This window comes from Candidatus Thiopontia autotrophica (genome assembly GCA_014384675.1).
GTDB lineage: Bacteria > Pseudomonadota > Gammaproteobacteria.
On sequence record JACNFK010000014.1, the window covers coordinates 1 to 57,671 of the forward strand.

Annotated in this window: 48 protein-coding genes (1 of these 48 running past the window's edge); 29 read left to right on the forward strand and 19 right to left on the reverse strand. The window is 49.7% G+C overall.

The annotated features are described in order from the left end of the window. Positions 1-428: 428 nt before the first annotated feature. Genes H8D24_00920 through H8D24_00940 form a run of 5 tightly spaced genes read right to left on the reverse strand, consistent with a single transcriptional unit; the run spans position 429 to position 5,174 of the window. Positions 429-1,184 (reverse strand): YciK family oxidoreductase, encoded by a 756-nt coding sequence (locus H8D24_00920; GenBank protein ID MBC8518956.1) that lies wholly within the window; start codon positions 1,182-1,184, stop codon positions 429-431. A 9-nt stretch (positions 1,185-1,193) separates the two neighbouring features. After that, complete coding sequence (gene rmuC, locus H8D24_00925; protein MBC8518957.1) at positions 1,194-2,501, reverse strand: DNA recombination protein RmuC; 1,308 nt, start codon at positions 2,499-2,501, stop codon at positions 1,194-1,196. Next, positions 2,498-3,151, reverse strand: coding sequence for an HAD-IA family hydrolase (locus H8D24_00930; GenBank protein MBC8518958.1), 654 nt, complete (start codon positions 3,149-3,151; stop codon positions 2,498-2,500). Before H8D24_00930 ends, rmuC begins: the two co-directional genes overlap by 4 nt. Then, positions 3,148-3,864 carry a bifunctional 2-polyprenyl-6-hydroxyphenol methylase/3-demethylubiquinol 3-O-methyltransferase UbiG gene (gene ubiG / locus H8D24_00935; GenBank protein ID MBC8518959.1) on the reverse strand — a complete coding sequence of 239 codons (717 nt, stop codon included), beginning with the start codon at positions 3,862-3,864 and terminating at the stop codon, positions 3,148-3,150. Before ubiG ends, H8D24_00930 begins: the two co-directional genes overlap by 4 nt. Further along, positions 3,861-5,174, reverse strand: coding sequence for a TRZ/ATZ family hydrolase (locus tag H8D24_00940; GenBank protein ID MBC8518960.1), 1,314 nt, complete (start codon positions 5,172-5,174; stop codon positions 3,861-3,863). The genes ubiG and H8D24_00940 overlap by 4 nt, the downstream gene beginning before the upstream one ends. Before the next feature lie 59 nt (positions 5,175-5,233). Here H8D24_00940 and mtnA point away from each other — a divergent pair, with 59 nt between their 5' ends. From mtnA to H8D24_00975, 7 genes are all read left to right on the forward strand, one after another. Continuing rightward, positions 5,234-6,271: an S-methyl-5-thioribose-1-phosphate isomerase gene (gene mtnA, locus H8D24_00945; GenBank protein ID MBC8518961.1), complete on the forward strand. Its 1,038-nt coding sequence runs from the start codon at positions 5,234-5,236 to the stop codon at positions 6,269-6,271. A gap of 82 nt (positions 6,272-6,353) precedes the next feature. Then, a complete protein-coding gene (gyrA, locus tag H8D24_00950; protein ID MBC8518962.1) occupies positions 6,354-8,921 on the forward strand; it encodes a DNA gyrase subunit A in 2,568 nt (855 codons plus the stop codon). A 50-nt stretch (positions 8,922-8,971) separates the two neighbouring features. Continuing rightward, positions 8,972-10,054 carry a 3-phosphoserine/phosphohydroxythreonine transaminase gene (gene serC / locus H8D24_00955; GenBank protein MBC8518963.1) on the forward strand — a complete coding sequence of 361 codons (1,083 nt, stop codon included), beginning with the start codon at positions 8,972-8,974 and terminating at the stop codon, positions 10,052-10,054. 3 nt (positions 10,055-10,057) lie between these two features. Further along, positions 10,058-11,218: a phosphoglycerate dehydrogenase gene (locus H8D24_00960; GenBank protein MBC8518964.1), complete on the forward strand. Its 1,161-nt coding sequence runs from the start codon at positions 10,058-10,060 to the stop codon at positions 11,216-11,218. A 15-nt stretch (positions 11,219-11,233) separates the two neighbouring features. Then, positions 11,234-12,331, forward strand: a complete 1,098-nt coding sequence (gene pheA, locus H8D24_00965; protein MBC8518965.1) for a prephenate dehydratase — start codon at positions 11,234-11,236, stop codon at positions 12,329-12,331. A gap of 11 nt (positions 12,332-12,342) precedes the next feature. Then, complete coding sequence (locus tag H8D24_00970) at positions 12,343-13,461, forward strand: histidinol-phosphate transaminase (GenBank protein ID MBC8518966.1); 1,119 nt, start codon at positions 12,343-12,345, stop codon at positions 13,459-13,461. Further along, on the forward strand, positions 13,458-14,315 hold the full coding sequence (locus H8D24_00975) for a prephenate dehydrogenase/arogenate dehydrogenase family protein (protein MBC8518967.1): 858 nt from the start codon (positions 13,458-13,460) through the stop codon (positions 14,313-14,315). Before H8D24_00970 ends, H8D24_00975 begins: the two co-directional genes overlap by 4 nt. Before the next feature lie 94 nt (positions 14,316-14,409). Here H8D24_00975 and H8D24_00980 read toward each other — a convergent pair whose 3' ends face one another. Next, complete coding sequence (locus H8D24_00980; GenBank protein MBC8518968.1) at positions 14,410-15,528, reverse strand: Fic family protein; 1,119 nt, start codon at positions 15,526-15,528, stop codon at positions 14,410-14,412. A gap of 177 nt (positions 15,529-15,705) precedes the next feature. Here H8D24_00980 and aroA point away from each other — a divergent pair, with 177 nt between their 5' ends. From aroA to lapB, 6 genes are all read left to right on the forward strand, one after another. Then, positions 15,706-17,025, forward strand: coding sequence for a 3-phosphoshikimate 1-carboxyvinyltransferase (gene aroA / locus H8D24_00985; protein MBC8518969.1), 1,320 nt, complete (start codon positions 15,706-15,708; stop codon positions 17,023-17,025). Continuing rightward, the gene (locus H8D24_00990) at positions 17,022-17,714 is read left to right on the forward strand and encodes a (d)CMP kinase (GenBank protein MBC8518970.1); all 693 of its coding nucleotides are present in this window, start codon (positions 17,022-17,024) and stop codon (positions 17,712-17,714) included. Before aroA ends, H8D24_00990 begins: the two co-directional genes overlap by 4 nt. Before the next feature lie 182 nt (positions 17,715-17,896). Further along, positions 17,897-19,579 carry a 30S ribosomal protein S1 gene (rpsA, locus tag H8D24_00995; GenBank protein ID MBC8518971.1) on the forward strand — a complete coding sequence of 561 codons (1,683 nt, stop codon included), beginning with the start codon at positions 17,897-17,899 and terminating at the stop codon, positions 19,577-19,579. 110 nt (positions 19,580-19,689) lie between these two features. Continuing rightward, positions 19,690-19,986 (forward strand): integration host factor subunit beta, encoded by a 297-nt coding sequence (locus tag H8D24_01000; protein ID MBC8518972.1) that lies wholly within the window; start codon positions 19,690-19,692, stop codon positions 19,984-19,986. Positions 19,987-20,010: 24 nt separating this feature from the next. Continuing rightward, positions 20,011-20,250 carry a LapA family protein gene (locus tag H8D24_01005; protein MBC8518973.1) on the forward strand — a complete coding sequence of 80 codons (240 nt, stop codon included), beginning with the start codon at positions 20,011-20,013 and terminating at the stop codon, positions 20,248-20,250. Beyond that, positions 20,247-21,425, forward strand: a complete 1,179-nt coding sequence (gene lapB, locus H8D24_01010; protein MBC8518974.1) for a lipopolysaccharide assembly protein LapB — start codon at positions 20,247-20,249, stop codon at positions 21,423-21,425. The genes H8D24_01005 and lapB overlap by 4 nt, the downstream gene beginning before the upstream one ends. Here the strand turns inward: lapB and pyrF are convergent. Then, positions 21,414-22,112: an orotidine-5'-phosphate decarboxylase gene (gene pyrF / locus H8D24_01015; protein MBC8518975.1), complete on the reverse strand. Its 699-nt coding sequence runs from the start codon at positions 22,110-22,112 to the stop codon at positions 21,414-21,416. The two genes, lapB and pyrF, sit on opposite strands and share 12 nt — an antisense overlap. A 3-nt stretch (positions 22,113-22,115) precedes the next feature. Next, a complete protein-coding gene (gene purB, locus H8D24_01020; GenBank protein ID MBC8518976.1) occupies positions 22,116-23,483 on the reverse strand; it encodes an adenylosuccinate lyase in 1,368 nt (455 codons plus the stop codon). A gap of 113 nt (positions 23,484-23,596) precedes the next feature. Here purB and H8D24_01025 point away from each other — a divergent pair, with 113 nt between their 5' ends. Then, a complete protein-coding gene (locus H8D24_01025; protein MBC8518977.1) occupies positions 23,597-24,202 on the forward strand; it encodes a class I SAM-dependent methyltransferase in 606 nt (201 codons plus the stop codon). Positions 24,203-24,205: 3 nt separating this feature from the next. Here H8D24_01025 and H8D24_01030 read toward each other — a convergent pair whose 3' ends face one another. The 8 genes from H8D24_01030 to H8D24_01065 all read right to left on the reverse strand — a co-directional run bounded on the left by H8D24_01030 (position 24,206) and on the right by H8D24_01065 (position 38,058). Beyond that, positions 24,206-25,594 carry a sigma-54-dependent Fis family transcriptional regulator gene (locus H8D24_01030; GenBank protein MBC8518978.1) on the reverse strand — a complete coding sequence of 463 codons (1,389 nt, stop codon included), beginning with the start codon at positions 25,592-25,594 and terminating at the stop codon, positions 24,206-24,208. A gap of 43 nt (positions 25,595-25,637) precedes the next feature. After that, positions 25,638-28,301 carry a PAS domain S-box protein gene (locus H8D24_01035; GenBank protein ID MBC8518979.1) on the reverse strand — a complete coding sequence of 888 codons (2,664 nt, stop codon included), beginning with the start codon at positions 28,299-28,301 and terminating at the stop codon, positions 25,638-25,640. After that, on the reverse strand, positions 28,298-28,630 hold the full coding sequence (locus H8D24_01040) for a hypothetical protein (protein ID MBC8518980.1): 333 nt from the start codon (positions 28,628-28,630) through the stop codon (positions 28,298-28,300). Before H8D24_01040 ends, H8D24_01035 begins: the two co-directional genes overlap by 4 nt. Then, positions 28,627-30,096: a protoporphyrinogen oxidase gene (gene hemG, locus H8D24_01045; GenBank protein ID MBC8518981.1), complete on the reverse strand. Its 1,470-nt coding sequence runs from the start codon at positions 30,094-30,096 to the stop codon at positions 28,627-28,629. Before hemG ends, H8D24_01040 begins: the two co-directional genes overlap by 4 nt. Next, on the reverse strand, positions 30,093-32,135 hold the full coding sequence (locus tag H8D24_01050; GenBank protein MBC8518982.1) for a radical SAM protein: 2,043 nt from the start codon (positions 32,133-32,135) through the stop codon (positions 30,093-30,095). The genes hemG and H8D24_01050 overlap by 4 nt, the downstream gene beginning before the upstream one ends. 235 nt (positions 32,136-32,370) lie before the next feature. Then, the gene (locus H8D24_01055) at positions 32,371-34,506 is read right to left on the reverse strand and encodes a universal stress protein (GenBank protein MBC8518983.1); all 2,136 of its coding nucleotides are present in this window, start codon (positions 34,504-34,506) and stop codon (positions 32,371-32,373) included. A 286-nt stretch (positions 34,507-34,792) separates the two neighbouring features. Next, entirely contained in the window at positions 34,793-35,560 is a 768-nt protein-coding gene (locus H8D24_01060) for a hypothetical protein (GenBank protein MBC8518984.1), read from the reverse strand. A 56-nt stretch (positions 35,561-35,616) separates the two neighbouring features. Then, positions 35,617-38,058, reverse strand: a complete 2,442-nt coding sequence (locus H8D24_01065) for a HEAT repeat domain-containing protein (protein MBC8518985.1) — start codon at positions 38,056-38,058, stop codon at positions 35,617-35,619. A gap of 349 nt (positions 38,059-38,407) precedes the next feature. On the opposite strand from H8D24_01065, the gene H8D24_01070 reads away from it, so the two are divergent. The 9 genes from H8D24_01070 to H8D24_01110 all read left to right on the forward strand — a co-directional run bounded on the left by H8D24_01070 (position 38,408) and on the right by H8D24_01110 (position 50,396). After that, the gene (locus tag H8D24_01070; GenBank protein ID MBC8518986.1) at positions 38,408-38,560 is read left to right on the forward strand and encodes a hypothetical protein; all 153 of its coding nucleotides are present in this window, start codon (positions 38,408-38,410) and stop codon (positions 38,558-38,560) included. Positions 38,561-38,747: 187 nt separating this feature from the next. Continuing rightward, positions 38,748-40,568, forward strand: a complete 1,821-nt coding sequence (locus tag H8D24_01075; GenBank protein MBC8518987.1) for a cytochrome ubiquinol oxidase subunit I — start codon at positions 38,748-38,750, stop codon at positions 40,566-40,568. Next, on the forward strand, positions 40,565-41,389 hold the full coding sequence (locus tag H8D24_01080; protein MBC8518988.1) for a c-type cytochrome: 825 nt from the start codon (positions 40,565-40,567) through the stop codon (positions 41,387-41,389). The genes H8D24_01075 and H8D24_01080 overlap by 4 nt, the downstream gene beginning before the upstream one ends. An 11-nt stretch (positions 41,390-41,400) precedes the next feature. After that, complete coding sequence (locus H8D24_01085) at positions 41,401-41,772, forward strand: c-type cytochrome (protein MBC8518989.1); 372 nt, start codon at positions 41,401-41,403, stop codon at positions 41,770-41,772. Between the two features lie 55 nt (positions 41,773-41,827). Further along, positions 41,828-44,263 carry a c-type cytochrome gene (locus tag H8D24_01090; GenBank protein ID MBC8518990.1) on the forward strand — a complete coding sequence of 812 codons (2,436 nt, stop codon included), beginning with the start codon at positions 41,828-41,830 and terminating at the stop codon, positions 44,261-44,263. A gap of 415 nt (positions 44,264-44,678) precedes the next feature. Continuing rightward, positions 44,679-45,815 (forward strand): photosynthetic protein synthase I, encoded by a 1,137-nt coding sequence (locus H8D24_01095; protein MBC8518991.1) that lies wholly within the window; start codon positions 44,679-44,681, stop codon positions 45,813-45,815. Between the two features lie 19 nt (positions 45,816-45,834). Continuing rightward, positions 45,835-47,094 carry a cytochrome-c peroxidase gene (locus tag H8D24_01100; GenBank protein ID MBC8518992.1) on the forward strand — a complete coding sequence of 420 codons (1,260 nt, stop codon included), beginning with the start codon at positions 45,835-45,837 and terminating at the stop codon, positions 47,092-47,094. A 65-nt stretch (positions 47,095-47,159) separates the two neighbouring features. Beyond that, a complete protein-coding gene (locus H8D24_01105; protein ID MBC8518993.1) occupies positions 47,160-47,690 on the forward strand; it encodes an arsenate reductase (azurin) small subunit in 531 nt (176 codons plus the stop codon). Between the two features lie 12 nt (positions 47,691-47,702). Then, a complete protein-coding gene (locus H8D24_01110) occupies positions 47,703-50,396 on the forward strand; it encodes an arsenate reductase (azurin) large subunit (protein MBC8518994.1) in 2,694 nt (897 codons plus the stop codon). 294 nt (positions 50,397-50,690) lie between these two features. Here H8D24_01110 and H8D24_01115 read toward each other — a convergent pair whose 3' ends face one another. Continuing rightward, a complete protein-coding gene (locus tag H8D24_01115) occupies positions 50,691-51,113 on the reverse strand; it encodes a hypothetical protein (protein MBC8518995.1) in 423 nt (140 codons plus the stop codon). Positions 51,114-51,319: 206 nt separating this feature from the next. Here H8D24_01115 and H8D24_01120 point away from each other — a divergent pair, with 206 nt between their 5' ends. From H8D24_01120 to H8D24_01140, 5 genes are all read left to right on the forward strand, one after another. Continuing rightward, a complete protein-coding gene (locus H8D24_01120; GenBank protein ID MBC8518996.1) occupies positions 51,320-51,820 on the forward strand; it encodes an SCP2 sterol-binding domain-containing protein in 501 nt (166 codons plus the stop codon). Positions 51,821-51,893: 73 nt separating this feature from the next. Continuing rightward, positions 51,894-52,826: a TIGR01212 family radical SAM protein gene (locus H8D24_01125; GenBank protein MBC8518997.1), complete on the forward strand. Its 933-nt coding sequence runs from the start codon at positions 51,894-51,896 to the stop codon at positions 52,824-52,826. 5 nt (positions 52,827-52,831) lie between these two features. Further along, the gene (ubiM, locus tag H8D24_01130; GenBank protein ID MBC8518998.1) at positions 52,832-54,085 is read left to right on the forward strand and encodes a 5-demethoxyubiquinol-8 5-hydroxylase UbiM; all 1,254 of its coding nucleotides are present in this window, start codon (positions 52,832-52,834) and stop codon (positions 54,083-54,085) included. Between the two features lie 96 nt (positions 54,086-54,181). Next, complete coding sequence (locus tag H8D24_01135) at positions 54,182-55,180, forward strand: U32 family peptidase (protein ID MBC8518999.1); 999 nt, start codon at positions 54,182-54,184, stop codon at positions 55,178-55,180. Positions 55,181-55,182: 2 nt separating this feature from the next. Continuing rightward, on the forward strand, positions 55,183-56,079 hold the full coding sequence (locus H8D24_01140; GenBank protein MBC8519000.1) for a U32 family peptidase: 897 nt from the start codon (positions 55,183-55,185) through the stop codon (positions 56,077-56,079). A 17-nt stretch (positions 56,080-56,096) separates the two neighbouring features. Here H8D24_01140 and H8D24_01145 read toward each other — a convergent pair whose 3' ends face one another. Further along, a complete protein-coding gene (locus tag H8D24_01145) occupies positions 56,097-56,969 on the reverse strand; it encodes a tetratricopeptide repeat protein (GenBank protein ID MBC8519001.1) in 873 nt (290 codons plus the stop codon). A 43-nt stretch (positions 56,970-57,012) separates the two neighbouring features. Continuing rightward, positions 57,013-57,387: a YkgJ family cysteine cluster protein gene (locus tag H8D24_01150; protein MBC8519002.1), complete on the reverse strand. Its 375-nt coding sequence runs from the start codon at positions 57,385-57,387 to the stop codon at positions 57,013-57,015. Between the two features lie 80 nt (positions 57,388-57,467). Between H8D24_01150 and H8D24_01155 the strand changes: the two genes are divergently transcribed. Continuing rightward, a protein-coding gene (locus H8D24_01155) for a hypothetical protein (protein MBC8519003.1) crosses the window boundary here: on the forward strand, positions 57,468-57,671 show its 5' portion. The gene runs 36 nt beyond the window's last position; 204 of the gene's 240 nt are visible here — the first part of the coding sequence; its start codon is at positions 57,468-57,470; its stop codon lies beyond the right edge, outside the window.

The window sequence follows — 57,671 nt, forward strand, 5'->3', positions numbered from 1 at the left end:
GGGGGGGGGGGGTAGCATCTTGGTAGCTCAAGGAACATAGATACTTCTCATGAGTTTGAGTGTAGCCAGCAACCCACCTCCTCCTCGGTGTTGCTGGCTTTTTTATGGCCATGAGGATCGTGGTCGTGTACTGCAGTTTTTGAAGTAGCTCACCTTTTTCATAAATTAGGTGTCTGTCTCTCCGCTCTCGTAGCGCAGACCGAGGAGGAGGTGGCTGGCTAGTCATCAACCGAAGAGACAGACAAAACTTTCATAAAAAAGCCACAGATCACCTGAGTGTCTGTGGCAATAGCTATAACCACCAAAGGAGGAGTATGTAGGTTATAGATAGATTGGAGTGTCTCTAGTCACTCGACAATCTGTGTACTATATTAGCTAATTCTTATTAAGTTGTCAACCGAAAGTTTGCAAAAAGCGGAAAATATCAATTATTCGTTATCGGTTATCCAGGAATCAAGACGTTGTCCCGTCACTCCGTTGCTGTCTGGACCCATCAGGTATAGATAGGCTCCCATTAGCTCCTCTGGTTTTGGGTTATTGTTTGGGTTCTCACCGGGAAATGCCTTGGCCCTCATTACGGTTCTGGCAACTCCGGGATCAATGGTGTTTACTCTGATCTCGTCCTGTTCCAGCTCATCAGCAAGGATCTGACTCATCCCCTCGTTGGCAAATTTTGATGCTGCGTATGCTCCCCAATATGCGCGACCAGTTTTTCCCACCCCGGAGCTGGTGAATATTATGGATGCATCATTGGACTCTCTGAGTAGCGGTAATGAGTGTTTGGTCAGAAGAAATTCTGCCGTAACATTAACCTGAAATACTCTCTCCCACTGTTTGAGGGTGAAGTGTTCGATAGGGCTGAGGTCACCAAGGTGGGCAGCGTTATGGAGTAGTCCATCAAGTTTGCCAATCTCCTGGCCAATACCTCTGGCAAGTCCTTTGAAGTCGTCCTCTGTGGCCTGGGCAAAGTCAATCTGAAAGATGTATGGCTGTGGGTCTCCCGCCGATACAATGGCGTCATAGGTATCTTCCAGGCGAAACAGGGTGCGTCCTACAAGCAGGACAGTTGCACCATGGGCGGCAAACGTTTCTGCAGCAGCGCGACCAATACCATCTCCTGCTCCGGTAACAAGAATGGTGCGGCCATCCAGCAGGTCAGGTTTTGGGGTGTAGTTCTTGTCCATAATGGCGCGTTATTCTACCTGATTCCCTGTTTGCTCCTCGGGATTCTTCTGCTCCTCTTCAAGAAGTTTTGGTGATCGTGCCAGTTTCTCAATCTGGGCAGGTTCGGTTATCTCTTTTTTGGGGTGAATTCCCATCTCTATAAAACGGCGAGCACTGGAAAACAGGTTTCGATCCAGTGAGCCAACCGCCTTGTTGAATGCATCAATACTGCCATCAAGATTTTTTCCAACTTTTGCAAGGTGGCCACTGAATACGGCAAGGCGATCATAGAGCTGTACCCCTACTTCCCTGATGGTTTCAGCGTTTCTGGCGACCTCTTGTTGCCTCCAGCCAAAGGATATTGCACGAAGCAGGGCAACCAGGCTGGTTGGGGTGGCAAGAATCACCTTCTCCTTGAGGGCATCTTCCAGCAGGGTGTGGTCCCGCTCCAGGGCACTACTGAGAAATTGATCCCCGGGAATAAAGAGGACTACAAAATCGGGACTCTCGTCAAATTGCGACCAGTAGCTTTTGGCTGCCAGCTCCTTGATCCGTTTGCGCACATTTCTGGTGTGGCGCCCCAGCTCTTGATCACGCTCCGCATCTGTGGCGGCCTCGGTTGCATTTATGTATGCATCCAGTGGGGTTTTGGCATCAACAATAATGGCTCGATGATCGGGCAGATGGATGACCATGTCTGGACGGAGTATGCCATCCTCTCCATCGATCTGCTCCTGCTCTATAAAGTCTGCATGTTCAACCATTCCTGCCAGCTCTGCCAGCCGTTTGAGGGTAAGTTCTCCCCACTGTCCACGAACCTCGGGGCGACGCAGGGCCTGAACCAGGTTGCGGGTCTCTTGCTGTAGCTGCTCCTGGGTCAGGGTTATGCTTTTTAGGTGTTGGGTGAGAGAGCCATACTGCTCTTTGCGCTCCTTCTCTATCTCACGCAGCTGTTTGTCACTCTTTTCCAGAGTCTCCTTGATTGGTTTCAGAAGGGTATCAATGGCCTGTTGACGCTGTTTTAGTTCACTATCCGATTGAGTGTGGTGTTTTGCCAGAGACTCCTCTGCCAGTTTAAGAAATGACTCGCTATTGTTCTTTAATGCTTTTGCAGTTAGATCATTAATTACCTGGTTCAGTTCATCGCGGTTTTTGCTGCGGGCGTGGCTTATCTTCTCCTCTACATGTTTCCGTTCACTATCCAGAACGGCCTCAAGTCTGGCATTCTCCGCACGTAGCTGCCTGTTTTCATCTCTATTGTGCTCTGCCTTGCGCCAGAGATAGAGGGAGACTGCAAGCAGGATGGCGAGGATTATGGTCAGGATGATTTCACTCATTGGGATAGCCAGTTCAGTATTTCAGACGGGTGGTCAATAATGCCATCAGCGCACCACTCTGTAATCTTGTCATCACTGCTGAGATAGCCAAAGCGTGCGGCAATTGTAGTCATCTCTGCCCTGTTTCCAGCCTCGATATCACGGCTGGCATCTCCAACATAGATGCACTGCTCTGGTGAGAGATTAAGTAACTCACAGGCATGGAGAAGTGGTTTTGGATGCGGTTTTGAGCTGTCTGTCGTATCTCCACTGATGATGCACGAGGCACGCTGAGAGAGCCCAAGTTGTTCGATCAGCGGATCGGTAAAGCGGGCAGGTTTGTTGGTGACAACCCCCCATGGAATATTCTGTCTGTCCAGATGCAGCAGAAGATCCTCCATTCCCCCCATAAGGGTGGTCTCACGAGCGATATTTTCACTATAGATGTTCAGTAGTTGTTGACGATGCGCCTCAAATATCTGCTCTTCCAGCTGGTCACCAAAACCAAGATATATGAGGGGAGCACTGCCATGGGAGGCCACCTCCCTGATGTCGGATAGCGGTAGTGGCTTCCTGTTGTTCTGGATTAGTACCTGATTCAGAGCATAGGCGAGATCAGGCGCAGTATCGGCAAGGGTGCCGTCAAGATCCAGGAGAACAGCTTTGATCATGAACTGCCGAGAGGACGGGCATGGGCAAAGTAGTTTACATCCACATTTTTACCCAGTGAGTAGGTCATGGTGAGTGGGTTGTAGCTCATGCCGGTAAGGTCATCCATGGAGAGGTCTACCGCGCGGGCCCACTGCTCCAGCTCTGCTGGCTTGATGAACTTGTCATGGTCATGAGTGCCCTTGGGGAGAAGGTTGAGAATATACTCTGCCCCTATTATGGCCATCATGTAGGATTTCAGGTTGCGGTTGATGGTGGAGAAGAAGAGGTGGCCATCGGCCTTTACCAGCCTGCTACAGGCATCCACAACGGAGGCAGGGTTGGGGACATGTTCCAGCATCTCCATGCAGGTGACTATGTCATAATTTCCTGGCTCTTTTTCTGCCAGCTCTTCCACTGTGATCTGTTGGTAATCAACATCCAGTTTTGACTCCAGCAGGTGCAGTCTTGCCACAGAGAGCGGAGCCTCTCCCATGTCAATACCGGTTACCGTCCCCCCAGCCCGAGCCATCCCCTCTGAGAGAATTCCGCCACCGCAGCCAACATCGAGAATTCGCATCCCATTGATTGGGGTGTAGCGCTCGATATAGTCCAGGCGCAGTGGATTTATCTCATGCAGTGGCTTGAATTCGCTGTCCCGGTCCCACCAGCGGTGAGCCAGGGCCTCAAATTTGGCAATCTCTTCACTATCTACATTGTCTGCAACAGTTGTCATTGATCTATTTTACCTTGCCACTCCATGGCTTGTTGTTTCAGTTTTTCCTGGTCCAGGGTGACCAGATCTCCGCCTCTTAGCAGGTGTTCTCCATTGACCCAAACCTCACGAACCTGGTTACGATTGGCAGAATATATCAGCTGGGAAGCGACATTGTATATGGGGTTAGTCTCCAGTGCACTGAGGTCAACGGCAATAAGGTCAGCCGCCTTTCCAGCAACTATGGAGCCGGTGATCTTTCCAAGCCCAAGTGCCTTGGCGCCATTCAGTGTTGCCATCTTTAGTGTCTGATGGGCAGACAGAGATGTGGGATCAAGGGAGACGCCTTTGGAGAGCAGGGCGGCAGTTCGTGCCTCACCCAGCATGTCCAGATCATTGTTGCTGGCGGCACTGTCTGTACCCAGTGCAACATTTACCCCTGCCTTCATCAATTTATCAACCGGGCAGAAACCACTGGCAAGCTTTAGATTTGATTCCGGGCAGTGGACTACACTGGCACCATACTCTGCAAGCAGCTTGATCTCGTCATCATTGAGCTGAGTCATGTGAACAGCAGTCAGTTGTGGCCCTAATAGCCCAAGATTGTGTAGCCGTTGCAGAGGTCTCATGCCAGATTGTTCAGTTGCCTCATCTACCTCATGGGCTGTCTCGTGAATATGCATGTGGATGGGTATGTCCAACTCCTCTGCAAGCATCTGAATTCTCTTCAGGGGTGCATCAGATACTGTGTATGGTGCATGTGGGGCAAATGCAGTATGAATATGTGGGGAGTTTCGATACTGGTCATGTATTTTAAGCCCTTTCTCAAGATATTCATCGGGGCCGTCACCCCAGGCAGTTGGAAAATCGATGACAATCAGGCCGATTACTGCACGAATACCGCATTGGGCAGCGCTGTTTGCAGTCACCTCGGGGAAGAAGTACATGTCATTGAAGCAGGTTGTGCCTCCACGCAGCATCTCTGCCATCGCCAGCTCACTGCCGTCACGTACAAAATCTTCACTTACCCATTTCTGTTCAGCCGGCCAGATATGTTCCTGGAGCCAGGTCATAAGTGGAAGATCATCAGCAATCCCTCGTAACAGGGACATCGCTGTATGAGTATGGGAATTGATCAGCCCCGGCATCAATACGTGTCTCTCCAGGTCAAAACTCTGGGTCGCACTGTATTTTGCGCGCGCCTGTTCGCTTGTTAGTAGCTCAAGTATTAACCCATCATGGATAGCAACCGCATGGTTCTCCAGAATGGTCTCATCAGGCTCAATGGGGATGATCCATTCTGCATGAATTAATGTATCAATAGCTTGCATCCGGGTAAGATTACGGCCTGGATAGAAAAATACAAGTCATAAGGAAGAAAGAGATGATGATGGATAGAAAGGAGTCACCAGCAATTCAGTGGGATGGGGGTCAGTTGATCTTGCTGGACCAGAGAATTCTGCCGCTGCAGGAGGAGTATATTCAGTATCAGGATGTAGATGAGGTTGCAGTAGCAATACGGGACATGGTGGTTCGAGGGGCGCCGGCAATCGGGGTAACAGCCGCCTATGGCGTGGTTCTGGCGACAAAAAATCGGCTCGCATCATCTGGAGAGAGATGGAGGGCGGATCTTGATAGTGATCTGAAGATGTTGGCACAGGCCAGACCTACGGCAATCAATCTGCACTGGGCGATTGAGCGTATGCGTCCTCTGCTTGATGGTGACAAGAATACCCTGGTTCAGTCACTGACTGCAGAGGCTGAGGCTATTCATCAGGAGGATATTGATGCCTGCAAAACAATGGGCGGGCTCGGTGCCGCCTATATCAACCCGGGAAGTGGGGTATTGACCCACTGTAATGCAGGGGCATTGGCAACTGGGGGTTACGGGACGGCACTGGGGGTTATCCGTTCGGCATGGAGCGAAAATCGCCTGCAGGCGGTGTTTGCGGATGAGACCAGACCCTGGCTGCAGGGGGCACGACTCACCGCCTGGGAGCTGCTACAGGATGATATACCGGTGTCTCTGTTGGCAGATGGCGCCTCATCCTGGCTGATGAAACATGGCAAGGTGGATTGGGTGGTGGTTGGCTCTGACAGAATTGCAGCTAATGGGGATGTTGCCAACAAGATTGGCACCTACGCAACTGCTATAGCAGCCCGCCACCACGGGGTTAAGTTCATGGTAGTTGCCCCAACCTCTACCATAGACAGGGATGTTGTCTCGGGTGATGAAATCCCGATAGAGGTACGTGAGGCCGAGGAGCTTTTTTCCTGTAGTGGGGGGCGCATGGCAGCGCAGGGAGCAGCCGGTTGGAACCCTGTTTTTGATGTGACCCCGGCTGAGTTGGTGGATGTGATTGTGACCGAGAGAGGGGTGGTGGAGAATCCCACAAGAGAGAAAATTGAGGCACTATTTTCCGCCTGATTCTGTTACAATTCACGGTTTGAAAAGAGCGGGATAAACCGTCTCTTTGTGGCTGTTCACAACTCATACCGTTTAATATTAAATGACTGAATTTGCAAAGGAAGTCCTCCCTGTAAACATCGAGGAGGAGATGCGGCAGTCGTACCTTGACTACGCCATGAGCGTGATTGTCGGGCGTGCGCTCCCAGATGCCAGAGATGGCCTTAAACCTGTCCATCGTCGAGTGCTCTATGCGATGCATGAGCTGGGGAATGACTGGAATAAATCCTACAAGAAATCGGCCCGCATTGTCGGTGACGTAATTGGTAAGTACCACCCTCATGGTGATACCGCGGTTTACGATACGATTGTCCGTATGGCGCAGCCATTCTCGCTACGTTACATGCTGGTTGATGGTCAGGGTAACTTCGGTTCGGTGGATGGTGACTCCGCTGCCGCAATGCGTTACACCGAGATCCGGATGTCAAAGATCGCCCATGATCTATTGGCTGACCTGGATAAGGAGACTGTCAATTTTACCCCCAACTACGATGAGAGTGAGCATGAGCCCTCCATCCTTCCGACCCGTCTGCCAAATCTACTGATCAACGGTTCTGAGGGAATTGCAGTAGGGATGGCAACCAAGATTCCTCCCCATAGTCTGACTGAGGTGGTTAGCGCAACAATAGCACTGGTTGATAATCCGGAGCTGGATATTGCTGGATTGATGGAGCATGTTCCTGGACCAGATTTCCCGACAGGGGCTATTATCAATGGGGTCAAGGGGATTCATGAGGCCTACAAGACGGGCCGTGGTCGTATATATTTGCGTGCGCGCACCCATATTGAGGGTGAAGAGGGGAAGAAGCAGACCCTGGTAGTTGATGAACTCCCATACCAAGTCAACAAGGCGAGACTGCTGGAGCGTATCGGTGAGCTGGTGCGCGAGAAGAAGTTGACCGGAATATCTGCCCTGCGTGACGAGTCCGATAAGGATGGCATGCGCATGGTGATTGAGCTGAAGAGGGGAGAGGTGGCGGACGTCGTTCGCAACAACCTCTTCAAGCAGACTGCTATGCAGAATGTCTTCGGCATCAATATGGTGGCGTTGGTTGATGGTCAGCCTCGTCTGATCAATCTGAAGCAGGCGCTTGAGGTGTTCATTCGTCACCGCCGCGAGGTAGTAACTCGTCGTACTATATTTGAGCTACGCAAGGCACGTGAGCGTGCCCACGTACTGGAGGGGTTGGCGATTGCGTTAACCAATATTGACCCTATTATTGCGCTGATCAAATCATCAGCAACACCAGCTGAAGCCAGAGAGAAGCTGGGATCGCAGGGGTGGCCGCCAGGAATCGTGGTGGAGATGCTGGATCGTGGCGATGCTGCAGATACCCGTCCCGAGGGGCTGGCTGATGGTTATGGTCTGATTGATGATCTATATCACCTCTCTCCAGTGCAGGTGCAGGCAATTCTTGATCTTAAACTTCACCGCCTTACCGGGCTGGAGAAGGAGAAAATTCTGGATGAGTACAGGGCCCTGCTGGAGAAGATTGGAGAGCTGCTCAATATCTTGCGCAATCCTGATCGCCTTATGGAGGTGATCCGTGAAGAGCTGGTAGAGATGCGGGACAAATATGGAGATGAGCGCAAGACCGAGATTGTGCAGACTCAGGTAGATCTCTCGTTGGAGGATCTGATTAGTGAGGAGGATGTAGTTGTTACTCTTTCTCATGGTGGCTACGTCAAGGCGCAACCGGTTGCAGATTATCGCGCACAGCGCCGAGGTGGTCGTGGCAAGACGGCGGCAGCGATAAAGGATGAGGACTTTGTTGACAAGCTGGTTGTTGCCAATACCCATGACACCATTCTCTGTTTCTCAACCAGAGGACGTCTCTATTGGTTGAAGGTGTATCAGTTACCGCAGGCTGGACGCACGGCTCGTGGAAAACCGATCAACAACCTGCTTCCGCTGGAGGATGGGGAGCGTATTACCGCATTCCTGCCAGTGAGGGAATATAGTGAAGACAAGTTCATATTCATGGCGGCCACAAGCGGTATTGTTAAAAAGACACCTCTGACCGCATTTTCACGCCCCAGAACTGCAGGCATCATTGCTGTAGAGCTGAGGGATGATGATGAGCTGGTTGGGGTAGAGCTGACTGGCGGGAGTAGTGACATTATGCTCTTTGCCAGCGGTGGCAAGGCGGTTCGTTTCCCTGAGTCGACAGTGCGGGCTATGGGACGTACAGCGCGCGGGGTCAAGGGAATGCGGCTCAATGTCGGTGAGCGCATTATCTCACTACTGGTTCCACAAAGGAGTCATGTTTTGACTGCAACCGAGCATGGGTTTGGCAAGCGCACCTCGCTGGAGGAGTACCCATGCAAGGGCAGGGGAACCAAAGGGGTGATCTCAATTCAGACGTCAGAACGAAATGGTGCTGTTGTAGGTGCGGTTCAGGTTGATGAGGGAGAGGAGATCATGATGATCTCCAGTGGCGGTGTGCTGGTTCGTACCCGTGTGTCCGAGGTCTCCGTTTTGGCGCGCAATACCCAGGGTGTAACCCTTATTCGTCTGGGAGATGATGAGAGGTTGGTCGGGATCGAGCGTGTTGAGGAGAGTGAGGTGGAAGAAGCGGAAGAGGCAGTAGAGAATAGTGAAGATGAGTAACGGCCGCCACCGGTGGCCACAATTGATGATATAGGCAAGGAAGATAGATAATGGCAAGAAGCTACAATTTTAGTGCAGGTCCGGCAATGCTGCCGACTGCAGTTATCGAGCGCGCACAACAGGAGATGCTGGAGTGGGGTGATGCAGGAATGTCAGTGATGGAGATGAGCCATCGCGGCAAAGATTACATGTCCATTGCAGAGAGGGCAGAGGCTAACCTGCGCGAGGTTATGGCAATTCCAGAAAACTACAAGGTGCTATTCCTGCAGGGTGGCGCATCCAGCCAGTTTGCAATGGTTCCACTGAATCTGTTGCGTGGCAGGGAGAGTGCTGATTACCTCAATACCGGAATGTGGTCAAAGAAGGCTGTTGCCGAGGCAGGCCGTTACTGTAGTGTGAATCTGGCAGCTGATACCTCAGAGGGTGGTTTCACGGCGGTTCCAACAGCGGAGTCATTAAAACTGAATGCCGATGCGGCATATGTCCACTACACTCCCAATGAGACTATTGGCGGTGTGGAGTTTGACTATGTTCCAGAGACTGGCGATGTGCCTCTGGTTGCAGATATGTCATCTACTATCCTCTCTCGCCCTATGGATGTATCAAAGTATGGAGTGATCTATGCTGGGGCACAGAAGAATATCGGCCCTGCAGGACTAACTATTGTGATTGTCCGTGAGGATCTGGTTGGCGAGACCCTGGGTGGTACCCCGGCGATGTTTGACTATGCGACCCACGTAAAGGCTGGCTCAATGTATAACACCCCACCAACCTACAGCTGGTATATGGCAGGTCTGGTCTTTGAGTGGATCAAGGAGCAGGGTGGGCTGGCTACAATTGGAGAGATCAATGAGCGTAAGGCTGGAAAACTCTACGCCGCTATTGATGGTTCCGATTTCTATGGTAATCCGGTAGAGAAAAATGGTCGTTCATGGATGAATGTTCCGTTTACTCTGGCCGATGCGGAGCTGGATGGCGCATTCCTGAGTGGTGCTGCGGAGCGTGGCCTGGTCACTCTGAAGGGGCACCGTTCTGTTGGCGGCATGCGTGCCAGTATCTATAATGCAATGCCCGAGGCAGGTGTGGATGCACTTGTCGAGTACATGAAAGAGTTCGAGAAAGATCAGGGATAGACAATGAACAAGATTCTTACACTAAACAATATATCTGTGGCTGGGCTGGATCGTCTGCCACGTGACAACTATGAGGTTGCCTCCGAGATCCAGCATCCGGATGCAATCCTGCTGCGCTCCTACAAAATGCACGATATGGAGATCCCTGAGACCCTGAAAGCGGTTGGTCGTGCTGGTGCCGGGGTGAACAATATTCCGGTCGAGAAGATGACTGAGCATGGAATTCCGGTATTTAATGCCCCTGGTGCAAATGCCAATGCGGTAAAGGAGCTGGTGATCTCCAGCATGTTGATGGCAAGTCGTAATATTGCCCAGGCGTGGAATTATGCAAAGAATCTCGAAGGAGATGATGCCTCCATTGCCAAAAATGTCGAGGCAGGGAAGAAAAAATATGTCGGTTTTGAGCTGCCCGGACGTACCCTCGGGGTAATTGGTCTGGGTGCTATTGGGGTGCAGATTGCCAATGCGGCAATCTCGCTGGGAATGAAGGTTATCGGTTATGATCCATCAGTAACAATTCAGAGCGCATGGAATCTCTCCTCCGAAGCGGTTCGTGCCCACAGTGTGGACGAGCTTCTGACAGAGGCCGATTTCATCACTTTTCATGTTCCGTTGATTGATGCGACAAAGAACATGATCAACGAAGATCGCCTCAAGATCATGAAAGATGGCGTTGTGATAATGAACTTTGCCCGCGGCGGCATTGTTGATGATGCTGCTGTTCTGGAGGCCCTGGATTCTGGTAAGGTCTATGCGTATATTAATGACTTCCCTACCAATGAGAACAAGGATCATCCCCGAGTAGTCTGTCTGCCACATCTGGGAGCATCTACTGCAGAGGCAGAGGACAACTGTGCCATCATGGTTGCAGATCAGGTCAAGGACTACCTGGAGAATGGAAACATCACCAACTCGGTCAACTTCCCTGAGATGAAGATGCCACGGGCAGGTTCAGCGAGGATTGCAGTAGCGAACTCCAATGTTCCAAACATGGTGGGGCAGATAACCTCACTGTTGGCAGATGCTGGAATCAATATTGTTGATATGATGAACAAGTCGAGAGATGAGATCGCATACAACCTGCTTGATGTTGATGGAGATATGGATGATGTTGAGGAGAAGATTCGAGCTATTGAGGGGGTTTTGTCGGTTCGTATTATTTAACTGATTGGGGGCACAATGGACGGAGAGAAGAGACTCGGAGAGATTCGCCAGGAGATTGATCAACTGGATCAGCAGATTCAGCAGATGATCAGTCGACGAGCAGAGCTTGCCCAGGAGGTGGCGGAGGTAAAGTTGTCTGCAGAAGATTCGGCTGGAGGCACAGTTGATTTCTACCGGCCGGAGCGAGAGGCGCAGGTTCTATCTCTGGTGATGGAGCGTAACCAGGGGCCGTTGGGCGACGAGGAGATGGCGCGCCTCTTCCGTGAAATCATGTCCGCCTGTCTAGCTCTGGAGAAGCCGATGCGTATCGCCTTTCTTGGTCCAAGGGGAACCTTTACTCAGGCAGCGGCACTGAAACAGTTTGGTAAGTCAGTAACAACAGTTCCACTGGGAGCCATTCCTGATGTGTTTCATGATGTGGAATCTGGTGAGGCCAACTATGGTGTGGTCCCGGTGGAAAACTCTACCGAAGGGGTGATCACCCATACCCTCGACATGTTTATAAATTCACCACTGCAGATCAATGGTGAGGTGGAGCTTAGAATTCACCACCACCTTATGAGTCAGCTGGAAAATCTGGATGATGTAGTACGCATCTATTCGCATCAACAGTCTCTGGCACAGTGTCGGGACTGGCTGGAGGCGCACCTTTCCGGAGTTGAGCAGGTTCCGGTCTCCAGTAATGCAGAGGCTGCCCGTCTTGCATCAGAGGAGAAGGGGGCTGCAGCAATAGCAGGTGAGGTCGCCGCAGAGATCTATGAGCTTGGTATCTTGGCACACAATATCGAGGATGAGCCGGACAATACCACCCGTTTTCTGGTGATAGGAAAACAGTCTCCTCGCCCCAGCGGCAACGACAAGACATCTCTGCTGGTCTCTACCAGTAATCGCCCGGGAGCACTTTATGATTTGCTCTCGCCATTCTCGGAAAACGGGGTCTCAATGAGTAGAATCGAATCTCGCCCGTCACGTCGTGGCAATTGGGACTACCTCTTCTTTGTTGATCTTGAAGGGCACTCGGAGGATGAGAATGTAAAGGATGCCCTGGAAAAACTGGAATCCAATGCAACCATGTTCCGGGTTTTGGGGGCGTACCCCAAGGCTATCCTGTAACAGAGTTTACAATGGCCACTTGTGACATCCATGAATATGCCATGTCTGGAGTTCAGGGTATCAACCCATACCAGCCAGGCAAGCCAATCTCCACGCTGGCTCGTGAGATTGGAATGGATGAGTCTGCAATCATCAAGCTTGCATCCAACGAAAACCCGTTGGGGCCGTCTGCCAAGGTAACGGAGGCCGTCTCCAGCGTACTTGGCGAGCAGTCTCGTTACCCCGATGGCGGAGCTGTTGAGTTACGAGATCGACTGGCTCAGCACCATGAATGCAATCCTGCGCAGATAACTGTCGGTAATGGGTCTAATGATGTGTTGGATCTGATTGCCAGAACATTTCTTGGCGAGGGGCGTTCTGCGGTCATGTCTGAACACGCCTTTGCGGTCTATCCGCTCTCCACCCAGGCTGTTGGTGCCTCCTCGGTTGTAACCCCGGCAAAGGAGTGGGGACATGATCTGGATGCAATGGCTGGTGCTGTCAGGGACGATACTCGTGTTGTCTGGATAGCTAACCCCAATAATCCAACAGGCAGCTGGGTTGATAGTGATGCACTGCACAGCTTTTTATTACAGCTACCACAGGATGTGGTGGCGGTGGTTGATGAGGCCTATATAGAGTTTGTGGAAGATGATGATTATCCAGACAGCTCTCTCTGGCTGGGCCAATTTCCCAATCTGATAGTGACCCGTACATTCTCCAAGGCATATGGCCTGGCCGGCTACAGAATAGGTTATGCACTATCCAGTGAGACCATTGCTGATCTGCTAAACCGTGTGCGTCAGCCATTCAATGTGAATACTCTGGCCCAGGCGGCAGCAATGGCTGCTCTTGATGACCAGGACCATATTCAGCGGGGGGTTGAGTTGAATCGAATCGAGATGAGAAAGATGGAGCAGGGATTTGATCAGCTTGGTCTGAAATGGATTCCATCAGCAGGTAATTTTGTCTCGGTTGATATTGGACAGTCGGCAATGCCAGTTTTTGATGCCATGCAGAGAGAGGGAGTGATTGTGCGCCCTGTCGGTAACTATGGAATGGCTAACCATCTACGAATATCCATTGGCCTGCCTGACGAGAACAGTCGTTGCCTGCAGGTGTTGACCAAAATATTGAGGGGGCAGCAATGATCAAGCGTCTTGCACTGATTGGGGTTGGATTGATTGGGGGGTCACTGGTGCGCGCACTTCGCGGTCAGAATGTGGTGGCTGAGGTTGTTGGTTATGGAAGAGACCGGGAAAATCTGCAGCGGGCAGTTGAGTTGGGAGTTATTGATGAGATTGCGACAACTGTAGCCGATGCGGTAACGGGTGCAGATGTGGTTGTGGTTGCAACCCCACTTGGATCCATGCGCTCGGTCTTTGCAGAGATGGCTGATCACCTCTCATCTGAGGTGATAATTACTGATGTGGGGAGTGTAAAGGGTAGTGTTGTTGAGGATGCCAGAACCGTTTTTGGAGCTGTTCCTGTACGCTTTATCCCCGGCCACCCAATTGCAGGTACAGAGAGAAGCGGGGTAGAGGCGTCACTCACCGATCTATATCAAGATCGTCGAGTAATTCTTACCCCACTTGAGAATAGCGATCCTGAGGCACTTCGTGTTGTAACGGAAATGTGGCAGGCAACAGGTGCAGATGTTGTAGAGATGAACATTGAGCACCATGACAAGGTGCTGGCTGCAACCAGCCACCTCCCTCACCTGCTCGCCTACGCCCTGGTAGATTCACTTGCCAGGCAAGAGTCCCATAGCGAGATCTTCCGCTTTGCCGCAGGTGGATTTCGTGACTTCAGCCGCATTGCATCCAGCAACCCAACCATGTGGCGTGATATATCCCTGGCCAATAGAGAACACCTGTTACAGGCAATAGATCTATTTCAGGATGAGCTTGATCAGGTAAAGAGGATGGTCAGATCTGAAGATGGGGCATCACTACAGGAGCTGTTTTCACGTGCCAAACAGGCACGGGATGAACACTACGAATAGAAGAGGGAGCGGGTATAATCCGCGCAAATTAATAGCAGCAATTACGGTGACAGTTTACTGAATACACTTAATTCACCACCTTCGGGCCATGTTTCTACGGCCTCAAGGCGCGTCCCGTAGAAAAGGGTGCCAACTGATACCTGGAGTTTCTGCCTCCACCTGGCAACTGCTCGATGGCCCCTGTTTTTAACAGTGCAGAGAGGTCACGATAAGCTGTCGCTCTGGAGCAGTGACAGATAGTCTCGTACTTTTTAGTACTTATGCCTCCCTCAAAACCTTTCGTCCCTTCGGCAAATACTCGATTGATCATTTTGATCTGCCTCTTGTTTAGATCAGTTTTATGCCTCTCCCAGAACCGTGCTTTTCCCAAAACAAAATCAACCTCTGTTTTGGCAATATCTTGAGCACTGTTAATTTCAGAGATAAAAAATTCAATCCATTCATTTAGATTGAGGTTGCCGCATGATATTTTTTGCAACTGTGAATAATACTCTTTACGGTTATGTTCTATGGCCGTTGCAAGACAGGCGAGTGTTGACTGGTTAAGAGATTGAGAAAGTGCATGGTCGGCAATGGCCCTTCCAACACGCCCATTCCCATCATCAAAAGGGTGAATAATCTCAAACCATGCATGCGCAACCGCAGCCTGAATAGGCCCAGGAAGAGAGGTGCTATTGTACCAAGTGAGCATTACTGCCATCTCTTCGTAAATATGCTCTGCAGGCGGTGCCTCATAATAGACTCGCCTTTTACCATAATGACCGCCAACAATTTGCATCGGCTCGGGTGAATTACGATACATTCCGCGTGTGATTAGGCTTAGTGGTTGGTGTGTGATAACCATCGATTGCCATCTGCCGAGCAGTTCATCGCTCAATGGGCTATTCCATTCGTTTCTAACATCAACCATCAGAGCTGCTGCACCCACTGCTTTTGTATCTTTATGAGTGGGTGCGGTAGAGTCTTTCGCAATCAGTTGCATAATTGAAGAACGAACTGATTCACGATCTAGCATTTCACCCTCAATAGCACTGGTTTTAATGGCCTCAGAGAGCATTAAAGAGACGGTAGCATCAGTTTGATAACTAGCAGGCAATGCATCAACTGTTCCCATTAAACGGGCGGATTTAAGTTTAAAGTGTTCTATTTCCACACTAAAAGCACTTGAATCAAACTCAAAGTTGGGCCAGTTTTTATTTTGCCATGTCCACATGAAGCGATGATAATCATTATTCGCTTCAAAATCAACTTTAAAATGAAGCGAATAATAGCGCTATTCGCTTCAAAATGCCCTTGCCATAGGTGTCCGGTTGTGCGCATCCACGCATTGCGTAATACGATACATTAGATGGGGGAATGGGTATAATTCGCGCAAATTAATAGCAGGGTAATGAACAAGATGTCAGGTTTAAAATTCAAGGTGCAGCCAGGGGGCAGGTTGCAGGGGACAATCCGTGTTCCTGGGGACAAATCAATTTCTCACCGCTCAATCATGTTCGGTTCTCTGGCAGAGGGGACTACGGAAGTCTCCGGTTTTCTTCAGGGAGATGATAGTCTGGCCACCCTGAATGCATTTCGTCAGATGGGCGTTGAGATTGAGGGGCCAATCGATGGAAAAGTAACTATACATGGGGTTGGAATGGATGGGTTGACCAGGCCCGATGCCCCGCTTTATCTGGGTAATTCCGGTACATCCATGCGTCTGCTCTCGGGACTTCTTGCGGGACAGAAATTTGATGTAACCCTTGCTGGAGATGAATCTCTCTCGGGTCGTCCGATGGGGCGGGTTATAAATCCATTGGGAGAGATGGGGGCAGAGATCAGAAGTAATTCTGATGGTACAGCTCCTCTCCAGATCTCTGGCGGTGCAGAGCTGAAGGGTATCGATTACGAGATGCCAATGGCCAGTGCTCAGGTAAAATCATCACTCCTGCTTGCTGGTCTCTATGCCGATGGTGATACCTGCGTTACCGAGCCTGCCCCCACACGTGACCATACCGAGAGAATGCTCACCGGTTTTGGGGTGGAGGTAAAACGAGATAGCAACAAAGTATGCCTTAGTGGAGGCGGCTCACTGAAGGCAACCAAAGTGGATGTTCCGGCAGATATCTCCTCGGCGGCCTTCTTCCTGGTTGGGGCCTCAATTGCAGATGGGTCTGACTTGACCCTGCAGCATGTTGGGATGAATCCAACCAGGATCGGGGTGATCAATATCCTGAGAGAGATGGGGGCAAATATTGAGGTGTTGAATGAGAGGATTTCCGGTGGTGAGCCAGTGGCTGATCTTCGGGTTCAATCTGCACCACTTCATGGAATAGAGATTCCTGTGGATCAGGTTCCTCTGGCAATTGACGAGTTTCCGGTGCTATTTGTTGCTGCTGCCTGTGCTGATGGAGAGACAACTCTTACCGGGGCAGAGGAGCTGCGGGTCAAGGAGAGTGACCGGATACAGGTGATGGCAGATGGGCTAACTACTCTGGGGGTAGATGCCAGGCCAACTCCTGATGGAGTTGTGATTCAGGGTGGAAACATTGGTGGGGGGACTGTCTATTCGCACCATGACCACCGCATCTCAATGTCATTTGCAATGGCTGGGTTGCGGGCCACGGCACCAATCGAGATTGAGGGGTGTGACAACGTAAATACGTCTTTCCCCGGGTTTGCATCCCTGGCCTCTGGAGCAGGACTTCATATAGAGGAGGAGTTATGACCCGGAATGGTTCTGTAGTAACAATAGACGGCCCCGGTGGGGCGGGAAAGGGGACGATCTCACTGGCAGTTGCCGGTAGACTGGGATGGGATTACCTTGATAGCGGTGCCCTCTACCGTGTATTGGGGCTTGCGGCAATACGTAAACAGATTGCACTTGATGATGAAGATGCGCTGGCTGCTGAGGCGGCAGATCTGGGGGTATCCTTTGGGGCTGGAAGTTCCGGTCTTGGTGTGGAGGTATTGCTTGATGGAGAGGAGGTTACATCCGATATAAGAACGGAATCAGCAGGTGATGCAGCATCCAGAGTGGCAGCACTGCCGGCGGTACGTGAGGCACTGTTGAGGCGTCAGCGTGATTTTGAACGCCCCCCAGGGGTGGTGGCAGATGGCCGAGACATGGGGACCACAGTTTTTCCTGATGCGGCATTAAAAATTTTTCTTACGGCAAGTGCTGAAGAGCGTGCAAAAAGACGTTATAAGCAGTTGATCGAGAAGGGTGATAATGCTAATATTCGCGCCCTTCAAAGTGAGATTGAAGCGCGTGATCGCAGAGATTCAGAACGATCCACCTCTCCATTACGTCCTGCAGAAGATGCGGTGATATTGGATACAACAGAGATGGATATAGAGTCGGTGGTTGCCGCAGTAATGGGACTGGCTGCAGAGCAGGGTCTGGTTGCTGAGTAGATCTGCTCTGTTGTAACTGTGTAACGGTGGAAGACATCAATCAAATCAGGTGTTTTCTGTTTTATTAATGGGTTCTAAATAGCTCCGAATCTGGACGACTGAACCCCAACCGCTCTGTTGATGATGCTGAATGGAATTAGCTTGATCATCTTCTTGAGTAGATATTTTAGGAAAGAATTATTATGAGTGAGAATTTTGCCGAGCTTCTGGAAGAGAGCTTTCGTTCAACTGTCATGGAAAATGGCGAATTGGTCAGCGGTACTGTCATCGATGTTACTGATGAGGTAGTGCTGGTAAATGCCGGACTAAAAACCGAGGCAGCAATCCCGGCCGAACAGTTCCGTGGCCGTAATGGTGATATGGAAGTAGCTGTTGGCGACATTGTTGAGGTTGCACTTGAGTCTGTTGCAGATGGGTATGGTGAGACAATTCTCTCTCGTGAAAAAGCAAAACGCCAGGAGGCGTGGAATCGCTTGCAGACTGCGCTGGATGCTAATGAGACTGTTATTGGTGTAATTAGTGGCAAGGTTCGTGGCGGCTTCACTGTTGATCTGGACGATATCCGCGCATTTTTGCCGGGCTCTCTGGTTGATGTGCGCCCAGTTCGCGATACTGCATATCTTGAAGGCAAGGATCTGGAGTTCAAGGTTATTAAACTTGATCAGAAGCGCAACAATGTTGTGGTTTCACGTCGTGCAGTGGTTGAGGCAGAGTACAGCGCAGAGCGTGAGGAGCTGCTCAAGACTCTGGAAGAAGGTGTCAACATCAATGGTATCGTCAAGAATCTTACCGACTATGGTGCATTTATTGACCTGGGTGGTATTGATGGCCTGCTCCATATTACAGACATGGCATGGAAGCGTGTTCGTCATCCTTCAGAGATTGTTAATGTTGGTGAAGAGATCAGTGTGCAGGTTCTCCGTTATGACCGTGAACGTAGCCGTGTTTCACTTGGACTCAAGCAGATGGGTGAAGATCCATGGATGAATATTGCTCGTCGCTATCCTGCAGGTACTCGTGTCTTCGGCAAGATCACAAATATTGCTGATTACGGTTCATTTGTTGAGATCGAGGATGGTGTAGAAGGTCTGGTTCACACCTCAGAGATGGATTGGACCAACAAGAATATCCACCCATCCAAGGTTGTATCAATGGGTGATGAGGTCGAGGTTATGGTATTGGATATCGATGAGGAGCGTCGTCGCATCTCTCTCGGTATGAAGCAGTGTAAGGCCAATCCATGGGAGCTGTTTACTCTTACTCACAAGAAGGGTGATCGTATCGTTGGCAACATCAAGTCAATCACAGAGTTTGGAATCTTTATTGGTCTTGAGGGGGATATCGATGGCCTGGTTCACCTCTCTGATATCTCCTGGAATGAGAGTGGCGAGGATGTGATCCGCAACTTCTCCAAGGGTGATGAGGTTGAGACAGTTGTACTTGCAATTGATGCAGAACGTGAGCGCATCTCTCTGGGAATCAAGCAGTTGGAGCAGAATCCATTCTCCACTTATGTGGCAGAGAATCCAAGAGGCACTATTGTGACTGGTACAGTTGGTGAGGTTGATGCTCGTGGTGCGGTAATTGTATTGAATGAAGATGTAACTGGTTATCTGCGTGTATCCGAGATCTCAAAGGATCGTGTAGAGGATGCACGAACCAATTTGAGTGAAGGCGACGAGATCGAAGTCGCAATTCTCGGAGTTGACCGCAAGTCAAATACCTTGAATCTCTCTATCAAGCAGAAAGACTCGCTTGATGAAGAGAAGGCTATCAAGGATTACAATGAGGCCAATGCTGTAGAGGAGGAGGCGGCGGGATCAACCACAATTGGTGATCTCATTAAAGAGCAGATGGACTCGTAACAAGCGGTTTTTGTGTGACTCCAGTGTCAGGAAAGGGTACACTGGAGTCACATCATACAACCAATAATTAACAAGTTACGAGACTAGATAGGTAGTTTACGGGGAGAATTATGACAAAATCAGAACTGATTGAATCGTTGTACAAAAAACTTCCGCATCTGGCATATACCGATGTTGAGATGGCGGTAAAGACAATCATCGAATCAATGACTGACGCATTAGGATCTGGTGAGCGAATCGAGATTCGTGGCTTTGGGAGTTTCTCTCTTCACCACCGTCCAGCAAGAATGGGAAGAAATCCTAAAACCGGAGCATCGGTTGAGTTGCATGAGAAGTTTGTTCCCCACTTCAAACCTGGAAAGGATCTGCGTGAGCGGGTTAATGAGGCTTGGCTCAAGCAACAGTAGCAGTCCACCCATAGCAAGGGCTGTATGCGTTTCCTTACCCTGATTCTGTTCCTGCTGGTTGCCGGTTTCGGCACTCTGTTTGCCGTACTTAATGCGGCCCCAGTCTTGTTTGATTACTATCTTGGGCAGGGCGAGATTCCACTCTCTCTATTGTTAGTTATTGTCCTGGCCTCTGGCGTACTGCTGGGAGTTCTATCTGCACTGCCACTGATACTCTCTCTGCGTATTCGTCTTCGCAAGGCTGAGAAAAAAGCAGTAGAGTGAGTACTCTATTTCCATACCTTGGTTTCGCACTGTTGCCGCTTGCAGCAGCCTCTGGCTGGTGGTTTGCCAGAAAAGGTGGGGTACAGGCTACGGACCAGCGCTGTTCCACACTATCTACAGACTACTTTCGCGGCCTAAACTATCTGATTAATGAGGAGCAGGACCTGGCAATTGACCTCTTCTCCAAGCTGCTGGATGAGGATCCAAGCATGGTGGAGACACACCTGGCTCTGGGAACTCTGTTCCGCAGACAGGGTGATACCTCACAGGCCATCCATCTCCACAGCAACCTGATTAAAAGTGAGAACCTTAACGACGAACAACGCAGTCTTGCCCTGTTGGAGTTGGGGCGGGACTATATGAAAGCCGGTCTGCTTGATCGTGCAGAGCAACCATTTCTTGATCTGATAGATCTTGGCTTTTACAAGAGTGATGCCTACGAATGGTTGGTAATGATCTACCAGCAGGAAAAAGAGTGGGATCGTGCTATTGATATGTTGGACAGACAACAGAAAAAAGATGGAAACAGTGCTGCAACAATTGCCCAGTTCCTTTGTGAAAAAGCGGAAATTGCCCGTTCTGGAGGAGACCTGAATGAGGCGTTTCATCTGGTGGAGCAGGCTCTTAAGCGAGATCCACTGGCAGTTAGAGCTACCATGATCAGGGCAGAGATTCTTGCTCTTAGGGAGGAAAATGGAGCAGCTATTGAAGAGTACAAGAAAATTGAGCAGCAGAACGCCAGTTATATACCAAATATTATCCATCCACTGCTGAAACTTTATCGTCAGGATGGAGATCAGGAGGAGATTATCCGCTACCTTACCAATCTGTTGAAAAAGCATCCAAGCACCACGGTGTTGTTGGCAGCTGTTGAGCAGGTTCAATTGATGAGTGGTGATAGAAAGGCAGAGCTGTTTCTGGTAAACCAGTTGAAGAGCAAACCGTCCGTACGTGGTTTGGAGCGCCTGATTGAGCTGAATCTGAGACATGCCGAGGATGATCGTGCCAGAGAAGGGCTGTATGGTCTGCAGATGTTGACCAAGCAGCTACAGGAGGAGAAGCCAGAGTATCAGTGTAGCCACTGTGGTTTTCAGGCACACCACCTGCACTGGCAGTGCCCAGGGTGTAACAACTGGAATACCATTAAACCAATTGTCGGGGTATCAGGGGAGTAGGGTTGTGTTGATTGCGTGGAGTGCGGCAAGTGGATCTTCAGCAGCAGTAATCGGACGTCCAATGACTAGCCAGTTACTGCCAAGAGCAACAGCCTCTGCCGGTGTCATAACTCTTTTCTGATCACCACGCGCACTGCCGGCGGGGCGGATTCCTGGAGTAATCAGGCAGAAATCATCTCTCAGGGAGCCCCTTAATAGAGAGATCTCTCGTGGTGAGCAGACCACGCCATCCATTCCAGACTCCTCCGCAAGTGTGGCCAGGCGGAGTACCTGATTAGCAGGGTCAATATCCAGACCGGTTTCGGCAAGGTCTCCACGGTCCATGCTGGTAAGAACAGTTACCGCAATAAGTAGTGGTGCACTCTCCCTGCTGGAAAGAGCATCGCGTGCAGCTTCCATCATCTTGCGTCCACCAGATGCATGAACATTGACCATCCACACCCCAAGGTCAGCCGCTGCTCTGCAGGCACTGGCTACAGTATTTGGGATATCGTGATATTTAAGGTCAAGAAAAACATCAAACCCCATGGTTACCAACTGCTCTACACTCCTCGGGCCAGAGCGGGTAAAGAGCTCTTTGCCGACTTTGACTCTGCACTCTGCAGGGTCAAGTTGTCCTGCCAGATCCAGGGCCTTGCCAGCATCGGGAAAATCGAGTGCAACAACAACTTTTGACTGGTTTGCCATGGGCTATACTTTTTTCGCCTGTTCTGCCGCGTTGCCAATGTAGCTTGCTGGAGATAGCTTGCGCAGAGACTCCCTGGCCTCTTCCGGAATATCCAGCCCGTCAACAAATGTTAGCAGAGCCTCTTTCGTTATCCCCTGTCCACGGGTTAATGCTTTCAGTTTTTCATATGGATTCTCTACCCCATAGCGGCGCATGACCGTCTGAATTGGTTCTGCCATAACCTCCCATGTATTATCCAGATCTTCCGCCAGACGAGCCTCGTTAATCTCCAGTTTTCCTATGCCTCGCAGGGTGGAGTTATAGGCGATCAGACTATGGGCAATACCTACACCAAGGTTTCTCAATACTGTTGAGTCTGTCAGATCACGTTGACCACGAGAGATTACAAGTTTCTCCCCAAGGTGCCCCATAATGGCATTGGCTATTCCAAGATTTCCCTCCGAATTCTCAAAATCAATCGGGTTTACCTTGTGCGGCATGGTTGATGAACCTACCTCGCCCTCAATGGTTTTCTGTTTGAAATAACCCATTGAGATATACCACCAGACATCTCTGTTATAGTCGAGCAGGATAGAGTTGAATCGACTGATCACATCAAAGAACTCGGCAATATAATCATGCGGCTCAATCTGGATAGTGTAAGGGTTAAAGTCCAACCCAAGTGATTCTACAAAGCTCTGTGCAATAATCTCCCAATCAAGGTCGGGGTAGGCAGAAAGGTGGGCATTATAGTTTCCTACAGCACCATTGATCTTCCCCAGAAACTCAATCTTGGTGAGCTGTTCACGCTGGCGCTGTAGACGATAGACAACATTGGCAATCTCCTTGCCCATGGTTGAGGGGCTGGCTGGTTGACCATGAGTACGACACAGCATGGGTACGTCGGCAAACTGATGTGCCAGTGCTGAAAGGGCATCAACAATCTCATCCATTTTTGGAAGGATGGATTGAGTGCGAGACTCTCTCAACATCAGCGCATGTGAGAGGTTGTTTATATCCTCTGATGTGCACGCAAAGTGGATAAACTCACTAACTGCCTCCAACTCATCATTGCCGGCTATCTTCTCTTTTATAAAGTACTCAACTGCTTTTACATCATGGTTGGTTGTACTTTCGATTGTCTTGATGCGTTGTGCATCCTCCTCATTGAAGTGGTCAACAAGATGGTTAAGAAGATTGTCTGCATGTTCCGAGAGTGGAGGAACTTCTGCTATGCCACTATTTGCCGATAGCATCTGTAGCCAGCGAACTTCTACCAAGACACGGTGACGAATCAATCCGAATTCGCTGAAAATCATGCGAAGAGCGGTGGTTGCACGCCCATAACGACCATCTACAGGGGAGACAGCGGTGAGAGAACTGAGTTCCATTAGATGAGAATCCTTGAAAATATAGTGATTACAGCTAGTCATTATAACCTCAGAGAGGTGATGGTCACAGAGAAAAGCGAGACGACAAGGTTACAAGATGAGAAAATGGAGAGATGAGTATAGATAGAGAGAAAGATTGCGCACTGCTTAATGAGCTCAAACAGGATCTTGTATTTCAGGACAATCTGCTTGGTACCCAACTTACATTCAATACTACCTGGGGGATTTTTAGCCCAAGAGGGATAGATGATGGGACCCATCTGTTGCTGAAATATCTGGAGGTGGAGGCTGATGAGACAATTATTGATATCGGTTGTGGGTATGGTCCTCTAGGTTTGGCTCTGGGGGGGCAGGCACCTGATGGAGAGGTTCATATGGTGGATAGAGATTATGTGGCTGTAGAGTATGCAAATAAAAATGCCAAAATAAACAGGATGAGTCACTGTCGGGCATATACCTCCAATGGATTTAGCGAAGTACCAGAGAGCATGCGTTTTGACACAGTTGTATCCAATGTGCCGGCAAAAGTTGGTCGAGAGATGTTGACCATTTTATTGTGTGATGCCAGGTCCAGAATGAATCCCGGGGGGCAGATTGTGGTTGTTACAATCAATGGGTTGCGTGATTTTATCAAGCGTAATTTCAAAGAGGTATTTGGGAACTACAAAAAACTCAAGCAGGGCAAGGCCTATACTGTGGCCAGAGCAATCATGGAGTAGCCTCTAAGGCTCCATGTCATACTGGCTAATCAGCCTTCTCAGGCGTGGGCGAGATACCCCCAGAATTTCACAGGCCCTTCCCTTATGCCATCCTGTGGCATCCAGAACGCGCAGTACATGTTCTCGCTCAACCTCTTGCAGAGATCGATTGACCTGGTCACTGACTGTTTCTGCCCGTTGCAGGGTTGAGTTCAGAGATTGATTCGGAAGGTCGCTTGCAAGAGCGCCGCTACAGAGATTTTCAGGTATCAGATCTGGGGTTATGGAGTCTCCTGGAGATAGTGCAACAAGCTTGGTTAGCAGGTTTTCCAGTTCACGAATATTCCCGGGCCAATCATACTGCTGAAAACAGTTGATAACCTCCATGCTTATCTGGCTTACATTTCTTCCCAGTTCACTGTTGATACGATCCAGCAGGCTACGTACCAGATCCAGCAGATCATCCTTGCGTTCACGAAGTGGTGGAATATGGATAGTTACTACCTGGAGTCGATAGAATAGATCGGCACGGAACTCACCATTTTTAACCCGCTCATCAAAATCTATATTGGTAGCAGCTATAACACGTGCATTGTTGGTGATTGGATACTTGCCACCAACTGGAGTGAACTCCTTCTCTTGTAGTACACGCAGTAATTTTGCCTGCATGTTTGGTGAGAGCTCTCCAATTTCATCAAGAAATATGGTTCCTCCCGAGGCAAGCTCAAATTTGCCAAGTTGTTTGGATGTGGCGCCGGTGAATGAGCCTTTTTCATGACCAAAAAGATCTGATTCCAGCAGGGTTTCGACAACGGCAGCACAATTTACGGCCACAAATGGACCGTCTGCAAGCTTTCCAGAGTTATGAATAGCATTGGCTACCAGCTCTTTTCCTGTGCCACTCTCTCCGGTAATAAGAACTGTGGCTGGGCTCTGTGCCACCATACCGATGGTCTTGAAAACCTCTCGCATCACATTGCTGTGGCCAACCATGGTTGAGCGGCTACTTGATGTGGATGCAGGTTCAACCATCTGCTCAGTAGGACCATCTTGTGCCAGCAGGCGGGCTATCGACTGATCAAGTTCATCGATATCAATTGGTTTATGAATATAGTCATCAGCACCATTCTGCATTGCCTGAATAGTGCTCTCCATATCATGAAATGCAGTAATCATGATTATGTGTGCCTTGGGGAAAGTAGTAACAAATTCTGGTAGCCCCTCCAGTCCGGTTTTCCCCGGCATCTTAATATCGAGAATAATGATTTCAGGGGGGAGAGGCAGGGCTGATCCGGATGCGATTCCTTTATCAACACTGTGGCTGGTTGTAACACTGTGCCCCTGCGCACCAAAATGGAGTTTAAGGGTTCTGCAGCTTGCCTCATCGTCATCGACAATTAATATATTTGCCATAATTCAGCTCTCTCTAAATAATCTATATGCGGAAGGACAATTGTCATGACTTGCTTGTGGTTTCAGCCGTATCATCAAGTTTTTTGGTTTTAATGAATGTTGTCGGTGCTCTGTCTGCTTCAGTATCTGGAATATTATGTTTCATGTGGGTAACCGGAAGCGTAATAACTACACAAGTGCCAACCCCATTATTGCTCTCCATGGATATGGTTCCATTGTGTTGTTCAATAACTCGTTTAACGATAGCCAGCCCAAGTCCTGTCCCCTTTGATCGGCTGGTGACAAAAGGCTCAAAGATTTCGTCTCTGTTTGATTCATCTATCCCTGTGCCATTGTCGCAGATCTCTAGCTGGATGATTGAGCCATCATCATGCAGATCCATGCGTGCATTGATGATTATTTTTGGTCTGTCTGGGGCTGCTTCGGTAATCGCATGGATTGCATTGCTTAGCAGGTTGGTTAATACACGACGCATCTTGGTTTTGTCGACCTGTATTGTGGGTAGGCCGGCTGGATAGTGGGTGATTACGTCAATGCTGTTTTCAATGATCTGTTTTTGAATGGCATTGATTGCGGTCTCGGTTAATTTATCAAGGCTGCTCCAGGAGAGATCCAGTTCATCTGGTCGGGAATATGCGAGTAGCCCGTCCAGAATACTCTCCATGTAACGAATCTGTTGTAGCCCAATTTCATGCAACTCTCTATCTTCAGCGTTTCCGCCCTCTTTTTTGCTGAGAATCTGTAGCCCCATTTTGATGGATGAGAGAGGGTTGCGCAGATCATGAGCAACCATGCTGGCCATGCGTCCAACTACAGCAAGAGTCTTGGCTTGTGCTAACTCATCTTTTCGTTTCCGAATCTCCTCTTCAAGATCTTTTTGTGCAGTGATATCTTCCTTAACGGAGAGGAAGTGAGTTATCTCACCATCTTCGTTGCGAATTGGTGACATAAGGGCGGACTCCCAATATAGTTCACCGCTCTTCTTTCTATTATGAAGGATGCCGCGCCACTCTTTTCCACTACTGATTGTCTGCCACAGATCTCTGTACTCTTCTGGAGAGGTGTCTCCTGATTTCAGGATGCGAGGGTTTTTTCCTATTACCTCTTGTGGCAGATAGCCGGTGAGTTCGGTGAATTTTGGATTGACGTACTCAATTCTGCCAGTTCTGTCTGTAATCAGGATTACAGCAGGGCTCTGTTCAGCAGCACGCGCCAGCTTGGTAAGCTCTTCACGAGTTTGGTGCTGCTCAGTAATGTCCTGTCCAATACAGGTGATGCTCTCTATCTGGTTTGCATCATTAATAGTGGTTGTTGAAGTCCATGCAATCAGTCTATTCTTGCCACGAAAATCAATAATATGAGACTCATGGTAAGTTGACCCCTGCAAGCCATCTTCTCCATCAAGAATCTGTTTTATCCCGTTTATACTGTCACCATCAGGAACAAAATTATCAAACCAGTTTTTTCCGATCACATCACTGCGACGTTTTCTGAGCAGGTGTAGCAGGTAGTTGTTGCAGAACAGGATGTTGCCATCCAGATCAATGGTGAGTGCGGCAAGATGTATCTCTTCAAGAGTGTCTCGGAAGCGCAGCTCATTTGCCCGCTGTAGCTCATGTTCCTCTCTGCGTATGATGTTGTTGGTGAGTAGCAATGACAGTAGTGAGATAAAGAAGAGAATTGCTATATAGAGCAATCTGTTTTTCTGCAGAAAACCAAGTGGCGTGGACTCAAGGTTGGATGTTGGCAGGTAAGAGATAACTTTCCAGTTATATCTATTTAGCTGATCTGTGCTGATTATATGGTCAGTTGTTCCTGCTCTTATCTGGGCAACCCTGAGAGGGTTTACAGTTATATGCGAGAAGAGGCCGTTTGCTGTAATGAACTGCCCGGATTTTGTGCCACTAATATGGCTCCATTCACTTTTAAACTCACTACTGAAAATATTGTCAGGATTGCCCAGCATGAATCCCCACTCTTTTTCCGGATTATTATGGCTTAGCCAGTATCCGTCACTGTTAACCAGATGCACCCTGTCCGTAATAGAGGCCACAGCACTTCTGAAGTTGTTGACGAGATCGATACCAAGATAGTTGAGTACGATCATCCCCCGACGCTCACCAGAAGATGAGTAAATAGGGGTGACAAATCTGATAACAGGTTTGTATGGGGTCTCCAGGCTGTTATTCTCAATATTAAGGTCCATAGGAGACAGGTAGACCTCACCATCAAGAAGTTCGAGCCCCTCTTTGATGTAGTATCTGTCAGACTTGTTTTGCAACTCTGAATCTGCAACCGAGATTCCACCCTTGTTACTGTAGTTTATTCGGCAAAGCTCATTGCCGGAATCGTCTATATAACGGATCTGATCATATATTCCGTTGTTGTTGGCAAAACTCAGAAACAGCTGGTTGATGTCGCTCTTCTTTTGAGCCATTTCTGTCTTGTCTACAAACATGATGTTATCCATCTGTTCTGCAAGGAAGAGCAGGTCAGAGACAATCTTCGATATATCTTTTGTAATCATCTCCTCGGCAAGGTGAATATTTAGCTCTTCAGCTCGCTTGATTGCGTTACCACGCACCTCATAATCAGAGTAGAAATGGATAGTGGCAGCCACAAACAGGACAACTATCATGGGTAAAAGGAAGAGCATTAACAGGCGGCTCTTCTTTAACAGTGATGGAGTGTAGTGGTGTAGCGTCATCCGCAACGACTCCTTATCTCCAGTTCAACACGATCCAGATAATCGTCTAGGGATTCACCCCCGTCTCTGGGGACCAGAAAAATCAATTTTGCAGCAATCAGATAAGGTCTTCGCGCCCCATCTCCAGCTGGACGTTCATCCTGTAGATTGGCCTTCAGATAACGTAGTGCCTCTTCAGGATTTTCACAGTAGCGTGGGAGTGATACCTCATCGGCATACCACTCAATAGCTGAAGAGACAGATAGCATCAGCACTACAACCACAACAACAAAAGGAAAAATCTTTCCAATTGGGAAGGCATCCGTATACATGTTTTCCTGATTACTCATGATGTATGAAGCACCGAGTGGTCGGATGGTCTCCAAATTGAGCGAATGGTTGATACTGATGCAGTAGATGGAGAGATGTTCTCTTGTTTGAGAATCTCCGCTGATAAAATTTGCCCCTGGGCGATACGGTCACGTACTGAGACTCCTCCAATGTAGTTGGCAGCAATATGGATACCAGGGGAGGATGATATATTCGATTTTATCTGCTTCACTCGTGCAGCATATCTGCCATGGTATAGAGGTAGTGCGTCCTGGTGGCGGTGTAGTGTCACCATCTCTGGAGCCCCGTTAATTCCCAAAATTGGTTTAAGAGCAGAAACAGTTCTCTCTACAATCTCCTCACTCTTCCATTGCTGGATCTCCGGGTGACGTGCACCGCCCAGATATGTGGTTAGCAGAATCTTGCCCTCGGGGGCGCGATTGTTGAAAAGGCTGCTCATCCAGATATTGCCATTGAATGGTGTGTTCTCGGATTTCGGAGTAAGGAAGCCGGTACCATCCAGAGAGTGGTCAATCTGACCACGGTCAAAGCCTGTGTGCAGTACTGTGAGGGGGGCATATTCAATCCCGTCCAGAAGTCGACTTGCCTCAGGGGATATCGAGCTTAGCAGAGTTGCAGTTACTGCTGCCGGGGTGCTGAAAATTATATGGTGAGCATCCTGTTCAATCTCTATGGATTGTGGGGATGACCTGTCATGGCCAAACAGACGCCATTTCGGGCTGTTGTTGGTTGATCCAGGTGCTCTTTCAATTGCTGTTGCCTCAAGATTGGTACGGAAGGTGATCCCCGACTGTCGTGCCAACTGTTCAACCAGGGTAGACATGCCTCCCTTAAAGGAGAAAGTCTCGGTAATGCATCCACTCTTTTTTCGATTGAATTTGTGAATCATGGCGCCTGCTGTCAGGCTACCATATCTCTTTTCCAGAGCAGTCAGTCTTCCAAGTGTTGCCTCGGCATTGGCCAGATCTGGATCGGAGGCCAGGGTTCCGGAGACAAATGGGTCCATCGCCTTTTCCAGAAGCTCTCTACCAAAACGGCGTGTAATAAACTCGCTAACCGTCTCATTCTCACTGCCACCACGAGGAATAAATGGCTCAGCCAGCATTCTCAGCCGTCCTCTCATGCTCCAGCTTTTAGAGAAGAGGACGCTCTGCATATTCATGGAGATGGAGTTGAGTTTCCCGTTGCTTAACAGGTATCGATTCTGCTCTGCAAGTTGGGTGCGACTGCTCTTTAGTTTCTCAAGCCCGCTCTTTGCTATCAGCTCAGCAACCTCGGGACGGAAGTTCAGCAGCAGGGCTGCAGCCTGCTCCATTGTGTACCCATCATGCTCGGTGGTCTTTATCTTTCCTCCGGGTCGTTTGTCACGCTCCCAGATCTCCACCTCCATCCCGGCCTGGCTCAACCACCATGCAGTTGAAAGTCCGGAGATACCGCCACCAACAATCAATACCTTTTTGGTCACTGTTTGGCCCCCTCTTTTTTGGAGGTTCGTGGTCTCTTTAGCTCTGCCTTCATCTTGTCGAGCATCTCACGATCCAGAATACCCAGGCCCTCACCATTCTCACCTTGATGGCTCTCAACGTGGGTACGAATTTCTCCAAAACGTTTCTCGGCCTGGGGGTTGTCTTTCAGGCGTGGCACCCGTTTTTTGGCAATCTCCCAAGCATCAAAATTCAGCTCATCCATGCCAAAGCCACGAAGTCTGCGTACCGCCTTCATCATTGCCCGATTACGAAAACGGGTAAGGTCATCAGGAGTGATGATGGACAGCCCTTCCCGACGCGCATTGAATTCAGCCGCTTTCTTGATTCCGGCACGAACAAATTCTGGTGCACCCTCAACCCTTTTCAGGGCAACAAGATCCCACTCAACTCCGGCAATCTGGGTATCAATAATAATCTGGATATCGCCAGCAGTTACAGTTATCGAGTTGCGCTGCTTTGCCGCCATCTCTGCAGCTGTCTCCAGTGTCGGCTTAACGAACATCACAACCTGTGGCTCCCTGTTAGAGAGGAAATCATCAAGCAGATTATCGGCCTCATCCTCCCAGTTGAGCCTGCGACCAGGCTCATCCTCAGCCTCCAGTCGATCCAGTAGTTTGGTATTGACCTCCAGTCGCCCCTCGGTTTGGGCTACATCTTCCGCCACCGCACGTACCCCTTCACGCAGGAAGGATGGGGTCTCATCGAGCCGTTGCTGTGCCTCGGCAGTCCAGACAAGGTGAATTTCCCCGTTATTATTGTCATCTTTATGCCCTGGACGCTTCGGCATGTTGGCGCCGAATCTTTTGCTGGAGAGCTCGGTCAGCACCTCTGAGGTAACCTCGGAGAGTCCCTGTTCCAGTACATGTTGCTCGGCACGCTTCTTGACCATCTTGCGAAGAAATCCTGGAACCCGGCCGAGCCGTTTTTCAGCCTCCGCACTCCAGGCTACATCCTCTTGCTCTGTAGAGTTGAGAGGCTGGATTATCTTCCCATTCTGTGGCTGGTAGGAGCACCATGGATCGGTATCCATCAGATCAGCTCCCAGCGCCTTGGGACGGGCACGACAACCGCCACAGAGTATCTGGTATTCGCACTCTCCACACTTTCCCTTGAGGGCTGGATTTCTTAGCTGTTCAAAGGTCTCTGACTCATCCCAGATCGAGAGGAAGCTCTGCTGACGGATATTGCCCTCCTCATCAGGGATATATGGACAGGCAGTAACACCACCCTCCGGGGTGATGCGACAATAGTGGGTTCCAGCAATACAGCCACCACCCTCGTACCCTTCGGCCCGCGTGACGGGGCTGTTGGGATCGTTCTGATAGGCGATTCGTTTGTAGTGGGGGGCACAGCGGGCGCGGATCATTAGGTCGGGGTGCTTCTGTTGTGCCGCAATGATCTGGTTAAGGGCCGCTTCATAGCGTTGTGGGGTGATGTCGGACATCTTCTCGCCACGCCCGGTGCAGACGAGGAAAAAGATGTTGAGCAGGTGGGCACCAACGGATTTGGTGAAGTCGACCATCCCCTCCAGCTCTTCGGCATTGCCTTCAGTGATGGAGAAGTGAACCTGAAAAGGGAGTTCGTGTTTGCGGCAGGCGTCCATTCCAGCCAGAGTCTTCTCCCAGCTCCCAGGGCAGCCGCGGAACTGATCATGAAATCCCGGATCAAGAGAGTCAACGCTGATGCCTGCACCCATTGCGCCAGCCGCCTTGAGTGATTTAACCCGCTTCTCATTTAGCAGAACGCCATTGGTGCCGATGACGATGGAGAGGCCTAGTTGAGATCCATGGGCAACCAACGCCTCCAGATCTTTTCGTAGCAGTGGCTCTCCTCCAGTCAGAACCACCATGGTATCGGTACTGCGGGCGGCAATCTGATCCAGTAGCTGGATCACCTCTTCAGTGCTCAACTCACCATCGCCCCCTTGTTGCAGTGTCTCTGCATCAAGATAGCAGTGGCTGCAGTTGAGATTGCAGCGACGCGTCAGGTTGATGGCAAGAAGGAAGAGATCGTTCATTATGGAAAAGCAACAGCGCCTCGCGCAAAGACGCAAAGAGGCAAAGGTTCTTTCATCGTCTTTTCTGCAGGATGTGCGTGATTGATTGTGTGGGTGATTTTTTTAGCTCTATAGATGTACTGCATCACTGAGTAGATTGTAGGTAGTAATTCGTTGCCAATGGGCATTCTGAATTGAATACCATTGAACGCTTTTCTTAGCGGCTTTGCGTCTTTGCGCGAGGCGCTGTGGCAGTTCATTTATACTGATCCGGATTGGATTCGGAGTGGAATCCGCTGCCCATCTCCCAGGCGTCACTGGCCTTGTCGACGGCGGCATGAGTCACCTGCTCGAGCCCCAACTCCCGTGCGCATCGCTCTACCTCCAGAACGACCATGCCCTGGACAAAGTCTGGAATCTTTTTGATCCGTGCGCGGGCTGCAGGGTCCCACACCATGGTGGACTGCTTCTCTTTCGATCCTGCCGCCCACTCGCTATATTTCTCCTCAACCAGCGCCTCGGTAATCTCTTCGGTGCGATGTTTTTTTGCAAACTGCTCGACTCGCTGTTTAGTCAGGTCGCGCATAAACCCTTCAGGAATACGTTCCATGCGGGCCTCGGCCTCAGGGCTCCAGTGAAGGGAGGTGCGTTGTGCGAGATTGGCAAAGGGGCAGAGGCTCGCTTTTTTCTCTGCTGGCTGTGGAGGGGTAGAGGATTGTTCTTGCATGGCCTCGGTCATTGCCTCGCGCGCTTGTTCCAATCCCGCTTCGACGACTTCCAGTGTGATCTCTTGCAACTGGTTGTCGCGGGCATATGATTCAATGCGATCCCTGCTGGAGTCGCGCATGAACCCCTCGGGAACACGGGATAGGCGCGCGAGTGCAGCAGCACCCCATGTCAGTGTGGATGAGGTAGCAGTAGCCTCTTCTTGGCCGATGAATGGCCGGATATGCTCAATCTTGACCCGATTGGAGCGCTCTCCACGTGCCTTTTTCTCTGCACGCATACTGAGGTTGCCGCGCAGTGCCAGATCCTCAATCGTCATGAGTAACTGAGAGGCATCGCTGTCCCAGCGCATGATCTTGTCGGTGACGACTCCAGCTTCTTCCGGTTTACGTTTGAGTTCGCCTGCCTCGTAGGCATCTACAATCTCTCCCATCGCCTGCTCTGCATGGTTCGGCATCAACTGGGCGGTGGCCTCTTCAACAATTCGTTCGGTAATGACGGTATGGCCACGCTCCTGTGCATAACGGAGGATCGCCATTCTGGCCATATTGCGAACAAAGGAGGGGACCTTATCCATTCTGGATTCAGCCTCATTTGTCCATGAGGTGGTGGTCTCCGCCACCACATCAATCTCTGGGCGGTAGGTGCGCTGGCTCAGTAGTACCGCACACTCGACATTGCGCAGTAATATCTCACTGTTGCCACCAATATCGAGCTCATCATCGGCATGAATCCCCAGCTTTCCGATAACCAGCAGGGAGGGGCGGGCGTTGGCGACATAGCGTTCAACTGCATCGTGCGCCTTGCCATCAAGCAGGGTGGTCTCAATCTCAACCCCATAATCTCGGGCAATAGATTCTGCCACATCCAGATGCCCCTGATAAATCTTGGCCAGACCGGAGTCGATGATCTCCTCGTGGAGCTTCTCCTGCTCCTTGAACTTGAATACCTTGCCTGCCTCCTCGGAAAGAACTCCTGCAATCCGGTTAAATGCTACGTAGTGGTAGTAGGGGTCAAAGGCGGAGATCACCTTAACCTTGCAGCTCCACTCTTTTGCCAGGGAGAAAGCCGTCAGTAATCCACCATAGGCTCTGTCAGAACCGTCAATGGCAACCACAATGGGGCCACGCTCAAGATTTATCTCTGGCTCCTTGATTACCAGAACATCAATCTCCGAGCGCCGAGCAACGCGGTCGGTTACTGTTCCCAGGCGACTGCCACGAATTGCGCCCAGCCCCAGTGCCCCCATAACCAGCAGGTCATACCTCCCACTATTGGTTTCGCGGGTCAGTTCACGATAGTTTTTCCCCTCAAGTGGACGGCGATCAAATGCAATCTCGTTTTCCGCAGCAAGCTCCTCGGCCTGGTCCAGATAAGAGTCGGTAATAATGGAGAGGCCCTTGGTGATCAAGTCATCGTGGACATCTCGTTGACGCTCCAGCTCCAGCTCCTCACGAAACTGCTCCGGCAGACCTCCCTCCATCTGGCGGAAACGGATGTCATGTAGTTTGGCAGCATAGACATGCGTGCCCGTAATTTTTGCCCCCCAGTGCGCAGCCATTTGAAAGGCCTCGGTAGTGCCGCGGTTGGAGTGGTCCGAAGAGTCAACAGCAAGCAGTATCCCCTGGTAGGTTGGAAGAGGATCTGGCTTGGTTGGTTGCTCCATTTTTACTACATTTTCATTTTGCATGTTATATAACCTCTTTTTACGGCCTCTTGTGGCCCCTCTCTCTTGTTTATGAATACTTGCAAAAGCACACTAATAATGCGGTTTTGTAAAGACCCTAAACGATCATCCCCCAATAGAGGGGGATGATGTTACAGATTTGTTGGTTGTTCCTAGATCACCATGTACCAAATGATAATGGTGCAGACAACAACCATGTTGATAGCTCCACCTGTAAGTACCATACGGTCAAACAGGGTGAGTTTCTCTGGAAGCAGACGTCTCATTACTTCATCTTGATATCAACAGTTACAGTATCGCCACCCTTAACAGTAGCCTTGCCTTTTCCTGGCTTGAGGAAGCCATTGAAGGCCCTGACCTTGTATTTGCCAGGAGGTACGTTGTCGATAGTGTACTTTCCGTTGCCATCTACCACAGCGTAGTATGGGCTCTTGGCCACAAAGACGAAACCGTGCATAAAGTCATGAGCATCACACTCAACCTTCATGGCATAACCTTTTTTCAGCTTTACAGTCTTGGTCACCTTGCTGCCCTGGTCAGGCTGGCTCACATTTGCAACGGTCTTTTTAGGCCCTTTGACGGTACCGGTCATCAGCTCATAGGTGTGAAGATTGTGAAGAACAGGATCAGAGTTGATAGCAGTCATCTTGCCGCCATTTTGCATGATAGAGAGGAATGGGGTGAATTCGCATCCTTTCTGATCTACATTGATCTCAGCAGGAGTGTCTCCCCACGCCTTGCCTGATTTTACCTTAGTCAGATAGACAACTGCATTGAGCAGTGCCTTGCCGTTGGTCTGAACGTAATCGATGATGCGCTGGTCATTGCCACATACGGCATTGTCCTTCTTTATGTCATAAACCTTGTGGGCAGACTTTGGTGCAGCCTTCTTCAGGGTTACGGTTCCGGTGATGGTGCCGCCATTAGCGACATCAACCACCTTGTAGCCAGCCTCTGAGCTGAGTGGGGTGAATGCAGCAGCAGTGATTGCTACAGCAGAGAGTGTCTTAAGTAGACGTTTTGATGTTTTCATGTCAATTTGACTCCTGGGTTAAATAAAACAAAATAGTTAATGAAAAAATAGTTACTTTATGCGGCCTGAAGATGGTCGGGTTCCTGGCTGGTTTGGTATATCTCTTCCAGCATCTCGATCACAAATCTGCGCTCCGCACTGCTCTGCATGGACTCCAGCAAGGGTAGCAGATGGTTTGCACCGATTACAGGGTCGAGAATTCTAAGTGCTCTTCCCATATGTCTTGCCTGTTCACCGGCACCAGCAAAACCTGCGTCCAGTATCTTTAGAATAAATTCTTTGCTCTCTTGGGGGCTTTCTGTGCCACTACTTAACAGCGAGGTTATTGCATCAGCCGCATATTTTCTGACTGAGGGTTGGTCATCTTCCAGTTTCTCACTGATTTTCTGCAAGATTTCACTGTTGGCAACCTCGTTGGTCACCATGTGAGCCTCTTCTACAGAGTCAAGTTTGCTTGAGGCAATGGTGGCAAGAGCACGCACCGACTCCATTCGTACAACGGTATCATCATCATCCAAACATTCAATCAGGGTTGGTATGGCAGCCCGGTTTTCCATTGCTCCAAGGGCGCGGATGGCAGCCATGCGAATGTCGGGGTCACCAAAATGGACCTGAGATATAAGTGTTCCCTGTGTATCAAGCAGTTTTGGGTTGGCCGGATTGCCAGCAGCAATCTCCGCCAGGGCCTCGGCAGCCAATCTACGAATCTCATGGTCATCATCACTAAGCGCAAGATTTAGCTCATTTATTGCCAGATTACTTTGTTGACGCCCCAGAATGGTTGCCGCCATGCGACGCACATCAGTATGTATGTCCTTGTTCTTGAACCTGCGTTCACGGCGAACTGTCGCCTCCTCGTTATCCTCCAGGATGCCAAGATACTCCTTGGTCTCTTCATCAAACTCCTCTTCAGCTGGGGCCTCCTCCTCATCCAGCAAAAGGGCTGCCTCAACATTATCCATTGCAATGGCATCGAGTGTTGAGACACTATCGCGGCTTTCACCCTCCAGGGTTGGTGATTCAGGAAAGTCTGGCAACGCAGGTTCTTCGCTCACGGTATCTTCTTCCGTACCATTTTCAGTGTTGTTCTCCAGATCAACACTCTTGTTGAACTGAACCTCCTGAGACTGGGCAACCACCTCCTTCTGCTCCTCCTCCTCTTCCTCACGAGTCAGGTCAATCTCGCCATGGAGTGCCGAGAGGATGATCTCAATGGGGCGCGGATGATTTTCACTGTCATCACTGTCAGATGCTGCTACATATTTATCCTCACAATCCATAAGAGAGATCAGGGCGGCCAGACGAACAGGCTGTTCAGGATCGCTTAGTGCATTGGTGAGTGCATCAACTCCTGAATCTGTTATCTGGTCCATTAGTGACAGGCTAAGTGCGGCCTGTCTACGAATAGCGATTTCGTTACTGTCATCAGCAAGCAGAGTGACCAGTTTCTCTTCTGCATCACTGGTGTTCAGTTTTGAGAAGAGCTTGGTCGCTGCAGTAGAAGATTCAATGTCAGCATCACCGATTAATTCAATTATGCGATCAATGACTTCACCACCAAGCTTCTCTCTCAATACCTCTCTGCGCAGATTTGCCAGGGTATTGAGTGAGGTTGCACGTACCAGGGCGCTCTCATCGTCAAGAAGACCAGTAAACAGGTCTACAGTCTCCTGGGTTGGGTTTTTCATCTCTCCCAATGTGGTCGCAGCATGTGCTGCTGCACTGCGCACTTCGTCACTTGGGTTCTTTAGTAACAGCATAATGGCCGGCAGGTATCTCTTCGCATCCTGCTCCTCCAGGGCCTTAATTGCATGTACGCGGACATCAGTGTGTTTGGAGCTTAGTGCTCTACCAAGAATCTTGACTGCCTCTGCAGAATTTGACCGTCCCAGAGCGGTAGCCGCACGGCGCTGTTTACGAACATCCCCTTCATTCAGGATCTTTTCCAGGGTTTTGATGCTCTCTTCACTACCAATAGCGGCCATGGATCGCAGAATCTCTGGCTCTATATCTTCACCTTCAATGCTGTTGAGCAGTCGTTCCAGTGCAGGTACAGCGTCATTGGCCTTTAGCTTGCCGAGTGATTTAACCGCAGCGAGCTGAACATCCCACCAGAGATCCCATCCATCCTCGATGTAACCTATCTCATCATCACGATTCTCCATAACGCGCATCAGCTCAGGTACTGCGGATTGGTCGCCGAGTTCCCCCAGGGCCTTGGCAACGGCAGTTTTTACCTCGCCATCAGGATCTTTCTCAAGAGACTCAATTAGTGAAGCAGCGACCCCCTCGCCACCAAGTTTTCCGAGTGTGGATGCTGCATCAACACATACATCAATATCCTTGTCTCTAAGGAATGGCAGAACTTTTTTGGATACACTATTTGTAGCTGATGGGGCACAAAGTTTCCCCAGAGCCTGAGTTACATAACAGCGATCAGCTTCGTCACCGGTCTCTAGCAGGTGGGTTAATGCATCAATTGTTTTATTCAGGCTCATGGTATTAGGCTCTCTATATAAAAATTATCTTTAGAATTCAGTAACAGTATGCATAAGGTGTGCCAAATACTTTATCTTATTGATAATCAATGGGTTGATTATCTGGATATTTATATACTACCAGGTAAATTGAACGATATGTTCAATTGGAAGAATCGTTCCATAGATTATTGAACAAAACGTTCAGTTTGTGAACATTATGGTCTATTTTTTATAAACTTAAAACTGAACAAAACGTTCACATTCATATGTAACAGACTGTAAAATAAAATATATTTATAAAATTTTTATTTATGGCATATAAAATGCAAGTAGTTGGCGGATATTGGCATTAAACCAAGGGTTGGCTATGACAGAAGAGAACGAGAACAGAGAAAGTGTTAAGCAGGATAGTGAAGAGGTGACATGGGGGCCGAAGCTGTTTCTGGCGGTAACAGGCGGTGTTCTTCTCTTCTTCTGGTGGCTTCTGATCTATTCAGGTGGTGTGGTATTACACCACTGACTTTTCAAACACCAAAGCGCTCATAATCATTTAGCAGGTAAACTGATGAAAACTGGAATTGCATTTGTAGTTGCCCTTTTTGTGGCATTTTTTCTGTTCTATGGAATGGATCATCTCATCATGGGAATGCAGGGGCTTCCTCTGAATCTCGACATGTCGCCGGCGCAGTAGAAGGAATAAAAATCCAATGAAACAAAGACTATTTTTCTGGGTATTGCTCTTCTCTGTCATTGTGGCAGGGATGTTTGGGGGTGATTTCGGTTCACCTTCACTACTCAATGAGGCTCTCGCCTCTGATGCTGTAGTAGAGGAGGGGGCGCAACTGGCTTCAGCTCCTCAGCCAAATCGTGGCGATTATCCAAATATAGGGGTCAGTAGTCGGGCGGTTGTGTGGGTTATCGCACAGATGCACCTCTTCTTTGGGGCGCTGGTGTTGGCGGTACCGATGTTTGTGGTCGGTATTGAGTTTATGGGTTTCAAAACCGGTGATGAGCGCTATGATGATATGGCCCATGAGTTCATGAAGATCAGTATCACCGCCTACTCCATTACTGCGCTGTTTGGTGGAACCCTGGCGATTGCCCTCTTCCTGCTCTATCCAACCTTTATGAGCTACATGATGGAGGTGTTCGGGGCACAGATGTTGGTCTATGCGGTGCTCTTTTTCCTTGAGAGCTTCTTCCTCTATATCTACTACTATGGCTGGAATGTACTCCGTTATGGTAACAAAAAGTGGATCCACCTCTCTTTGGGGATGATGCTCAATGGGGTAGGGCTGACTCTGATGTTTATGGCTAACTCCTGGTCCACCTTCATGATGGCCCCATCCGGGGTGAGTGATGTGGGTGCAGTGGTGGGGAATATCTGGGAGGTTATGAAGGGGCCGCTGTGGAACCCAATCAATCTGCATCGATTCATCGCCAATGTCGCCTTTGGTGGAGCCGTAGTAGGGGCCTATGCCGGGTTTAAGTTTCTTGCAGCAAAAACGCAGGAGCAGAAAGCACACTATGACTGGATGGGATATACCTCTAACTTTATTGCGATCCTCGCCTTTTTACCCCTCCCCTTTGCGGGCTATTGGTTGATGGCAGAGGTCTATGCATACTCTCAGCAGATGGGAATTACCGCCATGGGTGGTATTCTTGCGTGGCTCTTTATTGTACAGGCGGTATTGATTGGAACCATCTTGTTGGCAGCCAACTACTATCTATGGTCAGGGATGTCTCGTACCGAGGGCTCCAAACGCTATCAGGGGTTTATTAAGTGGATTGCTGGAACGCTTGTGGTCTGCTTTCTGATCTGGATGACCCCTCACACCTTGCTGCTAACGGCAAGCGAGATCTCCGCCTTGGGTGGAAGTCACCACCATATTCTTGGGCCACTGGGGATCATGCCGGCGAAAAATATTGCGGTCAATCTGATGTTGATTATGACCTTTCTCTCCTTCCAGCTCTACCGTCGATCCGATAAAGTGGCAACCGTCTCTTGGGCGCCAGTTGGAAATGCACTGATGACAGCCATCTATATTGTGGCGATTGTGAATATTATCTTTGCAGGTGTCTATTATGGATATTTCACTAATACGGTATACAAGGTCGGATCCAGTGTGACCCAGGTGGTATCTACCTTGATGGTGATTATCATTGGGGTAATGCTGGATGGCATCATGTATAAAAATGCCAAAGTGAAATTTCCTGCAGTTTGGGGAAAAGTCTCCAACCGTTCACAGTATGCACTCTTCGCCCTACCGGTTGCCTTTACCTGGTTGATGGGATTGATGGGATATGTACGCTCTTCGGTCAAGACCCATTGGCATGTCTATACGGTGATGAAAGATAACTCACCAGATAACTATATTCCTGCAATTGGTTATGCGGGAAATATGGTTACTCTGGTTACGGTACTGTTTATTGTCTTCCTGTTATTCGTGTTCTGGATTGCCAACCTTAGTGGGCAGAAACAGATTGCACCCCAAGCTGCCAATGGTGAAAAAGGAGCAGAGGGATGAGTCAGAGTAACCAGGTACTTCCAAAGATATTGGCATTTAGTGTGGGGCTGGTGTTGCTCTTTACCTTTGTTGCCAACATTCTTCCACAGGTTGAGGGCGAGGCGCCGGTGGACAAGAAGGTGGATCTCGGTGCGCTCACCATGGATGGCTTTGTCTCGATGGGAGAAGAGTTATTCAAGGGGAAGGGGACCTGTACCCTCTGTCATAATAATCTTGGGCGCGCGCCTGATATTCTGGCATTGAATATGGTGGAGACTGCCGCTGAGCGGTTAAAAGATGAGCGCTATCAAGGAAAATCTACTGATTCGGCCAGTTACTTTATGGAGTCAATGGTAGACCCCTCGATCTATGTGGTGGCGAGCTTTGGAAAGAAGGGCAGTAATGATACGGAATCACCTATGCCCGCTGTGAATAAGGCCCCCATTAACCTTTCAGCGATAGAGATGGATGCGGTCATCGCCTTTATGCAGGCCAAGGATGGTGGTGAGGTTACGGTGGAGCTGCCTACAGAGGCTCCAGTGGTCGATGAATCTGCTGTCACAGGCGGCGGAGCACCTGCCCCGGCAGCAACTGGTGAAGAGGCGGTAGGAAAATATGGTTGTGCGGCCTGTCATGTTATTAACGGTTCAGGAGGCGATCTTGGTCCGGACCTGACTGGGCTAGGCAGCAGACAAAATGTTCTGGTTATTCAACAGAGTATTGTTGATCCAAATGCAGTTATTGCAGATGGATTTGCCCAAGGACTTATGCCGGCTGATTTTGGTGACAAGATGACAGTCAAGGAGTTGTCGATGATTGTTGAATTGCTGCAGGGGCAGTAGTCGAGATTTCAATGGCAGCGGATGCTGCGATTTTTTTAACTTTTTATCAATGTAAGGAATTAATAATGAACAAGGTAATGATTAGTGTTGTGGCAACTGTAGTAATGGCTTCAAGCCAGTCTGTAATGGCCGATGCCGCCGGTGATTTTGCCGCCGGCTGTTTTGCCTGTCACAGCCCTGCAACTGCAGCTGCAGTAGGCGCTCCTGGCATGGGTGATAAGGCTGCCTGGGCGCCACGCATCGCCAAGGGTATGGATGCACTCTATGCAACCGCAATCAATGGCTCTCCAACAAACCCACTGATGATGCCGCGTGGTGGAACCGCTTTGAGTGATGATGCGCTAAAGGCTGTGGTGGACTACATGGTTGAGCAGTCAAAATAAGTTGGCTGATATTTTTTTACCAAAATAGCTATTAGAGATTTGGAGTAGACCCCCCATGAAACGATTTGGAATTTCGGCATTCTGGCAGGCAATTATTGTAACTATTGCGGCCTACCTGATATTTACCAATGCCTTTCCTCCATTGATGCCAAAGTCACTGGTGGTTCAGTTTATGCTGATTACCGTGATAGGGGTGCTACTCTACTTCTCTTTTGATGATGAGCGCTGGGCAGAATTTTTAAGTCCCATTCAGAATGTTCTGCGAGGCGGTGGTTTCCGTTTGACGGTTACCCGTTGGCTCTTCCTGCTTGCAATCCCTGCAGTGGTTGGTTACACAACCTATGGGTTGGTCAAACCATCACTGGACTCTCCTGTGGAGCTGCGCCAGGTTCATCCTGCCCCTCCATCAACCGTCAAGATCTGGGGCAAGAATTTTGATCTAAACAGTCTGGAGAGCCCGATCCGTACCGAGGTGCTGACCCAGTGGAAGAGTGGTGAGCGTGAGGGAGCCATGGAGATCTATAACGAGTCAGTCAATGCGGGCCGTGATGTCTACTATGGCAACTGCTTCTTCTGTCACGGTGATCTGCTGGATGGCAAGGGCCACTATGCGGAAGGGTTTAACCCTCAACCCATCAATTTTCAGGATCCAACTGTAATTCCACAACAGCAGGAGGCCTTCCTCTTCTGGCGTGCGGCAACAGGTGGTCCAGGTCTGCCCAAGGAGGGAACTCCATGGAACTCTGCAATGCCGGTCTGGCACGAAATGTTGAGTGAGGATGATATCTGGAATGTGCTGATGTTTATCTTCGACTACAACGAGCAGGTTCCAAGAATCTGGAATCTGGAAGATTCTGAGGCAGCTACAGGAATCAGAGACTCTATTCTCGAGGCCCGCAAAGGGATGGGGGGAGATGAACTCTACCAGTTCCGCTGTATGGTCTGTCACGGTGAGGAGGGCATGGGTGATGGTGTTGCTGCAGAGTTGATGTACCCCAAGCCACGTGATTTCTCCTTGTCGATGTTTAAATACAAAAGCTCTCCAGGAACAATCCTGCCAAGGGATGAAGATCTTTTCCATACCATCAAGTTTGGACTGGATGGTACGGGAATGCCAGGTTGGGGAACCCTGCTTAGCGATGAGCAGATCAGTAGTCTGATACCGGTAATCAAGTCGTTTGATATTGCCGCAGCATGGCCGCCAGAAGAGGCGGATGATGAAGATTATGATGAGGATAGCGGCCGTTATCTGAAGGATGATTTCCAGGTAATTACCGAGCGTGAACCGGAAGAGGGACAGATTGCATACACCCCGGAGTCAATAGAGAAGGGCAAGGCTGCCTTCGAAAAGTCATGTACAGAGTGTCACGGTGATACTGGACGAGGCAATATCATGTCCGGTAAACAGCTAGCGGATGACTGGGGTAATCGTATCTGGCCACGAGATCTGACCAAGCCATGGACTTGGCGCGCCACCAACTATACTGCTGGCAAGACTCCGGAAGAGAGCCGAGATCAGACTGTGCGCAATATCTATAGTCGACTATCTATCGGCATACCAGGAACTCCAATGCCAGCTCACCGAGCTACAGAAGAGGGGAATAAAGATCCGGTAAGTCTGGAGGATCGTTGGCATATTGCCAATTATGTATACAGCCTGCGCGAAACCACTACCCAGCTGGGTGATAATAATGTGATTCGTGCAGCCAAGGTAGCTGGGGCTCTCCCTGATAGTATGGATGATGCCGGTTGGGAAGGGGCTGAGCCTACAACTCTGATGATGGTTCCTAATATCATCAAGGAAGAGCGTCTCTTCACCCCGCTTAATGATGCAATTACTGTGCGTGCCCTCTACAACAAAAAGGAGATCGCCCTGCTGCTGGAGTTTGATGACCGTACTGATAGTCGTCCCGGTGAAGAGACCTCGGAGGGAATTCAGGATGAGGATCTGGAGCTGTTCTCGGATGCGGTTGCGGTTCAGTTCCCCAAGGAGGATGGATTTGAGACCTCACCGGTAGTGGTTAAGCCGTTATACCGCCACGGTGATGGCAGACACCACACAACCATGTGGTACTGGAATGCTGGTAGTGTAGAGCCGGCTGTTGCCGATTCCGGGATGTTGCTGGATGCCTCTGGCCCAGACAAGAAGATCGAGCCACGAATTGGTGATACCTCTCTCTTGACCGAAGGTAGATGGAAAGATGGTCGCTGGCAGGTACTGATGAAGCGTTCACGCAATGGTGGAGGCAGGGATGGCAAAACTGGTGATCTCAACTTTGTTGAGGGCAGATTCCTCCCCATCTCCTTTGCCAACTGGGATGGCAGTAATGGCGAGAAGGGTGCCAGACATACCCTCACCACATGGACCTGGTTGGTGCTGCCACCAGAGATTGATGAGCAGCGACTCTATGGGGTTCCTGGGGGTGTTGCCTTTGCCATCTTCCTTGCCGGCCTTATTTTGGTAAGAACCCAGCGTAGAGGTGCCAAGTAGGCTCTCTATTCTCGGACAGCCTCCAAGTAGTCTTCTCTGCAGTGATAGTTAATTGATTGCCCTTGATTTACCCTCCCGGCACTGTCGGCGAGGGTATTTTTTTGAATGTAACGTTCTGTTTGAGTGGTCAGTTGAACGATTCGTTTAAGTAGTTCACCATAGTTACAGATAAAGTGAATAATGTGTTCACTTTTTGCTATATAAGCTGGCGCTAATAATTGGGCAAATAAATAATAACTAACTGAAAACACTGATATAAGTAAAATATTATATTTTCTGGCACAGAAAATGCTTAATACTTAGTGGTTATAAATAGATTGGGCGGGGGTTATTGCCCAAAGAACCAGGTTTTTTATAGGTTCGTCAGCAGTTTTGGCGAATATTTTTTTGTTAAACCATACAACGGAGAAACAATATGGGAGAACGACTGAAAACAGTGCAAGGTGCAATCGCAGCAACGATTGCCCTGAGCCTGAGTGTCGGGGTATCCACAGCGGTTGCAGCAGGGTCTCATGGACCAGTTGCCAAGATCGATGTGAATGCTGCGAAGGCTGAGCTCGGTAAACGACTCTTCTTTGACCGCCGCCTATCGGGTGATGCGGGTATAGCATGTGCGGATTGTCACAGTCCAGATCACGGTTTTGGTAGTAAGGATGCGCTTTCACCTGGATACCCAGGTAACGGCCATTTCCGCAACGCACCATCACTGGTGAATACGGCACATAAGAAGACATGGATGCATGATGGCCGCCTCGGTACCAACCTCAATGATGTTACTCGTGAGATGCTCACAGAGGACTACATCATGAATATGGACATGCGGATGATGCAGGAACGTGTCAAACAGGATTCAGAATACCTGGCACTCTACAAGGCTGCAGGTATGAATGAGCCATCAAATGGCAGTATTCGTAAAATGCTCCCTATCTTCATGAAGACTCTGACCACACGCAATGCGCCAGTGGACAATGGGACTATGAGTGATGCAGCAAAACGTGGCGGAGCAATCTTTGACGGCAAGGGTGGATGTAACCAGTGTCATACTGGTGCCCTCTACTCAGATGGTGGTCGTCACAACACAGGTGTTCCTGAGAATCTGGATGTCTTCCTTGATCCAATGAACCATCAGGCATACCTAGCCTACGGAATTGGTATGGGGGTTGAGAATATTTTCAATACCAAACGTGATATTGGTGCGGCAGTACAGACTCATGAGGCTGACGGTTCTGACCGCGGCATGTTCATGACCCCGCAGTTACGTGGTCTCAAGTACAGTGCTCCATATATGCATAACGGCATGATGGGCACGCTTGATGATGTGGTTGAGTTCTACAATCAGGGTGGTGGTCAGGATAGCAACAAGAGCTCTCTGCTTAAGCCACTACGTTTGACTGACGGTGAGAAAGCTGATCTGGTGGCCTATCTTGAGGCACTATCAGGCGACGCACTGACTGGTCCAGAGTTTGTATGGTCCAAGCCATTCCCTGCAGAGTATGAGGTTATCGAGAACTGGAGACAGGTCGATAACCGTACACGTGCACCAATCAAATAAGCGATCAGGAGAGTTAATTATGTTTGAAAAGAAAAACAGAAACCCAATCGCTGTTGCTGTCGTAATGACTACAACATTGATGGTTGGATGTACCTCACAGGCGGGTTCTGTTGCCACCGAGACTGCAGCTGCTCCAACAGTTGTTGCCTCCATGGATAGTGGAACACCTATAGTAGCACCTGGCCTTAAGCCGGCTGGCGCCTCAATCAACCCATCTCTGGCGGCACTTGGTCCAGTACCGGTTCCTCCAGATAACCCCATCACTCCTGCAAAGGTAGAGCTGGGCAAGATGTTGTTTTTTGAGCCAGCAATCGGTGGTGATACCTCAACTCCTTGCTCTGCATGTCATGAGCCGGATCAGGGTTGGGCATGGGCCGAGGATATCTCTCGTGGATACCCAGGTACTGTTCACTGGCGTAACAGCCAGACTGCGGTTAACTCAGCCTACTACCCACGTCTCTTCTGGGCAGGTTCTGTATCCTCACTAGAGGCACAGGCCAAGTCTGCGGCAGGCGGTGCAGTAGCAGGTAATGCGGAGTTCGATATTGTTGAGGCCCGTCTTGCTCTGATGCCAGAGTACAGAAAACGTTTCAATGAGGTCTTCGGCGACGAAATGCCTCTATACAGAAATGCATTCCGTGCGATTGCTGCTTTTGAGCGTGCTGAGCTGGTTCAGCGTGATGCACCAATTGATAACTACTTCAATGGTGATGACAGCGCACTGAGCGAAGAGCAGAAGCGCGGTATGGCTCTGTTTAACGGCAAGGCAAACTGTATTGAGTGTCATAATGGCCCAATGGCTACGGATTTTGACTTCTACAATATTGGTGTGCCTACTCTAGAGCGTTGGAAGACCGATGGTCTGGCACAGATAACTTATCGTTATGAGATGTATGCCAAGGGTTCAAACGAGGAGATGTATCGCAACTCCAAGGGCGATCCAGGCTTCTACTTCCGTGGTAAGAATAGCTGGGACAAGGGTAAATTCCGGGTTCCATCACTGCGCTACACTATGTATACCGCACCGTATATGCATAACGGCACACTCATGACACTGGAAGATGTTGTTGACTTCTATAATGAGGGCGGTGGCCATAATGACTACTCCAAAAACAAGAGTGATCTTATCAAGCCTCTTGGTCTGAGTGATGAAGAGAAAGAAGATCTGGTTGCGTTCCTGGAGGCATTCTCTGGTGATGAGATTGAGATTGAGCGTCCCAAGATGCCTGGTTATGCACCTCTGTTTACCAAGGCAGAGCTGATGATGGAGAAGAAATAATGAGCACTAAAACAGAAGTGACAAAGAAAAGAGAGGACCAGACTGCTGGTGAGCACGGCAAGTGCATGCTCAACCGCCGTCAGTTCCTGATGTACAGTGGTGCTACTGCAGCCACTGCGAGCACTGTCTCTCTTACCCTGTTCCCAGGAACAGCCAAGGCTGTACAGACCAAGGCACGAGTGGTTGGTTATCCTCGCAAACTGGTTGGTAAGCTGAGTGAGATGAAGGATAACGTTCCAGTAATGATCAACTATCCAGATAATGGCAAGAACTCCATGGCTACCATGGTGAAGACTGGCGTTAAATGTGGTGGTGGAGTCGGTGCTGGACGTGACCTGGTTGCATTCAGTGCGCTCTGTACACATCAGGGTGGCCCACTGCTGGGACGTTACACTGCGGTAGATGAGCATAGAGTTATGGGTTCATGCCCACTGCATCTATCTACCTACGATGTGACTCGCCATGGAATCATTGTCTCTGGTCAGGCTTATGAGAGTCTGCCACAGGTCCTCCTGGAGCTGGATGGAGATGATATCTACGCAGTTGGCATGATGGGGCTGATTTACGGCCGTAACCAGAACCTGATGGAATCTTAAGGAGAAAAAGATATGTCTACAAATTATTATCTGCCAGAAGACTCCGCACCATTGCCACCCAAGCATGCGGAAGTCCTGACTACAGCCTGTGACTACTGTATTGTTGCCTGTGGCTATAAAGTCTATCGCTGGCCTGTCGGCTCTGGTGATGGTGGTCCAACTGCTGATGCAAATGCATTCGGTCAGGACTTCCCAACCAGCGCCCTTCAAAACTGGGTAGCCCCTGCACAGCATAATGTTGTTATGCACGGTGGTCGTCCACATAACGTGATCGTTGTCCCTGATAAGGACACTCAAGCGGTTAACAAAACCGGTGACTCCTCCATGCGTGGTGGTCTGCTTGCAGCCAAGTGCTACAATCCAAAGACCCCTACCCGTGATCGTCTCACCAATCCTATGGTACGTATCAACGGTACCCTTCAGCCAGTTAGTTGGGACTTCGCTCTCGATATTGCTGCTGAGGTTGGTAAGTATGTCATCAAGAACCATGGCGCTAACGCCTACTCGGTGAAGACATTCTCCTACCAGTATCTTGAGAACACCTATGCGATCAAGAAGTATGCACGTCGTAATGTAAATACTGCATCCTTCACCTTCCACGATACCCCATCTGACGTAACCTCTACACCAGGTTTCCGTGATGCCGGTTTCGATAACTTTGGCCCATCATATGATGACTGGGGAGATGCAGATGTACTGCAGATCCATGGTACAGATCCGTATGAGACCAAGACCATTATCTATACGCAGTTCATCAAACCTGCGATTGAGCGTGGCATGAAGACCATCTGGCTGAATCCTCGTGAGACTGCCGGTATCGCCTATGCAAACAGCAAGGGTCCTGATCAGACTATCCACTTCCAGCTGACACTTGGTACCGATACGGTGCTTATGGGTGCAATTGCCCGTGTCATCTGTGAGAACGGATGGGAGGACAAGGATTGGGTAAACAACTGGGTCAACAGCAAGTGGGAGACCTCTTCCGGCTTCGGTCAGGGAACCCGTAATACCCCATGGCAGTGGCGTACAACCTGGGGCATGTTCCAGCTCAAGGGTGGCTATAAAGGCTACAGCAAGTGGGTTCAGTCCAAGGATGAGTACAAGGTAGAGAATGCCGCGAAGATCTGTGATGTTCCTGCTGCAGATATCATCAAGGCTGCTGAGTGGCTCACCAACAAGGGCGCTGGAACCAAGGCCTCCTTCGGTATCGAGAAGGGCTACTACTGGTCCAACAATACCGGTAACACCAATGCTGTATCTTCACTGGCAACCATCTGTGGTGCCGGCGGACGTCCAGGACAGGTTGTTGGTCGCTTCGGTGGTCACCAGCGTGGTGGTGCAGGTGGCGGTAGCTATCCTCGTAACAAGTCTCCAGAGAAGCGTCCAGGTCGTCGTCGTCGTTCACTCGACACCGATCGTTACCTGATCTCCGGTCACACCCGCTTTGCACACGTAATCGGCACTACCTGGATTCAGGCAATGACCGGTTCTCAGAGCCTCTACCACAAGTTCCATGAGCTGGTACTTGCCAACCCTAATCAGGTTAAATCCTATGATAAGGGTGATATCATCGAGACCCTGAAGAAGCGTGCTGATTCTGGTGGTATGGTTGTGATCAATCAGGATATCTATCTACGTGATCCAATCGGTGCCCGTTTCGCGGATGTGGTCTTCCCGGCTGCAACCTGGGGTGAGTCTGACTTCACCAGATCAAACGGTGAGCGTCGTCTTCGTATCTACAACAAGTTCTACGATGCCCCAGGACAGGCAATGCCAGACTGGTGGATTATTGGTGGAATGGCGAGCCGTATGGGCTACGAAGGCTTCGACTGGAAGAGCGCCAATGAGGTTGCGGAGGAGTCTACACGCTCCAGCCGTGGTAACCGTAAGGCATACCATATGATCAAGGTCGCGGCACATCGTGAGGGTAAAACCTTCCATGAGAAGATGCGTGAGTTTGGTACTACTGGTATCCAGGGACCAACAGTCTATAACTACAACACCGGTGAACTGCATGGAACCAAGCGTCTCCATGACACTACACTGACTGAAGCAGATATGGAGCGTATGGGTGTCACCCAGGGTGCCAACATGACCAACAAGAAGATGACGCACTTCAACTCTCAGACCGGTAAGGTCAATATCCAGAAGCATCCATGGAAACTGTTTGCAGACTTCCATGATTGGCTCTCTCCCAAGGGGGACGAGCTCTGGTTCTCGAATGGTCGTATCAACGAGATCTGGCAGTCTGGATTTGATGATGTTGAGCGTCGTCCTTACGTGACACAGCGTTGGCCTGAGAACTGGGTAGAGATCCATCCTGATGATGCCAAGGCTCGTGGAATCGAGTCTGGTGATCAGGTCATGCTCTACTCTGATCGTGTGGTCGAGTCCAAGGACACCATCCTCGGTGTTCATGGCAATGACTTCCAGTTCTCTGAGATGATGAAGAATGGTCATCTCAAGCTAACCAAGGCCGCAGTCACAGCCGTTGCAGTAATCGCTCCCCACCTGAAGAAGGGAATGATGTACGGCAATATGCTGGATATGCGCCAGCCCAACAATGCGTTGCAGAACCGCGTGGTCGATCAGATCAGTGGTAACTACAACTACAAGATGGGTGTGGCCAGGGTCAAGAAGATTGGTGAGTCGAAGTACAAGAAGGAGTTCCGCTCCATGTCCTTCGCACCACGTAATATCATCTAGATCTGACCTTCGTGTTGTGAAAAACCCCGGTAGCTTAAATGCTACCGGGGTTTTTTTATGGTGTTTGAATCCTTGTGAAAATTCTGAAAAAACTTTTTCAGAGGCTCCCTAACTAACCATAGGTAGAAAAATTGATCCAGGTCAATTCAGTAGAATCAGTAATCAACTATAGTCTTAAGTGTCTGTTGTGATCTCCGATTATTATTCCTACATTAGTATGAAGAGGGAGCAGGCACCGCACCGGTTCACTTCTCCAAGCGAACCGGTGCATCTGTGTGAATGGTTGATGTAGTGCTAGAAGTGGGGATTTTGTAGGTGAAAGAAGGGTGTATCTTCCCCTTTTTTACCATTTAGCCTCTCTTCAGCCTCGTTGAGGATATCAATCATCTCAATCTGAAAATCGTTAAACGGTATCTCTTTGCCTTTGGTGCTACCCCAGTGGTCACGTACAAACTTTCCAAGCCTGTCTGTGATCTGGTCAGCATCTGCGAATAGTTTTTTTCCATAAGCGACTGTTTCAGCAGGGCAATCGGGTTGGCTGATGGTTGATTTAATGTGGTCAGTCTCTACGGAGAAGTACTCTGATAGAGAGGTGGTGAATTTTTGCAGCTCATTCACCAGGTAGGGGATATCAAAATGACCACTACCACAATGGCTTCTGATTGCCGATAGTGTCCCTAACAGACTGTGTTGCTCATCAAGAAGATCTTGATCCATCTTTATCTCCAATATCAATGGGTTGTGTATGGTCTGGATGAGATTCCTACTTCTCATGCCATCCTGTCCAAGGGTTTTAACTTTACTGTTTTAGTTGTTTATGGCCAACCAAAATAGTAGCTATTAATAGTAGTTTTTCAAAGTAAATTGCTGGCAGTCATGATGATAGATCGAGGCATCTGCTTAATTAAGGTACAATTAGGCAGATGCAAAATAGTTACCAATCTGTTGAGACGGGACTGAATCCGAAGATTCCCCCATTTATTGCAGCACCACTGAAAATGGTACCCAATGTGGTCCATACGCAGCTGTTGGTTGCGGTGCTTAACCATCTGTTCAAGCAGCAGCTGAGTGAGGGTGATCTCGATTTTCTGGAGTCGCGTACTGCAGTGATTCGCCTGCTGGATGCCGGGGTGGAGTTTCGTTTCACCAAGGGGCGCAAGGGGTTGGTGGCCCACTCCGGAGAGGGGCCGATTGACCTTGCTATTAGTGGTGATCTCTACGATTTTTTGCAGTTATCACTGGGCAAGGAGGATCCTGATACTCTCTTTTTCCAGCGTCGTATTCGGCTTGAGGGTGATGTAGAGTTGGGGCTGGAGACCAAAAATCTTATATACGGACTGGATGTCGAGGCTCTATCGATTCCTGCCCCACTGCGCATGGCCTTTAACAAGGCTATGAGCTTCTATCAGACAAGATCAAAGTAACCAACCTTTTTTATCAGGAAATTTCCCTCGCTCCTCTACTGATTCCCCGGGGGATCCGATATACTTTCGCCCCATGGCGCTGACCGACTATATCCACACATTTGGAAGCACAATGCAGGCCCGTTTTGGCGAGCGGGTGCACAAGGTGTCGATTGATGCCGGCTTCACCTGCCCAAACATCGATGGCTCCAAGGGGCGTGGCGGCTGTACTTTTTGTAATAATATCTCTTTTAGCCCACATGGCAGAAATCCACGAACTGTTGCCGAGCAGATTGAGTCCGGCAGGCAGGTGATTCGCAAACGTACGGGCGCACAGAGTTATATTGCCTATTTTCAGGCCTACACCAATACCTATGCAGACCCGGATGTTCTGGACAAGATGTATCGAGAGGCATTGGATGAGCCGGATGTGGTTGGTCTTTCGATTGGCACACGCCCAGATTGTGTCCCAGATCCGGTACTGGATCTGTTGGCAGGTTATCGTGAGGAGGGTTATGAGATATGGCTGGAGCTTGGTCTGCAATCCGCCTTTGATGAGACCCTTGATCGAGTCAATCGACTTCACTACTTTTCGGAATATCGTCAGGCTGTAAGGTCGGCACAACTGCGGGGGATTCAGCTCTGCACTCATCTTATTGCAGGACTCCCTGGTGAAAATGCATACCATTATCGCGAGAGCATGGAGCGAGTGCTCGAGTTGGGAACTGATGGATTTAAATTTCACCCTCTGCATGTGGTCAAGGGGACAATGTTGGCCAATGAGTGGCGCAGTGGGGATTTTGTCTCATTGACCCAGGAGGAGTATGTGAACGTTGTGGTCAACTGGATTGAACAGGCCCCGAATAGCATGGTCTACCACCGTCTTACTGCTACAGCATCGGAAGATATTCTGCTGGATCCTGCGTGGTGCAGTAAGAAATGGCTGGTTCTCAATGCCATTGAGGATGAGTTGGCGCGCCGTCAGGTAGATACGGATAATCTGATATCACAGGTAAAAGCGGTATGAGTACCATGCAGTATGACATTGTTGTAATTGGTGGAGGTTCTGCCGGCCTCAGTTTTGGCTGCTCATTGGCTGAGAGTGGTATTGGGGTGTTGATCCTGGAGCGACAGGATCTGGATTCGCTACAGAACCCGAAAATGGACGGCCGAGATTTTGCCAACACCCACCTCTCAAAAAAGGTTATGCAAGAGTTGGGGGTCTGGCAGCGCATTCCGGCAGAGGAGATAGCCCCATTAAAGGCGGCCAGAGTGGTGGATGGCGACTCTGATTATGCACTACGTTTCGATACCAGTGGACGCTCGATAGATGAGCTTGGATATCTCATATCCAACCATGTAATTCGCAAAGCTCTTTATGAGCAGGTCTCAGAGGCGCGTAATGTAGAGATTCGTTGCGGTGTTGAGGTGACAGCCCTGAGCACAAATAGTGGTTCCGCATCAGTAACACTCTCTACAGGAGAGCAGATAGAGACAGAGATGGTGGTATCTGCCGACAGCAGATTCTCCGGTACGCGCAGAATGATGGGGATATCGGCAGATATGTTCGATTTTGGTCGCACCGCAATAGTCTGTCGTGTCACTCATGAAAAGCCCCACCATGAAACTGCCTATGAGTGTTTTCGTTATAGCCGTACTCTGGCCCTGCTTCCATTGAATGGTAACCGTGCCTCAGTGGTAATTACCGTCCCCTCTAATCAGGCGAAGCGATATATGGAGATGACAGTTGATGATTTCAACACAACCATCGAGGAGGGGCTGGGTGGAGAGTTTGGCAGAATGGAGCTGGAGGGCGAGCGTTTCTCATATCCGCTGGTGGCGGTTCATGCCAACCACTTTGTGGGCACCCGTTATGCTCTGCTGGGGGATGCGGCAGTTGGCATGCATCCGGTAACTGCACATGGATTCAATCTTGGCCTGCGTGGACAGAATACCCTGGCAACGGCCATGAAGAGTGCGATCAGCAGAGGTGAACCGTTCTATGGTCACTCTGTGCTGGGTCACTATGAGCGCCAGCAGATGGTTGCCAGTCGTCCCATCTATCATGGAACAAATGCCATTGTGCGTCTCTTTACCAATGATAGTGCCGCGGCACGACTATTGAGAAAGGCGGCACTGCGCTTTGGCAACAACTTCCCTCCGGTGCAGTGGGCAATTATTCACAAGCTGACTGAGGTTGGGGGGACAGGTGGGATCGATCTCCATTTGCTGGATGGAATTACCGAGCGGATCCCGAAGAAATTTCCTAAATACTCAACCCGTTAGGGAGCCGCTGAAAAAGCTTAATGGCTGGGGTGATCTGAATCAAATTTTGCTGTTATAGCATTCGATTCTGCAGGGTGAATCAACTACAATCCCCCGATGGAATTGGTATGTCCGGCAGGTAATCTTCCCTCACTGAAAGCAGCGGTCGATAATGGCGCTGATGCGGTATATATGGGGTTTAAGGATGACACGAACGCCAGAAATTTTGCCGGGCTCAATTTTAATGAGAATAATATCGGGCAGGGGATTGAGTATGCTCACAGCCATGGCGCCAGAATGTTTGCAGCCATCAACACCTTCCCACAACCGAGCGGCTGGGAGCGCTGGACCAGTGCAGTAGACCGTGCCGCCGAGGCCGGGATTGATGCAGTTATCCTGGCAGATATGGGAATTCTCGACTACGCAGCCAACCGCTGGCCTGATCTGAAACTGCACCTCTCGGTTCAGGGGTCGGCAACCAACTATGAGGCGATCAGCTTCATGCATAAAACATTCGGCATAAGCAGGGTGGTTATCCCCCGGGTACTCTCTGCCCCGCAGGTACGTCATCTTGCAGAGCACACCCCAGTTCCACTTGAGTTGTTTGGTTTTGGCAGTCTCTGTGTGATGGTGGAGGGGCGTTGTCTGCTCTCCTCCTATGCAACAGGCAGATCTCCAAACACCTATGGTGCCTGCTCTCCGGGTAGCCATGTGGAGTGGATTGAGCGTGATGATGGCGGCATGGAGACCAGGCTGGGCGGTATTCTGGTGGACAGTTATAACGCTGGCGAGAGTGCTGGCTATCCAACCATCTGCAAGGGTCGTTTCGAGGTCCAGGGCAAGGAGGGGTACGCAATTGAGGAACCCACTAGTCTGAATACCCTGGAGCTGTTGCCAGAGATGATGGATATGGGGATTGCTGCAATCAAGATTGAGGGGCGTCAGCGCAGCCCTGCCTATGTGGCGCAGGTAACCAGGGTTTGGCGCGAGGCTATTGATGCCTGCAAACGTAATCCTGAGGCATTCCAGGTCAAGGATGCATGGAATGCAGAGTTAAGCAAGGTGGCGGAGGGGGCACAGACTACACTTGGTGCCTACCACCGTTCGTGGCAATAGAGATGAAGATCTCACTGGGCCCAATCCTCTACTTCTGGCCTGAGGAGGATATTAGATCGTTCTACCGCAAGGTGGCAGAGTCTCCGGTAGATATTGTCTATCTGGGAGAGACCATCTGTTCCAAGCGCCGCTCTCTTAATACAGACCAGTGGATTGAGATCGCACAGCAACTCAAGACGGCAGGGAAAGAGGTGGTGCTCTCTACATTGGCACTGCTGGAGGCTGAATCGGAGCTTAAAACCCTGAGAAGAATATGTGGCAATGGCGAGTTTCTGGTGGAGGCAAATGACCTTGCGGCTGTTAATCTGCTCTCCGGGCAGGGCGCAAATTTTGTGGTCGGACACTCGGTAAATATCTATAACCAGGGCACCATGAAGGTGTTGGCTGAGGCTGGAATGAGTCGCTGGGTTCTTCCGGTCGAGCTATCTCGGGATACCTTGCGCGAACTGCAGGCAGAGCGCCCGGATTTGGTAGAGACAGAGGTCTTCGCATGGGGAAGAATCCCATTGGCATATGCTGCCCGTTGCTATACAGCACGCCACTATGAGCTACCAAAAGATGACTGCCAGTATAGATGTCTGGCTGATCCTGATGGAATGTTGTTGAATACCAAGGAGGGTGAGCCGTTCCTTACCATCAATGGAATCCAGACCCAGTCGGCACAGAGCTGTAATTTGTTGGGTGCAATGGAGGAGATGCGTGAACTTGGGGTGGATGTAGTAAGAATCAGTCCGCAGTCACAATTTACTCCAGAGATAATCGCCCTGTTTGATCAACTTCAGCGTGGTGACATATCCGTCAAAGATGCAATGGAGCAGGCCGCAAGTTATTTGCCCAATGGTGGGGTGGATGGTTACTGGCGTGGTGAGGCGGGGATAGCGCAGACAGAACCGGCCTGACACTGAAGTCAGAATGGTTACAGGATGACACTCGCCATCTTGCGCCGCCATGTCCCTGCTACTGCCGGATCCTGGATTGATTCCAGTATTGCCAGCATCCCTTTGCGTGCGCCATCATCACCATATTCACGGTCTCTCATCATCAGGTTTAAGAGCTCACCAAGCGCACTCTCCGTCTCGCCGTCAACCACCATTCTGGCAGCAAGACGGTAGCGTGATGCGCTATCGTTTGGATCTTTCTCAATAAGTGTCATCAGCTCATCTGCTAACGGGGCATCTGCAGCTGCTTTTACAAACAGAAGTCTGTTCTCAAGCTCCTTGATCTCCGGTGCCTCTCTCTCATTGACAGGGAGGGCGGCAACAGCCTGCTCAACACTCTCATAATCACCCTTGGCAAATAGTGCACCAATCAGGTCCATCCGTACCCCGGGGTTATCGGGATCCTCCTGATTAGCCTGTTGCAGAAGCGTGACTGCTTCGTCAACATTGCCTTGCTTGACCAGCTCACCAGCCTTGGCTCTTAATTTGTCGGATTCACTTTCAATATGGTTGCCCAGAACCTTGCGTACATTTCCCTCTGGCTGTGCTCCCATAAACTCATCAACCACCTCTCCATTACGGAATATTTTTACTGTCGGAACACTGCGTGCATTATATTTTCCAGCTAGTGGCTGATTATCATCCACATTGACCTTTGCCAAAATGAATTTTCCACCAAACTCCTCGGCCAGCTTGGTGACTATCGGCATTAAGGTTTTACACGGATTGCACCAGGGGGCCCAGAAATCGACCATCACCGGAACAGTAAAGGATTTTTTAACTACCTCATCCTCAAAGTTGCTCTCATTTACATCAACAATATATGTTGAAGGCTGGTTGTCTGTACTCATTTTTCTGTTCCTGAAATTGTCCGGATAGTGGGTGTGGCGAGACCTACTTGTCCCACCGCTTGAATCGTTTGCGGCAGTATGCCAGAAGCTCGTCATAACTGGTGAAGTAACGTCTGAAATGTTTCTCAGCCGGTTCATCATATTCGCACCAATCGTTATCGTACTCCCTGCAGACAGTTGGGCGTTGGTCATAAATGGTGCAACTGCCACCGTTGCCGATGAATTGACAACGGTTATTTATTATCAGAAACCAGCCATCTTCATCCTGATAAATCTCTATATCCCGATGGGCAATCTGCCAGAGCAGGGTCTGAAAGTCATCTTTGCTGCGTGGAGTATCAACCTGTTGAGTAAAGTAACTGCAACATTTGGTTCCACTGCAGAAGCTACATTTGTTTTCTGTGGTGATTTTTGTCATCACTATTTGGAATACTGTCCGGGTAGAATGGTCAATAATATAGTTGGCCTACAAGAATACCAAACCAGAGGAGTTGATGGATGAGAAGATTGATTGCGTTTTTTATGGTGCTGTTTGCATCTGGTGTAGTTGCAGAAAATGTGGTGCGTGACTATCCGTTTGAACAGGTTGCAGAAAACACATGGGTAATTCATGGGCCACTTGGGGTGCCAAATGTAGAGAATCAGGGGTTTATGAATAATCCCGGGATTGTTATAACAGATGCTGGTGTGGTGATAGTTGAC

Coding starts and splice junctions, on each gene's coding strand:
- H8D24_00920 (MBC8518956.1), bottom strand. CDS start 1,184: ATGGACAAGAACTACACCCCAAAACCTGACCTGCTGGATGGCCGCACC.
- rmuC (MBC8518957.1), bottom strand. CDS start 2,501: ATGAGTGAAATCATCCTGACCATAATCCTCGCCATCCTGCTTGCAGTC.
- H8D24_00930 (MBC8518958.1), bottom strand. CDS start 3,151: ATGATCAAAGCTGTTCTCCTGGATCTTGACGGCACCCTTGCCGATACT.
- ubiG (MBC8518959.1), bottom strand. CDS start 3,864: ATGACAACTGTTGCAGACAATGTAGATAGTGAAGAGATTGCCAAATTT.
- H8D24_00940 (MBC8518960.1), bottom strand. CDS start 5,174: ATGCAAGCTATTGATACATTAATTCATGCAGAATGGATCATCCCCATT.
- mtnA (MBC8518961.1), top strand. CDS start 5,234: ATGGATAGAAAGGAGTCACCAGCAATTCAGTGGGATGGGGGTCAGTTG.
- gyrA (MBC8518962.1), top strand. CDS start 6,354: ATGACTGAATTTGCAAAGGAAGTCCTCCCTGTAAACATCGAGGAGGAG.
- serC (MBC8518963.1), top strand. CDS start 8,972: ATGGCAAGAAGCTACAATTTTAGTGCAGGTCCGGCAATGCTGCCGACT.
- H8D24_00960 (MBC8518964.1), top strand. CDS start 10,058: ATGAACAAGATTCTTACACTAAACAATATATCTGTGGCTGGGCTGGAT.
- pheA (MBC8518965.1), top strand. CDS start 11,234: ATGGACGGAGAGAAGAGACTCGGAGAGATTCGCCAGGAGATTGATCAA.
- H8D24_00970 (MBC8518966.1), top strand. CDS start 12,343: ATGGCCACTTGTGACATCCATGAATATGCCATGTCTGGAGTTCAGGGT.
- H8D24_00975 (MBC8518967.1), top strand. CDS start 13,458: ATGATCAAGCGTCTTGCACTGATTGGGGTTGGATTGATTGGGGGGTCA.
- H8D24_00980 (MBC8518968.1), bottom strand. CDS start 15,528: ATGTGGACATGGCAAAATAAAAACTGGCCCAACTTTGAGTTTGATTCA.
- aroA (MBC8518969.1), top strand. CDS start 15,706: ATGAACAAGATGTCAGGTTTAAAATTCAAGGTGCAGCCAGGGGGCAGG.
- H8D24_00990 (MBC8518970.1), top strand. CDS start 17,022: ATGACCCGGAATGGTTCTGTAGTAACAATAGACGGCCCCGGTGGGGCG.
- rpsA (MBC8518971.1), top strand. CDS start 17,897: ATGAGTGAGAATTTTGCCGAGCTTCTGGAAGAGAGCTTTCGTTCAACT.
- H8D24_01000 (MBC8518972.1), top strand. CDS start 19,690: ATGACAAAATCAGAACTGATTGAATCGTTGTACAAAAAACTTCCGCAT.
- H8D24_01005 (MBC8518973.1), top strand. CDS start 20,011: ATGCGTTTCCTTACCCTGATTCTGTTCCTGCTGGTTGCCGGTTTCGGC.
- pyrF (MBC8518975.1), bottom strand. CDS start 22,112: ATGGCAAACCAGTCAAAAGTTGTTGTTGCACTCGATTTTCCCGATGCT.
- purB (MBC8518976.1), bottom strand. CDS start 23,483: ATGGAACTCAGTTCTCTCACCGCTGTCTCCCCTGTAGATGGTCGTTAT.
- H8D24_01025 (MBC8518977.1), top strand. CDS start 23,597: ATGAGTATAGATAGAGAGAAAGATTGCGCACTGCTTAATGAGCTCAAA.
- H8D24_01030 (MBC8518978.1), bottom strand. CDS start 25,594: ATGGCAAATATATTAATTGTCGATGACGATGAGGCAAGCTGCAGAACC.
- H8D24_01035 (MBC8518979.1), bottom strand. CDS start 28,301: ATGACGCTACACCACTACACTCCATCACTGTTAAAGAAGAGCCGCCTG.
- H8D24_01040 (MBC8518980.1), bottom strand. CDS start 28,630: ATGAGTAATCAGGAAAACATGTATACGGATGCCTTCCCAATTGGAAAG.
- H8D24_01050 (MBC8518982.1), bottom strand. CDS start 32,135: ATGAACGATCTCTTCCTTCTTGCCATCAACCTGACGCGTCGCTGCAAT.
- H8D24_01055 (MBC8518983.1), bottom strand. CDS start 34,506: ATGGAGCAACCAACCAAGCCAGATCCTCTTCCAACCTACCAGGGGATA.
- H8D24_01060 (MBC8518984.1), bottom strand. CDS start 35,560: ATGAAAACATCAAAACGTCTACTTAAGACACTCTCTGCTGTAGCAATC.
- H8D24_01065 (MBC8518985.1), bottom strand. CDS start 38,058: ATGAGCCTGAATAAAACAATTGATGCATTAACCCACCTGCTAGAGACC.
- H8D24_01070 (MBC8518986.1), top strand. CDS start 38,408: ATGACAGAAGAGAACGAGAACAGAGAAAGTGTTAAGCAGGATAGTGAA.
- H8D24_01075 (MBC8518987.1), top strand. CDS start 38,748: ATGAAACAAAGACTATTTTTCTGGGTATTGCTCTTCTCTGTCATTGTG.
- H8D24_01080 (MBC8518988.1), top strand. CDS start 40,565: ATGAGTCAGAGTAACCAGGTACTTCCAAAGATATTGGCATTTAGTGTG.
- H8D24_01085 (MBC8518989.1), top strand. CDS start 41,401: ATGGCAGCGGATGCTGCGATTTTTTTAACTTTTTATCAATGTAAGGAA.
- H8D24_01090 (MBC8518990.1), top strand. CDS start 41,828: ATGAAACGATTTGGAATTTCGGCATTCTGGCAGGCAATTATTGTAACT.
- H8D24_01095 (MBC8518991.1), top strand. CDS start 44,679: ATGGGAGAACGACTGAAAACAGTGCAAGGTGCAATCGCAGCAACGATT.
- H8D24_01100 (MBC8518992.1), top strand. CDS start 45,835: ATGTTTGAAAAGAAAAACAGAAACCCAATCGCTGTTGCTGTCGTAATG.
- H8D24_01105 (MBC8518993.1), top strand. CDS start 47,160: ATGCTCAACCGCCGTCAGTTCCTGATGTACAGTGGTGCTACTGCAGCC.
- H8D24_01110 (MBC8518994.1), top strand. CDS start 47,703: ATGTCTACAAATTATTATCTGCCAGAAGACTCCGCACCATTGCCACCC.
- H8D24_01115 (MBC8518995.1), bottom strand. CDS start 51,113: ATGGATCAAGATCTTCTTGATGAGCAACACAGTCTGTTAGGGACACTA.
- H8D24_01120 (MBC8518996.1), top strand. CDS start 51,320: ATGCAAAATAGTTACCAATCTGTTGAGACGGGACTGAATCCGAAGATT.
- H8D24_01125 (MBC8518997.1), top strand. CDS start 51,894: ATGGCGCTGACCGACTATATCCACACATTTGGAAGCACAATGCAGGCC.
- ubiM (MBC8518998.1), top strand. CDS start 52,832: ATGCAGTATGACATTGTTGTAATTGGTGGAGGTTCTGCCGGCCTCAGT.
- H8D24_01135 (MBC8518999.1), top strand. CDS start 54,182: ATGGAATTGGTATGTCCGGCAGGTAATCTTCCCTCACTGAAAGCAGCG.
- H8D24_01140 (MBC8519000.1), top strand. CDS start 55,183: ATGAAGATCTCACTGGGCCCAATCCTCTACTTCTGGCCTGAGGAGGAT.
- H8D24_01145 (MBC8519001.1), bottom strand. CDS start 56,969: ATGAGTACAGACAACCAGCCTTCAACATATATTGTTGATGTAAATGAG.
- H8D24_01150 (MBC8519002.1), bottom strand. CDS start 57,387: ATGACAAAAATCACCACAGAAAACAAATGTAGCTTCTGCAGTGGAACC.